This is a genomic window from Ruegeria sp. BJ3 (assembly GCF_056535665.1).
Window position 1 is genome coordinate 1080349 of sequence record NZ_JBQFIT010000001.1, and the last position, 55141, is coordinate 1135489.

The window sequence follows — 55141 nt, forward strand, 5'->3', positions numbered from 1 at the left end:
GCGGGGGCCGGGTCTGCGGACATCAAGCAACTTTGTTGCTGTTGGCAGCACGGCGGCGCGGTTTGCGGCTGTTTTCGTTCATGAAGTCTATGACCAGCGGGCGGATATTGTCCCGCCAACTGCGTCCGGCGAAGATACCGTAGTGGCCCGCGCCGGGTTCGACATGGCTGGCCTTTTTGCTGTCGGGCAGGCCGGTGCACAAGTCCAGCGCCGCGATACACTGACCAGGGGCCGAGATGTCGTCATTGGCGCCTTCGACCGTCTTGACCGCCACATCGGTGATTTTGCCGATGTCGACTTTGTGGCCAGCCACGATGAACTCATTCCGGGCGATCTCACGGTTCTTGAACACCCGCTCGACCGTCGAGAGGTAGAACTCTGCCGTCATGTCCATCACGGCCAGATATTCATCGTAGAAACGGTTGTGGGCGTCATGATCCGACGCCTCACCCCGCATGACGCGCTGGATCTGGTCGGAGAACGCCTTGCCGTGGCGCTCGGCATTCATCGACATGAAGGATGCCAATTGAAGAAGCCCGGGATAAACCATGCGTCCCACGCCCTTGTACTTGAAGCCCACCCGCTGGATCATCGTTTCCTCAAGCTGGCCCATGGTCACTCGGCGGCCGAAATCGGTGACTTCGGTCGGGGTTGCATCAGGGTCAACCGGGCCACCGATCAGCGTCAGCGTGCTGGGCTGCGCCTTGGGGTCGGTTTCGGCAAGGTACGCCGTCGCCGCGAGGGTCAGTGGCGCGGGCTGGCAGACAGCGACGACATGCGTGTCCGGCCCCAGCTCCTTCATGAAATCGACAAGGTACAGGGTGTAGTCCTCGACATCGAACTTGCCTTCGGACACGGGGATGTCGCGCGCGTTATGCCAATCGGTCACGTAGACTTCGCAATTGACCAGCAGGCTCTTCACGGTCGAGCGCAGCAGGGTGGCGTAGTGTCCGGACATCGGCGCAACCAACAGCACCTTGCGCGGTTGCTCTTTGCGGCCATTCACGCGAAAGTGGACCAGATCGCCAAACGGGCGTTCAAGCACGGAGGTGACATCCACCAGATGATCTTTGCCGTCTTCGCAGGTAAACGTTCGGATACCCCAATCGGGTTTCACGACCATGCGTTGAAACGTGCGTTCGGTTACTTCGCCCCACGCGGCCATCCAGTTGAATGCCGGGTTGGGGATCATGGAAAACTGGGGGTAGGACGCCATCGCGCTTGCGGTTGCACCAAGCCATTGGTTGGTGTTGCGCATGGTTTCCATCAGGTCGTAGGTCATCATGTAACGCACGGGAATGGCCTCCTAAATGTCAGCCTGAGAGTTCGGACCATTCGTCGCTTTGCCCCCCGGTGCCCACGACGATATTCTGCACAGCAGCGAGGTTAGGGGGGATTTGTTAAAATGACAACAAGTGAAGGCCACATGCCCGACTTAAGCGACGAACACGTTGAACGCCTTAAGGAAAATATGCTGAAAGTCGAAGATCTGTCCAAGCGGCTGATCGAGGTGATGGCGTCGAAAAAAGCTCATACTCCCGCGCTGGACGGCCCGAATCAGGAACTTTTTGCAAGAGCAGCAACAGCTTATTGGGCCGAGGCCCTGCAGAATCCGGCCAAGTTGTTGGAACAGCAGCTGGAATACTGGGGCAAGTCCGTCCTGAATTTTGCTGCGGCGCAGCAGGCCCTGCTGGCCGGCGAAGGCGAAGCGGACGAGGCTCCGAGCAAGGATAAACGCTTCTCGAACCCGCTTTGGGATACGAACCCATATTTCCGTCTCGTCCGCCAGCAATACTTGACCAATGCCGAAGCCATCGCGAACGCGGTGGAGTCGGTCGAGGACTTGGACGCCAAGGACAAGCGGCGGCTGAAATACTTCTCGCAGCAGATTGTCGACATGATGTCGCCAACGAATTTCCTGCCGACCAACCCCGACGCTCTGCAGAAGGCGATCGAAACCGATGGCCAGTCGCTGATCCAAGGGCTGGAGAATCTTGTTGCCGATCTCGAAGCGAATGATGGCGAGTTGATCGTCAAGCTGGCGGATGAAAACGCGTTCAAGGTGGGCGGCAACCTGGCCACAACGCCCGGCGAAGTCGTCTATCGAAATCGAATGATGGAACTGATCCAGTACAGTCCTGCGACCGAGACGGTGTATGAAACCCCCGTCGTTCTGTTCCCGCCTTGGATCAACAAGTTCTACATTCTGGATCTGAAGGCACAGAACAGTCTGATCAAGTGGATCACCGATCAGGGCTATACCTTGTTCGTCGTCAGCTGGGTCAATCCGGATGACAGCTATGCCGAAACGGGAATGGAAGACTACGTTCAGGACGGATTCCTGGCGGCGGTCGAAGAGGCCAAGAAGATCTGCAAGGTCAAACAGGTCAATACGGTCGGGTATTGTATTGCCGGCACGACCTTGAGCCTCACTCTGTCTCTTTTGAAACAGCGCGGTGACAAGTCAATCAAATCCGCCACGTTCTTCACGGCGCTGACCGATTTTTCGGATCAGGGCGAGTTTACCCCGTTCCTGCAGAATGATTTCATCGACGGGATCGAGAAAGAGGTGAACAAGGAAGGTGTGCTGCGGTCATGGATCATGGCGCGCACGATGTCGTTCCTTCGGTCTCGCGACCTGGTTTATGGACCGGCGATCCGCAGCTATATGCTGGGCGAGACGCCACCCGCCTTTGACCTGTTGTACTGGAACGGGGACGGCGCGAACCTGCCCGCGAAAATGGCTGTGCAGTATCTACGTGGCTTGTGTCAGCGCAACGAGTTCGCTTCGGACGGGTTCGAATTGATGGGCCACAAGCTGCATGTCCGCGACGTGGATGTGCCGTTGATGTCGATCACTTGCGAGACGGACCATATCGCCGCTTGGAAAGACTGCTATCGCGGCGTGCAGAAAATGGGATCACGCAGCAAAACCTTCATCGTTTCGGAATCGGGGCATATTGCAGGCATCGTCAATCCGCCCAGCAAAAAGAAATACGGTCACTATACCAACACCGATCTCAAGGCGGATGCCGACACCTGGATGAAAGAGGCAAGCTTCCACGAAGGCTCCTGGTGGCCCCGCTGGGAAGCCTGGTTGAAAAAGCGGTCTGGCAAGCAGGTTCCGGCACGCGAACCCGGTGATTCGAGCCACCCACCGTTGGCTCCGGCGCCAGGAACCTATGTAGTCGCCAAACCAAAGTCTTGATTTCACATTGAAACTAAAAAATTCTGCGCCGCAGCAACAAAAATCTTGAAATGCTGCGCCGCAGCAATCATATTGTCCTCAAGCTGATGAAACCCGGGGTGGGCCCGGACCGGCTGAAAGGATTAGGACAATGGCAAAGACCCAAGACTTCACCGCGACCCTGAAAGAAATGATGGGTGCGTTTCCGGTGGACACCACCGCAATGGAAAACGCGTTCAAATCGACCGCGACCCTGAACGAGAAACTGTCCGGCGTTGCGCTGGAAGCCGCCGAGAAGTCGGCCGAGATCTCGAGCAAGTGGACCAAGGACACCCTGGCCAAGCTGGCCGAGATGTCGAAAGCAAAGGCCGAGCCGGCCGACTATGCGAAGGCGATGACCGATTTCGCAAGCGCTTCGGCTGAAGTTGCTGCCGAAAACATGGCTGCTTTCGCTGAAATCGCCAAGAAAGTTCAGTCGGAAACCGTCGAACTGCTGATGGCTGCTGGCAAAGAAGCTGCGGAAGAAACCACCGCGGCCGTCAAGAAAGCCACCAACGAAGTAACCGCTGCTGCCAAGAAAGCAACGGCTGCCAAGTAAGCAAGATCCGCGAAACGCACCCATCCCTCCCAAATTGGTGCAATCGCTAAGGGCAGGTCCATTGGCCTGCCCTTTCTTTTTGTTCTGCAGTCGCATAACCTCTGCTGCAACGCATCATCCTTGGGGAGGGTAAACGGTGTCGGACAAAGATAAACCTCTGCTGATCAAGCGGTATGCAAGCCGTCGGCTGTATAACACCGAGACCAGCGACTACGTCACGCTCGAGGACATCGCTGGGTTCATCCGCGACGGGCGCGAGGTTCAGATTATCGACCTGAAAACCGGAGACGACCTGACACGACAGTATCTGCTTCAAATCATTGCCGAACATGAAAGCCGGGGTGAAAACGTTCTGCCTGTGAACGTGCTGAATGACCTTGTGCGCAGCTACATGGTGCCGGGCGGAGGCATGATGCCGCAATTCCTGCAATCCAGCTTTGAGATGCTGCGCGAAAGCCAGGCCAAGATGATGGAAAACATGAGTGCGATGAACCCCATGAGCAGCATGCCCGGGTTCGAAGCAATGCAGGCGCAGCAGCAGGCGTTCCTGAAGGCCATGACAGGCGGGCTGTCGGGCAATTGGTCCGGGCCGGACAAGGACGAAGAAGGCAAGTCCGAGTCCAAAGAAGACCTGGACGACATCAAGAAACAACTGGCCGAGTTGCAGCAGAAGCTTTCCAAGCTCAGTTGATACCAGATAGGCCCGGACAATCCGGGCCTTTTCTTTCTGGCGTTGGGGTCAGGTGCCGAAGGCCACTTCGGGCGCGGTAACCTCGCCGACCGAGGCCAGGATGATGTCAGCGATTACATCCAGTTCCGCGCGGGTCAGGCGCACCGGCAGGCGCACGTCACAGGCCGACATCAGCATTGCGCGCGTTCGAGGCAGCTCGACCTGCTCTGGCAGAAACTGCCAGTTCCAGAAGGCGCGGGCGTTGTCCTCGCTCAGACCAAAGACCTGCACCTTGACGCCACGGCCCTCGGAGGCGGCGGCAAATGCCTTGATCTGGTCTTTGTTTAGATCGACCAGGTTGAACTGGATCGAATCCGGCGCACGTCGTTCCGGTGTCAGCGGGTCGGGTACGTGGATGTGCGGTGAGCTGTTCAGGCGCTGCGCGACATAATCGTGGTTGGCCAGCCCGTCCCGCACCCGCCGCGCCAGTTCGGGCAGTTGGGGGCGGATCACCGCAGCGCTGAGGTTGCTCATACGCAGATTGTAAAGCGGCAGCTTGTTCTGCCATCGCGTAAAAGCTTGCTCCAGATCAGGTGTATTCTGGCCGTGCGGGCCTTTGTGTTTCTTCCAGTTGTGCTCGTAGGCGCCGGACATGATCACGGCGCGGGCGACCAGGTCGGGGTCGTCGGTGACAAGGATGCCTCCTTCGCCCGCGTTGATCATCTTGTAGGACTGGAACGAGAAACAGCCCAGCTTGCCGATGGTGCCGATATTGCGGCCATGCCATGTGGTGCCCAGCGAATGGGCCGCGTCCTCGATCACCGGGATGTCGCGCGCGTCGCACAGCGCCATGATCGCGTCCATGTCCGAGGTATGGCCGCGCATGTGGCTGATGATCACCGCCTGAACCCCATTGAGCTTGGCCGCGAAATCGTCGATGTCGATGCGGTAATTGCCGCCCACCTCGCACAGGACCGGAACGCAGTCTGCATGCACCACCGACGAGGGCACTGCCGCAAAGGTAAAGCCCGGGATCAGCACCCGCGCGTCCCGCGGTAGCCCCAGCGCCTTCAGCGACAGGAACAACGCCGCCGAACAGGACGACACCGCCAGCGCGTATTTGCTGCCCAGCAACTCGGCGAACTCTGCCTCAAGCAAAGCAACCGGCGCGTCCTGCGGCGCGGTATAGCGGAACAGGTCCCCGGATTGCATCAGGGACTCGATCGCGTCTTTGGCAGCGGCAGGGATGGGTTCGGCGTCATGGACGTTGGGTGGCAGCGTCATATTTGATAATCCCAAATTCTATGTTTGGAAAAGATAAAATGAAAAGCTGAGCAAACCAAGTCTTCATTCGCCTGTTGGGCGAAATTTCACCGAACCGTCACAAGTTGCGGGTCAAAGGCCCAGCCGATCACGCAGGGCATACCAAGTCATCGCCAGCACCAGCAGAGGGCTGCGGAGGGCCGAGCCTCCGGGAAAAGGCAGAGCGGGCACGCGGGCCATCGTGTCGAACCCTTCGGCCTGACCCTGGATGGCCAGCGCCATCAACTGACCGGCATGGGTTGCAGTGCCGACCCCATGACCGGAATAGCCCGAGGCCGACAGGATGTTTGGCGCCAGACGCGTCAGGTAGGGCATCCGCCGCATGGTGATAGCCAGCGTGCCGCCCCACGCATAGTCGATCCGAACGTCGCGCAGATGTGGAAAGATCTCGGTCATCGGTTTGCGAACCTTGGCGGCGATTTCGGATGGAAAGCGATAGCCATAGCTCTCGCCACCGCCGAACAACAGCCGCCCATCGGCGCTAAGCCGGAAATAGTTCACCACGAATTTCGTGTCGGCAACCGCCACGTCCTGCGTCAGAACCTTTGTAGCCTCGGCGCCCAGCGGCTCGGTCGCGGCGATGAAATTGTTGATCGGCATGACCCGCGCCGCGACCTTGCGGTTCAATTTGCCCAGATAGCCATTGCAAGCCAGAACCAGATGGTCGGCCGTGACCGAACCCTGTTCGGTGCGAACGGTGACGCGCGGGCCTTCCTCGATGCCCAGAACCTCGGTGTTTTCGTGCAGCGTCAGGCCGGCGGCCAAGGCGGCCTCGGCCAGACCCAGCGCATAGTTCAACGGGTGCAGATGGGCCGCGCCCATGTCCAGATATCCGCCTGCATAGGCCGGCGAGGGGCAAAGCACGCGCCCGGCTTCGGCATCCAGCAGCTCGAGTTGGTCATAGCCGTAGGCGGTTTTCAGGTGCTTGGCGTGGGCGTGCAATTCGCCCCGTTCGCTGTCGCTGAAGCCCAGTGTGGCGATGCCCGGTTTCAAGTCGCAATCGATGCCCTGGCGTTCGATCAGGGATTTGGTCAGCGTCTTTGCGTCTTCGGCCAGATCCCACAGCTTGGCCGCGTCGTCGCGTCCGACCAGCTTTTCCAGGTCTTCCTGATCCATGCGCTGGGCGCTGCCCAATTGGCCACCATTGCGCCCCGAGGCGCCGAAACCCACGCGATGCGCTTCAAGCAGGACCACCCTGAACCCGGCCTCGGCCAGGTGCAGCGCGGTCGAAAGACCCGTATACCCTCCACCCACGACACAAACGTCGGCAGTGACATCGCCGCGCAGCGGCTCGGTCGGGGTTCGCGGGTGCGCGGTGGCGGCATACCAGCTGGGCGGGTAGGTGCCGCGTTTGTCATTGCTGTACAGCAGGTTCATGGCGCACATGGCTCAGACGTTCAGCAGCAGGTGTTCACGCTCCCACGGCGAAATCACCTGCAGGAACTCCTCGTACTCGGCGCGTTTTACGATGCTGTAGACCCGTGCGAACTCGGGGCCCAGAACCTGATGCAAGGCTTCGGCCTCGTCGAACAGATCCAGCGCGTTGCCCATGACCTGCGGGATGTCGCCGTCACCTTCGTAAGCGTCGCCATAGAACTGACGGCGCGGGCGGTCCTGATTGACCAGACCAAGATAGCCACAGGCCAGCGACACGGCGATGCCCAGATAGGGGTTGCAATCCATCCCGGCGATGCGGTTTTCCACCCGGCGGCTGTCGGGACCCGACAGCGGCACACGTATCCCCGTGGTGCGATTGTCGCGCGCCCATTCCAGGTTGATCGGGGCGGCATGGTCCTTGACGTAGCGCCGGTACGAGTTGACGTAGGGCGCCATCACCGCCAGCCCGGCGGGCAGGTGCAGCTGCAGACCGGCGATGAAGTTGTAGAACGCGTCCGTCTCGCCGCCCTGAGGCCCCGAGAACAGGTTCTTGCCCGTCTCCATGTCGATGATCGAGTGATGGATGTGCATGGCCGATCCCGGCTCATCCTCGATCGGTTTGGCCATGAAGGTGGCAAAGCAGTTGTGACGCAACGCGGCCTCGCGGATCAGGCGTTTGAAATAAAACACCTCGTCGGCCAGCTTGACCGGATCGCCATGGCGCAGGTTGATCTCAAGCTGACCGGCGCCGCCCTCCTGGGTGATGCCGTCGATCTCGAACCCTTGTGCCTCGGCGAAATCATAGATGTCGTCGATCACAGGGCCGAATTCATCCACGGCGGTCATGGAATAGGCCTGCCGCGCGGCAGCCGGACGGCCCGAGCGGCCCATCATCGGCTCGATCCCCTTGGCCGGGTCCACGTTGCGGGCAACCAGAAAGAACTCCATCTCGGGCGCGACAACCGGTTTCCACCCTTTGTCCTTGTACAGCTGGACCACGCGTTTGAGCACGTTGCGCGGGCTGAACGGAATCGGATCGCCGTCCCTGTCGTAGGCGTCATGGATCACCTGAAGGGTCCAGTCACCGGTCCACGGTGCCGCCGAGGCCGTGCTGAAATCGGGCTTGAGGATCATGTCGCGTTCGATGAACCCATCCTCACCCGCGGCCTCGCCCCAGTCACCAGTGATGGTTTGGTAGAAAATGCTGTCGGGTAGATGGAAATAGGCCTGCTTGGCGAATTTCGATGCCGGAACCGCCTTGCCGCGGGCAATCCCCGGCAGGTCCGAGATGATGCACTCGACCTCGTCCAGCCGGTGCCCGTCGATGTATTCCCGTGCTGCTTGTGGAAGTTGGTCTGTCCAGTCGGCCATCAGGCCCTCTCTTTCTTCAGGAACTCTGCCATGAAACGCCCGATATTGGCGTTGTCATCCGGAGCGTTCCATCGGGTTTTTGCGTCGTCCATCAGGGCGTCGGGCACCGCGCCTTTACCGCGTGTCTCCATGAGGCCCTGAATGAAATCGTTGGAGTATTCGGGATGTGCCTGCACCGTCCAAATCGTGTCCCCGTAGGCAACCATCGCGTTCTTGCAGAACGCGTTGCTACCCAATAGCTGGGCGCCGTCGGGCAAGGCCGTCACCTGATCCTGGTGCCATGCGTTCAACGAAACCTTGCGCCCGTCATAGTCATACTCGGTGCGTCCGATCGCCCAACCCTTGTCGAACTTTTCAACCTTGCCGCCCAACGCCTGAGCGATGATCTGGTGGCCGAAACAGACCCCGATCAACGGTTTCCGTGCCGCTTGGATCTCGCGGATCAGTTGCTCGAGCTTGGGGATCCACGGATGATCTTCGTAGGCGCCATGCCGCGAGCCGGTAATCACCCATCCATCGCAGTCGCTTGCGCTGTCGGGGAACACATCATCCACCACCGCATAGGTCACGAACTCGAAATCGTTGCCGTCCAGAAGCTGTTGAAACATCAGGTCGTAGTCGCCGAACGATCGTTCCAGCGGTTCGGGCGCGTGGCCGGTCTGCAGTATGCCGATTTTCATGAGTCACCAAATTTGATCAAATTCAATCTACCCGAGTCTCGATCCACGGGCAAGAGGATCATACGGACTCCAGATAGCTCAACCAGTGACTGTCGGGGTCCATGTCGGCAAAGCGTGCGGATTCCTGCCTTTTGGTCATCACCATGTTTCGGATCAGATCCCCGGAGAAGATGCGCGCGATGATCGGGTCCGTCTCGAATGCCGAAATGGCCGAATCCCAGTCCCCTGCCAATTGCGGAAGCCCTTCGATCTCGTAGGCATTTCCCGTGATCGGGGGCGGGGGTTGAAGGCCGTCCTCGATGCCGATCAGAGCCGCGCCCAGAACCGCGGCCAGCATCAGATAGGGGTTGATGTCGCCGCCGGCCACGCGGTGCTCGATCCGGCGGGCGGCGGGCGCACCGCCCGGAATGCGGATCGCGGCGGTCCGGTTCTCATAGGCCCAAGCCGCGCCTGTGGGGGCATGGGCTCCGGGCACGAGCCGCGTGTACGAATTGCCATGCGGAGCAAAGATCAGCGTGCTGCCTGGCATGGCGGCCAGACAGCCGGCGACGGCAGAGCGCAGGATTTCGGTCCCTTCACGCCCGCCATTGTCAAAGACGTTGCGACCCTGGTCATCCAGCACCGAGAAGTGAACATGCATTCCGTTCCCCGCATCATCGGCATAGGGTTTGGCCATGAAGGTCGCGGTAAAGCCGTGCTTGCGGGCCAGCCCACGGGTCAATGCCTTGAAAAGCCACGTATCATCGGCGCAGCGCATGGCATCCTGATGGTTCAGGTTGATCTCGAACTGGCCGATGCCGCTTTCGGAAATTGCCGTCTGGGCGGGAATCCCCATTTCGGCGCACCCGTCATAAAGCTCGGTGAAGAAGGCGTCGAAGGCGTCCATTTCGGCCATCGACAGCACCGCCTCGCCGCGTAGCCGACGGCCGGTGACCGGATTGTGCGGGGGCTTTGGTTGCGCATCCGAGGAGTCAAGCAGCGTGAACTCCAACTCGGTCGCGGCAACAACTTTCCATCCGCGCTGGGCATAGCGCGACAGGACTGCGGCCAGCGCGTGGCGGGGGTCGCTGGCAAAGGGGGTGCCGTGATCGTCGTACAGGCACATCGGCACCAGCGCCGTGGGTGTGGTCAGCCAGGGCATCGGCACCGGGCCGCGCTCGGTCGGGCGCAGTACGCCATCGGCGTCGCCGGTTTCGAACACCAGCGGGCTGCCCTCGATATCGGCGCCCCACAGATCGACGTTCAGCGCGGAAAACGGCATGCGCACCGCGCCGCTGTCCAGCTTGTCGGCGTAAGATGGGGGCACGCGTTTGCCGCGCATCTGGCCGTTCAGGTCACAGGCGGCGACGCGAAAAGTGTGCAGGGCGGCAAGGTCCATCTGGGGCTCCGTCGGTATGTTGCGGCAAACCTAGTCGAGCTTTTGGATGTTGTCACGATATTTGATCAAATTATTCCGGTGGCGATCTCGTGCGCGGCAGAAAAACGAAACATCAGGACTTGTACACATTCCAGCACCTGCATTGCAGGGTTTGCACAACTTCGACTGGCCGGCTCGGATCAGTACTCGGATGCGTATTTGGGGGAATCGCGAGGGCTGGGTTACGCTGTGATCCGCAGTCAGGAATTTTTTCACAGGAAAGGAATATTCGGATGTCGGAAAGAGATGTTTACGTCGAGAAAGCCAAGGCCATGCTGGACCAGTGGAACGCCGAAATCGACAAGACCAAGGCCAAGATCGACGAGGCCGCGGCGGACAGTAAAATCCAGTACCAAAAGCAGTTGGAAGAAATGCGGGCGCAGCGGGACAAGGCCGAGGCCGAATTGAAGGAAATGCGCAAGGCCAGTGACGCGGCCTGGGCCGATATGAAAGCCGGGTTCGACAAGGCGTGGGACAACATGTCCGAGGCTTTTGACGCCGCGATGGCGCGCTTTAAGTGAAACGACAGTTAAAGGGCTTGGCGCCTCAGCGCGCCAGGTTCAGGCGGAACCGCATCTTGGCCTTGCGCGCCACCGGCAGGTGCCGGTTCAGCCGCTTGTTGATCAGGCCGAATACGCCCACGATCACCAGTGTCAGCAGGATGAAGTAGAACGCCAGGATCGGGTAGGGGACGAACGGGTTGAACGTCTTGTCGGCGAAATAGCTGGCATAGTACAGCGCGTCCCCGCGTTGTTGCCAGGCCGGGAAGGCCGAGAAGAAGACCAGCGTGGTGGCATGGAACAGGAAAATCGCCTCGTTCGTGTAGGCGGGCCAGGCCAACCGCAGCATGGTGGGCCACACGATCCGGCGGAAGCGGGACCAGCCGGACATGCCGTAGGCATCGGCGGCCTCGATATCTCCCTTGGGGATCGACCGCAGCGCGCCATAGAAGATCTCGCCCGAATAGGCGGCGGTGTTCAGGAACAGCACGATCAGCGCCCCCAGCCAAGCCGAGGTGAAGGCGTCGAACATCGGGTAGGTCTTCTTGAGCGACAGGAACAGGAAGTACGCAAAGAAGAACTGGATGAACAGTGGTGAGCCGCGGAAGATGAAGATGAACCATTCGGACGGTTTGCGCAGCCACTTGCGGCGGGACGCCTTGCCCAGGGCCACGGCCGTGGCCAGGAAGAACCCGGTGGCCAGCGCCATCACGCCGAAATAGATGTTCCAGATCATCCCTGAACCGATCAGGGTGAACTGTTCGCACAGGGTGAAATCGCTGCGCGGCAGCAGGCGCTCGCCAAACCCGATCGAACGCAGGCCGTAGTCCTGGATGGTCTGCAGGCAGCTCATGCGGTGGTCTCCTTGCGCAGCAGCTCTCCGCCCGATGTGGCCTGGCCATGCGACAGGCGGCGCATCAGCCGTTCGAGGCCGATCTCGGAAACGCGGGTCATGCCAAGGTAGAAAATCAGCAGGAACAGGAAGTACCACATGCGCCAGTCGCCATGCGGATAGGCGGTGAATTTCGAGGTCTTGGTGCCGCCCAGCTCGCGCGCCCAATAGACGATGTCTTCGACCCCCAGCAGGAACAGCAGCGGCGTGGCCTTGATCAGCACCATCCACAGGTTCGACAGGCCCGGCAGGGCATAGACCCACATCTGCGGCACGAGAATGCGCCAGAAGGTCTGGCGGCGGGTCATGCCATAGGCCTCGGCGGTTTCAAGTTGCGCCAGCGGAACGGCGCGCATGCCGCCGAACAGCACGTTGGCGGCGAAGGCACCAAACACGATCGAGAAGGTGATGACGGCCAGGAAAAAGCCGTAGGTTTCGTGCACCCATTCCGGTGCGGTGCCCAGCGGCAGCTTGGCCTGGGGGCAGACGAGGAAATCGTTGCCCTGGCGGATCGGATCGGTCCAGTCGGGACACAGCACCTGATGTCGCATCCACTCGAACCCCTGGTCCAGGGCGATCACGAAAAACAGGAAAAACGCAATGTCGGGCACACCGCGCACGATGGCGATATAGCCCTTGCCCAGCCAACCGAGTGGCGGGACATGCGACCGCGCCGCCATGGCCCCCGCAAAGCCGAAAGCCAACGCCACCGGGGCCGTCACCGCCAGCAAGGCCAGAACCTTGATGAACGACAGGTAGAACGACCAGTGCACGCCGTTGGTCAGATAGCATGAAAACCAGCGGAACGTGCCGAGCGTGTCGGGATCAGCGCAGTAGGAAAACATGGGGCGTCTTTCGAACGTCTGGCCCGGCGCGGGCCGGGGTGGGTTCGGCGCGCGTGGCGCCGAACCGCAGGACCGGATGCTTAGTTGGTGACGACCGAGCCGTCAGGTGCGTAGGTGGCGGTGTCTTCACCAAACCACTTTTTCAGCATCTCGTTCAGGGTGCCGTCCTCTTTCATCGAGGTGATGGCGGCATCGAACTTGCCGCGCAGTTCGGCATCGCTTTCGCGCAGGCCCATGCCGACGCCACCGCCCAGCGGGACCGGATCGCCGACAAAGACCAGTTCGCCATTCGACTCCTCGACCAGCGGCACCAGGTAGTCGCGGTCGGCCAGAACGGCATCAGCCTCACCGTTGCGCACGGCGGCGATGGTTTCCTCGGGCGTTGCGAATTCAACCAGAGTTGCGCCCGACTCGGCCACGTGGCCGGCTTGGATGGTGGCGGTCTGTGCGGCGACGACGCCGCCGGTAACGTCAGCATCAGCCGAGGTGGCCACATAGGCCGAAGCGGTCGGCGGGTAGTAGTCCTGAGTGAAGTCGATGACCTCATCACGCTCGGCCGTGATCGACATGCCCGCGATGATGGTGTCGTAGTTGCCCGAGACCAGGTTCGGAATGATCGAATCCCAGTCGTTCTTGACCCATTCGCATTCCAGCTGGGCGCGTTTGCACAGCTCGTCGCCGACCTCACGCTCGAAGCCGTCGATCTCGCCGGCGTCGTTGATGAAGTTGTACGGAGGATAGGCGCCCTCGGTGCCCATGCGGACCGTGTCGGCCATGGCCATACCAGCGCCAAGCGCCAGCGCTGCAGTGGTCAGAATCAGGTTTTTCATTGGTAACTCCCCTGTTTGGTTCTGTCCTGATTTTACGCCGCCTTTGTGGCGGAGAGAAAGCCCCGAAGCCTTTCGGATTCGGCAGCAGTGAAAATATCTTCGGGCGAGCCTTCTTCTTCAATCAGGCCCTGGTGCAGAAACACCACGTGGCTTGAGATGTCGGCCGCCATCTGCATGTCGTGCGTGACGATGATCATGGTGCGGCCTTCGGCGGCCAGATCCTTGATCACCTTGATCACTTCCTGTTCCAGCTCGGGATCGAGCGCCGAGGTCGGCTCGTCGAACAGCAGCGCCTCGGGCTCCATGCACAGGCCCCGCGCGATCGCGGCGCGCTGTTGCTGGCCGCCCGACAACTGTGCCGGATAGGCGTCGCATTTGTCGCCGATGCCAACCTTGTCCAGGTATTTGCGAGCGCTGTCCTCGACCTCGTGCCGGTCACGGCCCAGCACGGTAATCGGGGCCTCCATCACGTTCTGCAAGATGGTCATGTGGGCCCAAAGGTTAAACTGCTGGAACACCATCGACAGGTTGGTACGGATGCGCAGCACCTGCTTTGGATCGGCGGGGCGGCGGTGATCGCGAGTTCCGGTCCAGCGCACCGGCTCGCCCTTGAACAAGATTTCGCCCTCCTGGCTGTCTTCCAGCAGGTTGCAGCAGCGCAGCAGGGTGGATTTGCCCGACCCGGATGATCCGATCAGCGACACCACGTCGCCGCGATGGGCGGTGATGTCCACTCCTTTGAGGACTTCGAGATTGCCAAAGCTTTTGTGCAGGTTCTTGATCTCGATGACGGGAGTGCTGTCTGTCACGGGTCGTCCTGGAGTTGTTGAGTGCGTTGATGCGGTACTAGGGCCGAAAAACAAGAGCAATGCAATGCGCAAATGACAAGTTCAAGTCCTGAAACCTCCGATTCGGCCACGGTCAGTGGTCAAATTGGTCAGCTTTCGGGCAGCAACGCCGCAGGCGATGGCGGGTTGGGAACGGCTAGGTAGAGATCGGCGGCAATGTCGATCAACCCGCGGATGTGCAGCGCTGCGCGATCAGCCGGGGAAAGGTCTGAGATCGCGGCGCGAACCGCGGCGGCGACCGGGGACGGATCGCGCGCGATCGCAGTGATGTAGGGCAACGCCGGGGTGGGGCGCGTGCTTTCCACCGGGCGCAGGCGCTGGCCCAGATCGGTATGCTCTTGCAGCAGCACCCATGTAAGTGCGTCCAACGATGCGAAATCGGCGTGGCCGTCGGCCACCGCATGCGCCGACAGAGCGTGTCCGCCGGTTTCCAGCAGGCGTAACGGCGTAAGGCCCAGTTCGGACAGATGCGTGACCGGCGCGGCCCAGCCCGATTGGGACAACGCCTCGTTATAGGCAAAAATGCCCGCTGCCAGTTCAGGCAGATCGCGCGCGTCATCGGCGCGGGCCACGAAAACCGAGCAGTAGTGTCCCGGCGGACAGCCCGGCAGGTCATAATCTGGAGTGCCAACCAGGTGCACCTTGCCGTGCAGGCGCGTGCGATAAGGCATACCGCAGGTCTGGGCAAAGACCAGGCTCGGATCCTGCCAGATGTCCCAGAAATCACGATCGCGGGTCAAATGGTTCGGACCTTCGCCCAAATGTGCGCGAATCAAACTCCAAAAGCGATCGTTGGCAGGTTGCAAAGCGGGCAAGTCGTACATGCCCAGCATCGCCGTCACGATTTGGCGGCCTTCTGCCGGGCTAGGGCTGAATCCACGTCGCTGACGCCCAGAAGGCTGACGACCAGTCGCAGCAGCGAGTCCTCGTCCTGCGAGCGCTGACCGTCGGCCAGCGCCACTGACCACAGCGCCTGAACCACGCCAAGGCGATGGTCGTACGGCACCGCATCCTTGATAGCCCGGGTAAAGCGGACGGTATCAGGGGCCTCGGCCTCGAGGTCTTCGGCCTGGGCACGCAGCCCTGCGGCCTCGAACGGCGAAAGGCCATAGCGCTCGGCCAGAACCTTGTCGATGCGCGACATCTCGGTATCGGCATAGTCATCATCGGACCGGGCAAGGCGAACCAGCAGGGCGGCCAAGGCCAGCCGGGCGTCGTCATCGGTCAGTGGGTCGGGCTGCGGCTGGGTCAGCCGGGACAGAAAGGCGTTGAACATGGCCTAGATATAGCGGCCACTCAGTCCGCGTCCAAGCGGCTTTGCACCCGTTCGCGCGCGGCCTGGCTGTCATTGTAGCTGAGGCCCATGGCGATACGCGCTTCTTCGACAATCTTGATCTCGCCCTCGTCCGAATTCCCGTCGGCCAGCACAACCTCCCAAAGGGCCTCCATCGCGGCCAGACGTTCATGCAAATCCGTCGTTTCACGGATCAGTTTGCCGAACGTATCCGTGTCGGGGGCTGCAGCGTGCAACTTCTCGCAGGTGGCGCGGACCTTGGCGGCTTCGATCGCGTTGTGCTGATAGAGCCGTGCCAAGATGCGGTCGATCAGGCTGATTTCCTCGATCTTGTAGTCGCGGTCGGCCTGCGCGACACGCACCAGCAAGGCGCCAAGCGCCAGTTCCGCATCAGGGTCCGGCAGCGTGGTCTGCTGAGGAGGGCGCAAAGCCTGCAGGAAGTTCTTTAGCAGTGGCATTGGGGAATCCGTATTTCTGTCACCGTGTCCGTGCTAGGCGTCATACCCTTCGATGATCACCAGATCACCGGATGAAACAGGATCGCGCAAGGCTTTAGCCTTTTGATACAGATCGCTGTCATAGCAGGCCAGGGCGGCCTCGTAGCTGGGGAATTCGATAACGACGGTTCGCGCCCGCGCTGCGCCTTCCCGCACCTGCCGATCTCCACCGCGGACCAGAAAACGGGCACCGTATTCGGCAAAAGCCTCGCCATTGGCAGCGATGTAGGTCTTGTAGGTCTCCATGTCGTCTACATCGACATGGGCCACCCAGTATCCTTTGCTCACGCGGTCTGCTCCTTTTGTCCGTTCCGGCTCAAACTGAACCGGAACGCTTTGCAAAGCAAGACCAAGCGGTACAGTCCGCTTCAGACCAGACGCGACGTGTCCTTGGCCGCGCGAACGAAGTCGCGGAACAACGGGTGCGGATCGAAAGGTTTGGATTTCAGTTCCGGGTGGTACTGCACACCGATGAACCACGGGTGGTCTGACCATTCGACGATCTCGGGCAGGCGTCCATCGGGTGACATCCCCGAGAAGTTCAAACCGGCTTTCTCAAGTTGTTCGCGATACTTGGTGTCCACCTCATAGCGGTGGCGGTGCCGTTCTTCGATCTGGGTGCTGCCATAGACCTCGGCCACTTTCGAGCCTTCGGTCAGAACCGCGTTGTAGGCACCCAGACGCATGGTGCCGCCCTTGTCGTCACCAACCTTGCGTTCGATCTTGGCGTTGCCCTGAACCCACTCCTTGAGGTGATAGACCACCGGTTCAAAGCGTTTTTTGCCGGCCTCGTGGTCGAATTCCTCTGATCCCGCTCCGGAAATGCCGGCCACGTTGCGCGCGGCTTCGATCACTGCCATCTGCATGCCCAGACAGATGCCCAGATACGGCACCTTGTGTTCGCGGGCATATTGCGCAGCCTTGATCTTGCCTTCGGTGCCGCGCTCGCCAAAACCGCCGGGAACGAGGATGGCGTGGAACCCTTCCAGATGCGGGCCGGGGTCTTCGGTGTCGAAAATCTCGGCATCGACCCACTCAACTTTGACCCTGACGCGGTTGGCCATTCCACCATGGGTCAGCGCCTCGGCGATGGACTTATAGGCGTCTTCCAACTGGGTGTACTTTCCGACGATTGCGACCTTCACTTCGCCTTCGGCGTTGTGGATTCGGTCGCTGACGTCTTCCCACTTCGACAGGTCGGGCTTGGGCGCCGGGCTGATCTGGAATGCGTCGAGCACAGCCTGATCCAGACCTTCGCGGTGATAGGCCAGCGGCGCGTCGTAAATGGTCGACAGATCCTGCGCGGCGATTACCGCGTCGGGGCGCACGTTGCAGAACAGAGCCAGCTTTTCGCGCTCTTTCTGCGGGATCGGTCCTTCGGAACGGCAGACCAGGATGTCGGGTGCCAGGCCGATCGAGCGCAGTTCCTTGACCGAGTGCTGGGTGGGCTTGGTCTTCAGCTCGCCAGAGGCCTTGATGTAAGGCAACAGGGTCAGGTGCATGAAAATGCACTGTCCGCGCGGCTTGTCCTGGCTGAACTGGCGAATGGCTTCAAAGAAGGGCAGGCCTTCGATGTCGCCCACGGTGCCGCCGATCTCGCACAGCATGAAATCGACCTCATCCTCGCCGATGGCGATGAAGTCCTTGATCTCGTTGGTTACGTGCGGGATCACCTGAATGGTCTTGCCCAGATAGTCGCCGCGGCGTTCCTTTTCCAGAACGTTTGAATAGATCCGCCCCGAACTGACCGAGTCGGTCTTTCGTGCGGCAACACCCGTGAAGCGTTCGTAGTGACCCAGGTCCAGGTCGGTCTCGGCCCCGTCGTCGGTGACGAAAACTTCACCATGTTCGAACGGCGACATCGTGCCGGGATCGACATTCAGGTAGGGATCCAGCTTGCGCAGCCGAACCGAGTATCCCCGAGCCTGCAGAAGCGAACCCAGAGCAGCGGACGCCAGCCCTTTGCCCAAGGATGAAACAACACCACCAGTGATGAAAATAAATCGTGCCATGTTTCTTCGGCTGCCCCCGTGAGACGTCAACATCAACTGCCCGGCGGTTCGAAAAAACCGCAGCATCACGGGACTTCACGTATAAAGGATTCGCGCAAAAAGCGCAAGAGAACCGCAAGATGCTGTTGTGGTTCTCTTTCAGATTTCTAGGTTTTGTGGATCAGTCGGCCTGTGGGATCAGCGGCGCGTTGTCGCCCTGCGCCGGCGGCAGCAGGTCCTCGGCCGAGGGAACAGCAGGTGTGCTCTCTTCGGTCGCGTCCTGAGCCGGAACGCCAAGTCGGTCGATGACCGAGCTTCCAGCCGATTTTTCCGCGGCAAGAATCGTCAGGGTGATCGAGGTGACGATGAAGCAGGCTGCAAGGATCCAGGTCACCTTTGCCAGTGCCGTCGTTGCCGAACGTCCTGCAATGGCGCCACCACCGCCGCCACCCATGCCCAGGCCACCGCCTTCGGACCGCTGCAGCAGAACAACGGCGATCAGGCCCAAAGCCAAAAGAAGGTGGATGATTAGAACGACGTTTTCCATGGTGTTCCTGTGCGGCGTGGCGTGTATCGCCGGGTACTTAAGCAAGTTTGAGGCCGGGGGCAAGCCACGAGTTGCCATCACCGCAGGGGATTGTGCCGAACAGGCCAAATGGGGCTGGACACCCGGCGGTGCCTGGCTCAGGCTGCGGCCATGCCACATGACGACCACGACCACCCGCACGCGTTGCTGCCCCCGGACCCCGCTTTGCGCGTCAAAGCGCTTGAGACGATCCTGACCCGCAAGGGTTTGATCGATCCGGCCGCTCTGGACGAGATCATCGACACCTATCAGAACCGGATCGGTCCGCAGAACGGTGCGAAGGTTGTCGCCAAAGCTTGGTCTGACCCGGACTTCAAACGCGCCCTGCTGGACGACGCTACGCCTGTGCTCTCTGAGATGGGGTTTTATGGCCGGCAGGGCGAGCATATGGTCGTGGTCGAGAATACTCCCCGGACGCACAATATGGTCGTCTGCACCTTGTGCAGCTGTTACCCATGGCCGCTGTTGGGTATCCCCCCGGGCTGGTACAAATCTGACGCATACCGCGCTCGAGCCGTGCGCGAGCCGCGCCGCGTCCTGGCTGAGTTCGGAGTTGAACTACCCAAGGGTACTGCAGTTCGTGTCTGGGATTCGACCGCCGAAATACGGTATCTGGTCTTGCCCATGCGCCCAGAAGGCACTGATGGTCTGAGCGAAGCAGACCTGGCCGCGCTGGTCACGCGCGACAGCATGATCGGCACGGGTTTGCCGAAGGTGCCGGCATGACCCGTGCCCACGACATGGGCGGGCGGTTCGGCGACCGGCCGGTACGCCCCGAGCCTGAAGACGTGCCGGTGTTTGCCGAAGACTGGCACGCGCGGGCCCTTGCCGTGACACTGGCTGCGGGCGCGTTGGGCCAATGGAACATCGACACGTCGCGCCATGCGCGGGAAAGGCTGTCCCCTAAGGACTATGCCCGGTACAGCTATTACGAGAAATGGATTTCGGCCCTGGCCGACCTGTTGGTCGAGACCGGAGTTCTGCGGATCGAGGACCTGCGCGGGCAGGGCATTGACGAGCCACATCCGCTTGCTCCGCGAAAACTGCCGGCAGATGCGGTGGCCAGAGTTCTGGCCACAGGTGGACCGGCCGATCGCCCGTCGAACATCCCTGCCGCTTTTGAGGTCGGCCAGACCGTTCGCACTCTGCGCCCTTCTGCCAATCGTCTTGTTGAAGGGGGGCACACGCGGCTGCCCGCATACGGAGCGGGCGCGACCGGACGCATTTTGCGGTTTCACGGCACACATGTCTTGCCGGACTCCAGCGCGCATGGTCTGGGTGAAGCGCCCGAGCCGCTTTATGCCGTTGCTTTTCCCGCGTCGGAACTGTGGGCCAATCCCGAACACCCGGACGACGAGGTGATTCTGGATCTCTGGCAAAGCTATCTGGAACCCGCATGAGCATCTGTCCCGATCACAACGCCCCAAGACCGGTTTTTGAGAACCCCTGGCACGCTCAGGTGTTTGCGGTGACGGTGGCGTTGAACGAGGCCGGCCGGATTTCCTGGACCGATTGGGCCGCCCGGTTCTCCGAGACTTTGCGGCGCCACGGGCTGAACCGCGAGCTGGACGGGGGCGACGACTATTTCATGGCCTGGCTCGAAACGCTCGAGTCGGTTTTGGCCGAGCAGGAAACGGCATTGCCCGAAGAAGTCCACGAAATGCGCGCAGCTTGGGAGGAGGCGTATCTAAAGACGCCTCACGGAATGCCGGTACGCCTTTAACCCCGGGTGACTTTGCAGTTGCTGCCCGTTCCGGGGGGTTATCCCGGTATCTTCTGGGGCAGATGAACAACGGCGCGGACTCCATCCGGTGGCCATGATCCCCGACAACAGCATTGCGCGTCGGCGCGATTGGTGGCTGCGGCGAATTACCGGTTTCCCTGTTGCCTGCGCCCCGCTATATGAGCCGGGTTTGGTAATTCAGCGCAAAAAGGACCGGATATGGCCAATGTGGTTGTTGTCGGCGCCCAATGGGGTGACGAAGGAAAAGGCAAGATCGTCGACTGGCTCAGCGAGCGGGCAGACGTGATCGCGCGTTTTCAGGGCGGGCACAACGCCGGGCATACGCTGGTCATCGATGGTGAGGTCTACAAGCTGCATGCACTGCCGTCTGGTGTGGTGCGTGGTGGCAAGCTGAGCGTCATCGGCAACGGGGTTGTACTGGATCCCTGGCATCTGCTGAAAGAGATCGAAACGATCCGTGCGCAAGGCGTCGAGATCACACCTGAAACGCTGATGATTGCCGAAAACACACCCTTGATCCTGCCGATCCACGGCGAGCTGGACCGCGCGCGCGAGGAAGCAGCGAGCAAGGGAACCAAGATTGGCACGACCGGGCGCGGGATCGGCCCGGCCTATGAAGACAAGGTTGGTCGCCGCTCGGTGCGTGTGGCCGATCTTGCGGATGAGGCGACTCTCGAGGCTCGGGTCGATAGGGCGTTGCAACACCACGACCCGCTGCGCAAGGGTTTGGGTATCGACGCCGTGGATCGTGACGCACTGATCGCCCAATTGAAGGAAATCGCGCCGCAGATCCTGCCTTTTGCGGCTCCCGTCTGGAAGGTGCTGAACGAAAAGCGCAAAGCGGGCAAGCGCATCCTGTTCGAAGGCGCTCAGGGTGCATTGCTGGATATCGATTTTGGCACGTATCCGTTTGTGACCTCGTCAAATGTGATTGCAGGGCAGGCGGCGACGGGCGTGGGGATCGGTCCGGGGTCGATCGACTTCGTTCTGGGTATCGTGAAGGCCTACACTACCCGTGTTGGCGAAGGCCCGTTCCCGACCGAACTGCACGACGCCGACGGGCAGCGACTGGGAGAGCGCGGACATGAATTCGGCACCACGACAGGCCGCAAGCGGCGCTGCGGCTGGTTTGACGCCTGCCTCGTGCGGCAAACCTGCGCCACAAGCGGCGTCAACGGAATTTCCCTGACCAAGCTCGATGTTCTGGACGGGTTCGAGACGCTGAAAATCTGTGTCGCTTACGAACTGGACGGCAAGCGTTTGGACTATTTGCCCACGGCTGCAGATCAGCAGGCGCGGTGCACACCGATCTATGAAGAAATGCCGGGCTGGAGCGAGTCCACCGAAGGCGCGCGCAGCTGGGCAGACTTGCCGGCAAACGCCATCAAATATGTCCGCCGGGTGGAAGAACTGATCGAATGCCCGGTGGCGCTGCTGTCTACCAGCCCGGAGCGGGACGACACCATCCTGGTGACCGACCCGTTTGCCGACTGATGGCGGGCGCGGACAAACCCGGCCTCAGCTACAAGGCCCGCAGACGGTGGTCGCTGGTTCTATTGCTGGTGGGGCTGCCGCTGTACATTGTGGCAGTGGTCACCATCGTGAACTGGCTGGACCGACCATCGATCCTGGTCGAACTGCTGGTCTATGTGGTTTTGGGTGTTCTGTGGGCGCTGCCATTCAAATTTGTGTTTCGTGGCGTTGGCAAGGAAGACCCGGATCAGGATCAGCAGTAGGCCAGACCGTTGTAAGAAACCTGCCGACGTGACAGGCTTGTCCGAAAAACAGTTTTGGTAAGCACAAGTCGGCAGGTGGATCCTTGATGAAAAATGCTGTTTTGGTCACATTGACCAGTCTCTCAACCCTGAGTTCGGGTGCTGTCTGGGCTGATGATTGGGAGTTCGTCATTGCCCCTTATCTCTGGGGACCGGATTTCAGAACCTCGCTGGATATTGGGCCGAACCCTCCGGTTGATGGCAGCAAATCCATCTTCGACATTCTAAACAGTGCTTTCCTGATCGCGGGCGAGGCCCGGAAAGGGCGTTGGACGATCGGAGGCGAGTTCAACTATCTGAATCTGGGCGACACCGTTTCAATCGGACCATTCAGCAACGCCGCGAGCTGGGAGCTGGACGGGATCATGACCTCGCTCGCGGGCAGCTACGCTGTGGCAGAGGACAGCCAGTCCCGGATCGAGGTGCTGGGCGGGCTGCGCCATTGGGATCTTGATCTGTCGACAACTGTGGCCGGTTTCACGGCAAGCACTGACCAAAGCTGGACAGATCCAATCATTGGGGCACGATACTCTCGTGCGCTGAATGAGCGGTGGAAACTTGCGGCCATGGGCAACATCGGTGGCTTTGGCTATGGGTCGAAATTCCAGTGGGAAGCCCTCGTTCAAGCCAATTGGAGCTGGACCGAAACCGTCGATGTTGCAGCCGGCTACCGTCATCTGAGCGTTGATTTTGAGGACGGCCGCAACGTTGTCGATCTTATTCTGACTGGCCCGTACGTGGCGTTGGCGTTCAAGTTCTGAGCTTTCACGCAAAATGCAAAAAAGGCCGGAGAGGATCTCCGGCCTGTCTTGGGCAGTTGGGGGGTCTTGTCAGCCCGCGGCGCGCTTGTCGTCGGGGCGGAAGCCGATCTGGTTCGAAGCGGCAAAGCGCCCTCCGCCGGCTTTTTCGATCTTTCCATCGCGCAGAAGCTGGCCGAACGAGCGCAAGCTTTCTTCTCGGTTGAACTCATCCTGCTTGAGTGAACGCACCTTGTTCATCAGCTGCGGACGCGAGAACTGCTCCTGACCTTCGATGAAAGACAGGTAGGCCGCGGCCGCCTCCAGCAGGTCGGGCAGGGATTGTGCGCCCTGCTCCTGAGCGAAATGGGCAAAGCCGCCTTCTTCGGATGCGTCGTCGTCTTGTGCTGCGGTCACGCGGCGCGGGGTGACCGGACCGGCGTCCGCGTCCTGCGTATCGATGCGCTGCTCGGCCACCAGCTTGAGCGGCGCGGCCGTATCCGACTCGGGGCGCATGCTGGTGACATGGATTTCCGGACGACGGGGGCTGACGACCGAGGCCAGGTCTCCACGATATTTCTGGTTTTCGTCCTCATCCGCATCGCGGGCCTTGCCGCCTTCAGCTTCGGTCGCTGCCACAGCTGTGCGCAGGTGGGAATAAGTCTCCCGCTTGTCCGAAGTGGCCGGGTCGTCCATCTGGGCGTCGGCCTTCTCCATCAGGCGCAACACGTCCGAGTCCACGTCCTGAGGCTTGTTTGCGTCGCGTTTCGAGCGCGCATCCATCTCCGCCTCGATTTCCGAGATCTCACCCAGGATGCTCTCTTCGTCTTCGGCAGTCAGGACGCCGTCTTCCGCGAGTTCAGAGGCTTCCTCATCCGCATCTTCGGGCTGGTCACCCAGAATGTTGAGGATGTCGTCAGCCTCGGGTTCCGAGTCGGTGTCCTCTTCAAGATCCGCGAAGAGAATGTCGGACGAGGCTTTTTCATCACTGGCGGCCTGGTCGTCTTCGAACGTTTCTTCCGCCGCGGCTTCCTCAGCCACTTCCAGATCAGCTTCAACTTCCTGAGCATTTTCGGCGGCTTCATCAGCCTCCGCTTCGACTTCAGCCTCCGCTTCGACTTCCGGTGCTGCCGGGAATTCTTCTTCCGCTTCGAATTCGACTGCGGCCTGAGTTTCTTCCTCCGCAAGGTCGGCAAACGGGTCCGTGGGCTGTTGTGTGGCCTCTACCGAAGCATCTTCCTGCGTCACCTCTTCGGTTGCATCCAGATCGTCGGGGCTGAGCGCTCCGGCTTCGAATGCGGCCGAGATGGCGTCGATCTGGGGCTCGGGCGAGGCCAGAAAACCGCTGTCTTCGTCCTCGCTGTAGGCGGGGGGCGTCTGGTCACTATGCGAGACGACCGCGCGGATGCGCTGCAGCTTGGCGGCGATGCTGTCGGCGCCCTGGGGGGCTGCAGATTCGACCGGCTCGGCATCGGCAAAGAATGCGGCAGCACCAGCCGCCGGTGCCGTGTCGACCACGCTCAGGTCAGGGCTGGCGGGCGCCGGAGTGCTGGCCACGGGTGCGGGTTGTTGCGGGGCCTCGTCATGAGCTTCGTCCGTTGCGCGCAGCAACAGTCCGGTGTCGTTCTGCTTGGCTTCCACCCGGCGCGAAGCGTCACGCTGAGCGATACGGGTCAACATTTCTGCGTCTGGTTGCGGAGGCTCGGACCCGAAATACCTGTCATCCGCGGCAAGATCGCGGAAGTATTCGGCAATCGCTTTCATCGTCTCGAAGGAATCGTCAAAGCCTTCCAAAGTGCATGAGAAGGTTCCGTAGGAAACGGTCAATACCTTGTTGTTCTGTACCATCAGACGCACGTCCTCTACAAACTACACAGAGCCAACCCGCGCGACGCTGGGCGCGTTCGTCAGCTCGAACCTGTTCTAAAGAACCTATCATTTTGTGGTCTCAATGTGTCCAAAAGCGGGAAAAATGGTCAATCTTGGAAAAAACGGCGAAATTGTTCATTCCAAAAGACCAATTGCCCTGTTCGGAGGAGGGGAAATCGGCCCCCATGACCTGAATCTGGCGCTGAATCGCGTCAACGGCGCTGTTGCTGCGGACGGTGGAGCCGCCACATTGATCGATTCGGGGCGCGTTCCGGATGCGGTGATCGGCGACTTCGATTCGTTGGCGCACGCTTATCTTGCACGGATACCAGAGGACCGTTTGTTTCCGATCCGGGAACAGGACAGCACCGATTTCGACAAGGCCCTGCGCAATATCCGCGCGCCGCTGGTCTTGGGTGTCGGGTTCCTCGGAGGTCGGCTGGACCACCAGTTGGCGGTACTGAATACCCTTGTTTGCCACCAAGACAGGCCTTGCGTCCTGCTGGGCGCACGCGAAGTGGTCTTTCACGCCCCGCCCAGGATATCACTGTCGCTCACGCCAGGCGACACAGTGTCATTGTTTCCATATCAGCGGGTAACCGGGCGCAGTTCGGGGTTGGAATGGCCGATCGACGGTCTGGTACTTGAGCCGGACGGACGGGTCGGAACATCGAACCGTGCGCTGGCTCAGGTTACCCTCGAGGTCCACGGACCCGGGTTGCTGGTCATGGTGCCGCGCGATGCTCTTGATGCTGTCATGCGGGCGTTTGCGTCGGAGCAGACCGGGCGCTGGCCCGCTCGCGCAGGATGACATAAAGCCCGGCCGCGATCGTGATGGCGATCCCCAAGGCCGCCGGGCCGTTTGGCAGGTCGTGAAAGATGAGCCAGCCGATCAACGTCGCCACCGGAATCTCCAGATATTGCATCGGCGCCAGCGTTGCCGAAGGCGCGAACCGCAGCGCCCATGTCATCAGCAGATGCGCCACGGTGCCCAGAACACCGATCGCCAACAGCAACCAATGGGCGTCGTCTTGCGGCAGGGTCAGTGCCAGATCCGGAAGACCTGTCAGAGCCCCGATCGCAAGCACTGGAGCCAGGACCGCGGTGGCCAGCAGCCCGGACACGGCCTGCAGGGCAATTGGATCGGTTTCTTTGGCAATCTGCCGGGTCACCAGCATGAACAGGGCAAAGACGACAGCCACGATAAGCGGCAAAAGGGCCGGAGCACCAACCTCGGCAAAGCTGGGCTGGATGACCAGCAACGTGCCTGCAAAGCCGACAATGCAGGCGATCAGACGACGATGCCCGACTTCTTCACCCAGCACATACTTGCCCAGCAGCAGCATGATGAATGGCATGACAAAGGCGATGGCGACGGCATCGGCCAGCGGCAGATACTGCAGCGCACTGAACATCGCGGCGATTCCGACAATGTGCAGCAGAGTGCGCAGCACGGTCAGCCGCAGGACGCGCCCGCGCATTCGCCAGGTCCGACCCGTCAGCGCCACCAGCGGGATCAGGATGGCCGCCTGCACCGCAAAACGCACCAGCACCAGAACGCCAAGCGGAGTGGTTTCTCCCAACAGCTTGGCCAAGGCATCGCCCAGCGGTGCAAGCACGCAGAAACCAAGCATCAAAACGATGCCGAAGACGGGACGATCCTGTGTCATGGGCGCGACGCTAGACGTTTCCCGAAGAATGGGAAAGGCCCGTCGTCAGCCCTCGGGCAAAGGCTGAACCTTTGTGTAGTCCGGACCGAAGCAAGTGGGCAGCCCGTCGCCCAGTTCGAGCCACGTCAGTTTCTCTTCATAGGCGACATGCAGCGTTGGCCGCAGGGCTTCGGGGTTCTCCAGTGTCGCTACATAAAGGTGCAAAACGTCGGACATCGTAGTGGATCGGAACGAGATCGGCGTTCCGCAATGCGGGCAAAAGCTGCGCTCGACACCGGGGGACGAGTTGAACCGCTTCGGTTCCTCTCCGGTCCAACGCCACTGACCGTCGCGCACCCCAAAATATGTGGTCATCGGCGCGGCACACTGGCGGCGGCAGCTGTCACAATGGCAGGAAACACACGACAGGACCGGAGGGTCGACCTCGAACCCGATTCTGCCGCACAGGCAATGTCCGCGCATTGAGCTGCCCTCCCGGTTTGATCCCTCAGCAGTTTGGCACGTTGACGGCCAGACCGCCCAGCGAGGTTTCCTTATACTTCTCGTGCATGTCATGACCGGTCTGGCGCATGGTCTCGATCACCGCGTCCAGTGGCACGAAATGCTGCCCGTCCCCGCGCAGGGCCAGCGACGCCGCCGAAACCGCCTTGATCGCGCCCAGCCCGTTGCGCTCGATGCAAGGAACCTGCACCAGCCCGGCGACCGGGTCGCAGGTCATGCCCAAATGATGTTCCAGCGCGATCTCGGCGGCGTTTTCCACTTGTTCCGGTGTGCCGCCCATCACTGCGCAAAGACCCGCCGCGGCCATTGCGGCGGCGCTGCCGACCTCGGCCTGACAGCCGGCTTCGGCGCCTGAGATCGAGGCGTTGTACTTCACCAACCCACCAATCGCGGCGGCGGTCAGCAGGAAATCCTCGATATGGCTTTCCGATGCGCCGGGAACGTGGTCGAGGTAATAGCGCAGCACCGCCGGCAGTACGCCCGCAGCGCCGTTGGTGGGGGCGGTGACGACCTGACCGCCGGCGGCGTTTTCCTCGTTCACCGCCATCGCATAGACGCTCATCCAGTCGTTGATCGTGTGCGGCGCGTTCAGGTTCATGCCGCGCTCGGCCATCAGTGCATCGTGGATCGCCTTGGCCCGGCGCCGCACCTTGAGGCCGCCGGGCAGGATGCCTTCGGTGGTCAGCCCGCGCTCGATACAGGCGTTCATCACCTCCCACAGGCGGGCGGTGCCTTTTGCGAAACTGTCCGCGCAGCCCCGCGCGATCTCGTTGGCGCGTTTCATCTCGGCGATGGTCTTGCCGCTGCTGCGCGCCATTTCCAGCATTTCGGCGGCGGTCTTGAACGGGAAGGGCACGGGCGGGCCGTCATTGGTGTCCTTGCCTTCGGCCAGCTCCTCTTCGGTCAGGACAAAGCCGCCGCCGACCGAGTAATAGACCTGCCGCAAGATCACGTCGCCCTGTGCGTCGGTGGCCATCAGGATCATGCCGTTGGCATGGCCGGGCAGGGTGTTGTCGTAGTCGAAGACCAGATCGGCCTTTGGGTCGAACCGCAGGGTCGGCAAACCCTCGGGTGTGACAGTGCCGGTTTCGGCAATTGCAGCCAGTGCCGCTTCGGCACGGTCGTGGTCATAGCTGTCGGGGACAAACCCAGCCAGCCCAAGGATCGTGGCGCGGTCCGTGGCGTGGCCGACGCCGGTGAAGGCCAAAGATCCATGCAGCGAAGCGCGCAAGCCGGCAAATTCGAACGGCGAAGCGCGCATCAGATCGAGGAACCGCGCGGCCGCCACCATCGGCCCCATCGTGTGGGACGAGGATGGGCCAACGCCCACTTTGAACATATCGAAGACGGATAGAAACATGTCTGGTCGCAGAGCCTTGTGGCGAGTTGGCGGCCGGGCCGATTTGAACCGCCCGAACCGCTGGGAATCTGTATGCGCTTTATTTACACAACCGAGCCGAGCACTGAAGATTTGATTGCGACGTTTCCGATGGGAAACGCGTATTCATGTATCGATTATTGCGCCTGTCCCGCGGATTTTGGGCCTCGCAGTCGGGCAGGGCTTTCCGTATAAGTTCCCCAAAGAACTGAGGGGAAGCCGCAATGACAGCAGAGTTGTCACCCATCGACCGGGCCAAGAGTGTCGCCGCCTATCGCGCGGCCGAGATGGTCGAAGACGGGATGCGCGTGGGTCTGGGTACCGGATCGACCGCGGCATGGTTGGTGCGTCGTCTAGGAGAGCGGGTGCGGGACGAAGGTCTGCGGATCAAAGGCGTCCCGACGTCGACGGCTACGGCACAGTTGGCGCGCGAGGTCGGGATCGAGGTTGTTTCGCTGGATCAGGCGGGTTGGCTGGACGTGACGATCGATGGCGCCGACGAGTTCGACGGTGAATTGAACCTGATCAAGGGCGGCGGCGCGGCGTTGCTGCAGGAAAAGATCGTGGCCACGGCCAGCGACCAGATGATCGTGATCGCCGATGCGGGCAAAGAGGTCGAGGCGCTGGGCGCGTTCCCGCTGCCGGTAGAGGTCATTCCCTTTGGCTGGCAGACCACGCGCACGCTGATCGAGGAGTTGCTGGACACGATGGACGTGCTGGGCACTTCGGCGACCTTGAGGATGAACAACGAGGCGCCGACCGTGACGGATGAGGGCAATCACATACTCGACCTGCACCTGCAACGCATCGGCAACCCGAGGCAACTGGCTCTGGTGCTGAACCAGATACCGGGTGTGGTCGAAAATGGGCTGTTCATCGACATCTGCGACAAGGTCGTGATCGGCCACGGCGACGGCCGGGTCGAGCTGCGCGATTTCAACAGCGGTACGATCGAGCTGGATCGGTTGGGCGACGAGCACGATAACCTCTTTTCGGACCTGGCCGACTGAGCCGACCGCGCACCCTGCTTCACAGCGGTGTGCGATTTCCGGGCCAAGGGGTTGGCACGATCATTCACGCCCCCAAATACTCAGGGCAATTTCAGGCAGGCTGACAAAAGGAACGCGGCATGAGCTTTGACTATGATCTTTTCGTCATTGGAGGCGGTTCAGGCGGTGTCCGCGCGGCGCGCGTGGCGGCGGGCGAAACCGGGGCCAAGGTCGCGCTGGCCGAAGAGGACCGCTATGGCGGAACCTGCGTGATCCGTGGCTGCGTTCCCAAAAAGCTGATGGTGTTTGCCAGCGAATACGCGGGAATGGTCGAGGACGCTCGTGCCTATGGTTGGGACATTCAGCCGGGCGCTTTCGACTGGCCGCAGTTCCGCGGCAAACTGCATGCCGAGCTGGACCGGCTGGAAGGGATCTATCGCAACATCCTCAAGAACAACGGCGTCGAAACCTTTGACCAGCGCGCGAAACTGGTCGACCCGCATACGGTTGAACTGGCCGACGGCACCCGCAAGACGGCCAAGCACATCCTGATCGCCACCGGCGGGCGCCCTGTGGTGCCGGAATTCCCCGGTTCAGATCTGGCGATCACCTCGAATGAGGTTTTCCACCTTGAGAAGCTGCCCGAGACCATGCTGATCGTCGGCGGCGGCTATATCGCCTGCGAATTCGCCGGAATCATGAACGGCATGGGCGTCAAGACCACGCAGTTTTATCGCGGCGCGCAAATCCTGCGGGGTTTCGACGACGAGGCGCGCGGGCTGATCTGTGAAGAGATGTGCCAAAACGGGGTCGACGTGCATCTGGGCACCAATGTGCTCGAGATGAAAAAGCAGGGCGACAAGATCTGGGTCAAGGCGACCAACGGGTCTGAACAGTTGTTCGACGTGGTGATGTATGCCACGGGCCGGGCGCCAAACGCCGATGATCTGGGCCTTGAGGCGCTGGGCGTCGAACGTGGCCGCAAGGGGCAGATTGTGGTGGACGAATACAGCCAGACGGCTGTGCCCTCGATCTATGCCATCGGGGACGTGACCGACCGGGTGAACCTGACGCCGGTCGCCATCCGCGAGGGGATGGCCTTTGTCGAGACCGTGTTCAAGGGCAACCCCACCCCGGTGGATCATGAACTGATCCCGACCGCGATCTTCACCCAGCCCGAGATGGGCACCGTGGGCCTGAGCGAGGAGGCCGCTGCCGAGCAGGAGCCGATCGAGGTCTACGCGACTTCGTTCAAGCCGATGCAGAAGGCATTTGCAGGGGGCACCCAGCGGGTTTTGATGAAACTGATCGTCAGCCAGGCCACCCGCAAGGTGCTGGGTTGTCACATTGTCGCCCCCGGCGCGGGCGAGATGATCCAGTTGGCGGGCATCGCCGTGAAAATGGGCGCCACCAAAGAAGATTTCGATCGTACGGTTGCAGTTCATCCGGTGATGGCCGAAGAACTGGTAACCATGCGGCAACCCGTGCGTACCGCTTGATTTGCAAGCGCGCGCACACAGGTTACAAGGGATCCCGTAAGCACACGGGCCAAAACAAGGGAAATGAAACACATGGCGGGCAACAGCGGAGGCCCCTGGGGGGGCGGAGGCTCATCCGGTGGCGGAGGAAACCGGGGAAACAATGGGGACGGGCGACGCCCGCCCGAAGGCGACGGGCCGCAGATCCCCGAGATCGACGAGTTGATGAAAAAAGGCCAGGAGCAGCTGCGCGTGCTGATGGGCGGGCGCGGCGGCGGGGGCCGAGGCGGCAACGGATCCGGCCAGGGCGGCGGTGGCGGCCCGGCAATTACCAAGGGCACCATCCTGCTGGGCGGGGTTGCCGCTCTGGTTCTGTGGGGCTTTGCCAGCGCCTATACGGTCAAACCCGAAGAGCAGTCGGTTGAACTGCTTTTCGGTCGCTTTACCGGAATCGGCACCGAAGGTCTGAACTTTGCCCCGTGGCCTGTTGTCACGGCCGAAGTCATCCCGGTGAAGGTCGAACAGACCGAAACCATCGGATCGGGCGGTCGCGGTTCGGACGCCGGGCTGATGCTGACGGGCGACGAAAATATCGTCGATATCGATTTCCAGGTGGTCTGGAATATCTCGAATCCTGCGGACTACCTGTTCAACCTGCGCGACCCGAAACAAACTATCCAGGCCGTGTCTGAGTCGGCCATGCGCGAGATCATCGCGCAGTCGGACCTCGCGCCGATCCTGAACCGCGACCGTGCTATCATCGCCGAACGGCTTGAGGAACTGATCCAGTCGACTCTGGACAGCTACAACTCGGGTATCAACATCGTCCGTGTGAACTTTGACGGCGCCGACCCACCGGAACCGGTCAAAGATGCCTTCCGCGAGGTTCAGTCGGCTGGACAGGAACGCGACCGGCTGGAGAAGCAGGCCGATGCCTATGCGAACCGGGTTTTGGCCGGAGCGCGTGGTGAAGCCGCGCAGGTGCTGGAAGAGGCCGAAGGCTATCGGGCACAGGTCGTGAACGAAGCCGAGGGCGAGGCCAGCCGCTTCAGCGCGGTTCTGGAAGAGTATTCCAAGGCGCCTGACGTGACCCGCAAGCGCCTGTACCTTGAACGGATGGAGCAGATTTTGCGCGACGTGGATAAGATCATTCTGGACGAAGGCACCGGCGGATCGGGTGACGGGCAGGGCGTTGTGCCCTATCTGCCGCTGAACGAACTGCGCCGCAATTCGGCAGGGGAGAACTGATCTATGCGCAAGACAACATTTATCCTGCCAGCCGTTTTCGTGGCGATCGTGATTGCCCTGTCGGCGGTCTTTATTGTGGACGAGCGTGAAAAGGCGCTGGTTCTGCAATTCGGCCGCGTGATCGACGTCAAGGAGGAGCCGGGCCTGGCTTTCAAGATTCCGATCATCCAGGAAGTGGTGCGATATGACGACCGTATCCTCAGCCGCGAGGTCGGGCCGCTGGAAGTAACGCCACTGGATGACCGTCGTTTGGTGGTCGATGCCTTTGCCCGCTATCGCATCACCGACGTGCGCCAATTCCGCGAGGCCGTGGGCGCAGGCGGTATTCAGACCGCCGAGGCTCGCCTGGATTCGATCCTGCGCGCCAAGACCCGCGAAGTGCTGGGTTCGGTCAGCTCGAATGACATCCTCAGCTCGGACCGGGCGGCGCTGATGCTTCGCATCCGAAACGGCGCCATTACCGAGGCGCGGGATCTAGGCCTTGAGGTGATCGACGTTCGCCTGAAGCGCACTGACCTGCCGCAGGCCAACCTCGAAGCGACCTTTGCCCGGATGCGCGCCGAGCGCGAACGCGAGGCCGCCGACGAGGTCGCGCGTGGTGAGGAAGCCGCGCAGCGTATCCGCGCCCAAGCCGACCGCACCGTGGTCGAGCTGGTGTCGGAAGCCCGTCGCGAAGCCGAGATCGTCCGCGGTGAAGCCGACGCGCAGCGCAATGCGATTTTTGCCGAAGCCTACGGCAAGGACCCGGATTTCTTTGAATTCTACCGGTCCTTGACCGCCTACGAGAATGCCCTGCAGGGCAACAACAGCTCGTTGGTGCTGCGGCCAGATTCCGAGTTCTTCCACTATCTCCGGTCGTCCGAAGGGCGGTTGGGTGCCGCGCCGGTGGCCGAGTAATGGGCATGATCCTGCTGGCCTTCGGGCTGGTGTTGATTGTCGAGGGGCTGGCTTATGCGCTGGCCCCTTCGCTTGTCGAGCGGATGCTTGAGGCGTTGCGCAGCATCCCCGAGCCGGCCCGCAGACTGGTCGGACTTCTGTGTGTGGTCAGTGGCTTCGTCCTGTTGTGGACGGCCAATCGGCTGGGGTTTTGATCGGTCGAAGTAAACTGGCAGTGAATTCCTCAACTTCCCGAGTTGCGGGCGGTCACAAACTGACTACATTGTTTCCCAGCAAGCTGCTCAGGCAGCCACCAACAGAACAATGTCGACAAGGAGAGACCAAGTGCAGGCAGTAGCACGCAGTGTATCCGTCCGCCGGGACGATGTGGTGACGATGGCGCGGCTTTTATGGCTGGCCTTTGCCGCGGTTTCCCTTTTGTTGTTCCAGACGATGGCTGCACAGGCCCGTCAGGAAAGCCTGGCGCCGCTGGTCAACCGGATCAGCCCGGCCGTGGTCAACATCACCACGACGACCCTGATCGAGGGGCAGTCGGGCGCGCAGGGGATCGTTCCCGAAGGGTCCCCCTTCGAGGACTTTTTCCGCGAGTTCCAGGACCGCAATGGCGACCAGGACAATCGCCCGCGCCGCAGCAATGCGTTGGGATCGGGCTTCGTGATTTCCGAGGATGGCTACATCGTCACGAACAATCACGTCATCGCAGAGGCGGATGAAATTCTGATCGAGTTCTTTCCCGGCGATGGTCAGCCTGTGAAAGAGCTGCCGGCCAAGGTCATTGGAACGGATGAGAAAACGGACATCGCGTTGCTCAAGGTCGAGGTGTCGGGTCCACTGAAATACGTGACTTTCGGCGACAGCGACACAGCGCTTGTAGGGGACTGGGTGGTTGCCATGGGCAACCCGCTGGGCCAAGGGTTCTCGGTATCTGCCGGGATCGTGTCGGCGCGCAATCGCGAGCTCAGCGGTTCCTATGACGACTATATCCAGACGGACGCGGCCATCAACCGGGGCAACTCGGGCGGTCCTCTGTTCAACATGGACGGTCAGGTCATCGGTGTGAACACCGCGATCTTGTCGCCGAATGGCGGGTCGATCGGTATCGGGTTCTCGATGGCGTCGAACGTGGTGTCCAAGGTTGTCGATCAGTTGCGGGAATTCGGCGAAACCCGTCGCGGCTGGCTGGGTGTCCGCATTCAGGACGTGACCGAGGATATGGCCGAGGCGATGGGCCTCGACAAGCCGGGCGGTGCTCTGATCAGCGATGTGCCGGACGGCCCTGCCAAAGAGGCGGGTCTGCTCGCAGGGGATGTGATTCTCAGCTTTGATGGTGTTGAGGTGAAGGACACGCGCGGATTGGTGCGACAGGTCGGTGAGACGCCGGTCGGCAAGTCCGTGCGCGTGGTCGTTCAGCGGGACGGCAGCACTCAGACCGTGCTTGTCACTCTGGGGCGTCGCGAGGATGCCGAGCGTGCGGAAACCGGCGATGATGATGGTGCGGAAGAGGCGCCGCTGGACGAGAATGCAGACATCCTTGGCCTGACGATTTCGCCGCTGACCGACACATTGCGCGAGGATCTGGGTCTGGACGCGGACGCGGATGGTCTGGTTGTGACGGATGTGGATGAGGCCTCCGAAGCCTACGCCAAGGGCCTGCGGGCAGGCGACCTGATCACCGAGGCTGGTCAGCAGAAAGTGTCGTCGATCTCCGATCTCGAGGATCGTATGGACGAGGCGCGGGAGGCGGGGCGCAAGTCGCTGCTGCTGCTGGTGCGTCGTGGTGGCGATCCGCGCTTCGTCGCGCTGAGCCTCGAAGAGTAGGACAGCCAGTTTGGTCAACATGATCGGCCGGGGCAGATGCTCCGGCCGGTTTTCGTTCTGGCTGCAGAAATCAAAAGAGCCACACGCCGGGGAGGCGCGTGGCTCTGGTGCAGGGAGATGCCAGTGGACAGATATCGGGGATGATACTCTGGCACCCTACGGTAACAATTCATTACCTAATGGAAGCGAATCCCGTTGTATGTGAAGCGGATCACATCCGGGCCATTTTCCGGGCAGCAGGTCAGATCAGATCGGATTCGGCGAGTTGGCGCAGGGCGTCAAAGTCGTGGATCTGCAGCCCACCGCGCGAAGCCTCGACCACGTTCGAGCGTTTCCACGTCGAGATCGTCTTGGATACCGCCTCGCGCGTCGCGCCGACGAATTCCGCAAGTTCACTCTGCGACAGGGCGATGCGTTCGGACGGCGCGTCCTGCTGGTTGGCCAGAAGCAGAAGCTTTCGCGCAAGTCGCACAGGCATCGGCAGGAATACCTGCTCGTTCAACTGCGCCCCCATCCAGCGCATGCGCAGTCCGGCCAGCCGGATCATGTCCTCGGCCAGTTCGGGGTGCTTGCGGATTTGTTCCATCAGATCCTTGCGGCGCACGCGCAGTACACGCGACGGCTCGGCTGCGGTGATGGTGGCGGTGCGCGGGCCGCTGTCGAAGAGGGCGATTTCGCCGAACACTTCGCCCGGGCGCATCAGGCTGAGCGCCAACTTGCGCCCGCTCATGGCCAGGAAGGACACCTCCAAAGCGCCTTCCAGCAAAGCGTAGAGGGCGTCCCCCTCGTCGCCTTGTTCGAACAAGACCTCGCCGCGGTCCAGCGAGACAGAAGTGGCTAGCGCAGAGAGCATATCACGAAGCCGGTCTGAAGCTTCGGACAGGAACCCGCTGTTCGGAAAGGCGGTCATGGAAGACACGGTTCTCCGGATGAGTGGTGTGGGTGGTTTCCCAGCTTTCCACAGCTTTGGAGCTAAGCCAAGGATTTTATCCGGTTTTCCGAAGGTTTCCCCCAGGTTCGCCGGCCCGTGTCAGGGACGCGTTACTGCTTGTCCGGATCGTCCATATAGCTTTGCAGGATGCTGAATTGCAGCATCAGGAACCCCATCAAAGCGATCGGAAAGCCAAAGGTTTCGATCTTGACCCAAAGATCGGTGGACAGAGTCCGCCAGACCAGTTCGTTGGCCACCGCCAGCACGGCGAAACAGGCGCACAGGCGGCGGGTCAGGATCATCCAGCCCTCGTGGCGCATGGGCAGCATCTCGTCCAGCACATAGGCGAGGTATGACTTGCCCTGGAGCAGACCGATGCCCAGCATCATCGAGAAGAACCCGTAGACCAGCGTGGTTTTCATCTTGAAGAACCGCTCGTCGTTGAACCAGGCGGTCAGGCCACCGAAGAAGATGACCATGATGGCGGTGAAGATCTGCATCCGGCTGAGCTTGCCGGTCAGATACCACAGGATGCCCATCGCCCCCAGCATCAGCGGAACGAAGATGATGGTGGCCACGATGAAGCCGGAATATTCGGTGCCGCCGATCAGAAAGCTGTCGTCGCGCAGGCGCAGGTAGATGAAGAAGAAGGCCAGCGGTGGTCCCAGTTCCAGCACCTGTTTCAGAAACGGATTGATCTCTTTCTTGTCTGCCATGCCTGTCGTCCTGCTGTTCACCCGCCCATTTCAACTATTACCGCGCCCAATGCAATCAATGCCATCAGGATTATGCGCCGAGGCCCCACGGTCTCTTCCAGGGCCAGCCAGCCGATCAGCGCGGCAAAGACGGTAGAGGTTTCGCGCAGCACCGCGGCTTCGCCGACCTTGTCCAACCGGGTGGCCAGCATGATCGCTCCGAAAGACATGGGGGCGATCAGCCCGCCTGCAAGCCCCCGCAGCATCAACGGCCCGATTGCCGGGCGGTGAACCATCGCCCGCCAACGCAGGAAGGCGTAGATCGGCATGGTCGCCCCGTCGATCATGAAGAACCAGGCCAGAAAGGTGAACGGATCGGCCGTAGCGCGGATGCCGTAGGCGTCATATGTGGTGTAGAGCGCCACGAAGAGGCCGGTTGCAACCGCAAGGGCCAATGCGATGCCCAGAGTTTCGCGGTTGGTTTCCAGGAAGCGGAAATTGTAGGCGGCCAACCCGAAGATGCCCGTCAGCAGCACGGCGACGCCCAGCCATTGGGTCGGTGAGAAGGTTTCATTGAACAGAAGATAGGCGCCGATGACGGTGAACAACGGGCCGGTGCCACGCACCACCGGGTAGACCACGGTGTAAGACCCTTTGGTATAGGCCATCGCCTGCAGCGTTTTGTAGGCGACATGGATCAGCCAGACCACGGCGAATATCGGCCACATGAAGGGTTCGGGCCAGGGCACGACGAAGAACGCAAAGGGCGCGGCCATCAGGCAGTAGCAGGCGTCGATCGCCCCGCGCGACAGCCACGGGTCGTGCCGCCCCTTCTGCAGCGCACCGAACACCGCGTGCAAGAAGGCCGCCATCAGGGCGAGGCCAAGGGCCAGCCTGTGTCCGGCCTCGGTGCCTTCGAGGGAGATCAGCCAGTCGCTCACGCTGCGGGTCTTTCGCTGGTGGAGAGGCTGGGGGTTTTCCACCCCCAGACCCCCGAGGATATTTGGGGCCAGATGAAGGTCAGTTGCTGTCGAGGCCGGTCAGGGCGGCGGCGAATTCCTCGGGGTCGAAGGGGGCCAGATCGTCGATCTGTTCGCCGACGCCGATGGCGTGGATCGGCAGGCCGAACTTGTCGGCCAGCGCCACAAGCACGCCGCCCTTGGCCGTGCCGTCGAGCTTGGTCATCACCAGGCCCGAGACATCGGCCAGCTTGCGGAAGGTTTCCACCTGGCTGAGCGCGTTCTGGCCGGTGGTGGCGTCGAGCACCAGCAGGGTGTTGTGCGGGGCGGTTTCGTCGATCTTGCGGATGACGCGGACGATCTTGGCCAGTTCCTCCATCAGATCGGCGCGGTTCTGCAGGCGGCCGGCGGTGTCCATCATCAGCAGGTCGGCGCCTTCAGCTTGCGCCTTGGTCAGGGCGTCGAAAGCCAGCGAGGCGGGGTCGGAGCCTTCGGGCGCGGTCAGGACTGGAACTCCGGCGCGGTCGCCCCAGACCTGCAGCTGTTCCACGGCGGCTGCGCGGAAGGTGTCGCCCGCTGCGATGACCACCTTTTTGCCTGCTGCCTTGAACTGGCTGGCAAGCTTGCCGATGGTCGTCGTCTTGCCAGAGCCGTTGACGCCCACCACCAGCACCACTTGCGGGCGCTTGGGGTAGAGGGGCATCGGTTTGGCGACCGGCTCCATTACGCGGGCGATTTCCTGCGCCAGCAGTTGCTTGATTTCCTGGGTCGAGAGTTTGCGGCCATAGCGCCCCTCGGCCATGTTGGCGGTGACGCGCAGGGCGGTGTCGACACCCATGTCAGAGGCGATCAGCAGTTCCTCGAGCTGTTCGAGCATGTCGTCGTCGAGCGTGCGGCGCACCACCGGCCCGGCATCGCCGCGACCGAAGAGACGCCCGATCAGGCCCTTGGACTGCGCCTGTTCCGGCAGTTCCGGCGGAGGCGGTGCGGGGGGTGGGTCCACCGGCTCGGGCGACGGTGTCTCGACCGGTTGCGGTGTGGGTGCGGGTTCGGGGATTTCCGGGACGGGTTGCGGCTCGGGCTCGGGCTGGGGGATCACCGGGTCGGGGGCGGCGGTTTCTTCGCCGCCGTCCTCGACGATTGCCTCAAGCCCCTGTTCGAGGCGGGACGAGGATTTGAACAGCCGGTCCTTGAGCTTGGTAAAAAACGCCATCTTGGTCTCCGCAGGTGTTCCCTTCACCTAATGCGGAATGGCGGCAGTTGCAAAGGGTCAGGTGAAGGCCAGGAAAAAGCCGAACTGGGCGCCCCAGTAGAGCGGCCAGACCAGATAGGGGGTCAGCCGCAGGGCCGGGTGGCCGGACGGCAGCAGGAACCTTTCGGTTGCCAGGATCAGGTCCGAGGCGATGAAGGCCATCGCGGCCGGCAGCGCCCATCGCAGCGCTCCGGCCTCGGGCAGGGCCAGAACGGTGATGCCCATGCCCAGAATGATCGGGATATAGGCCAGGACCGGTCCGCGCAGATCACCGGCCCGCTGGGCCAGCAGCGTGGCCATCACGATGCCCAGAATGACCAGCGTCCAGGCGTATCCGGGTTTGTCCAGGATCAGGTCGGTGTCGCTTGACGGATGGGTCAGGAACAGGGCGATGTATACCAGATGCCCGGCGGCGAATGCCCCGATGCCGGCCATGAAGGTGCCGTCGGTCTCACGCGACAGAAGGGCGTCGCCCAAGGCGCAGAGAGACAGCGCCAGGATCAGAAGCAGAGGGCCGGACTGCACCGCGGCCTCGACCGCCAACAGGGCGACGCTTGCGGTTTTCAGCGCCGTGCGTAGCAGGCTGGCCGGACGGGCCGTCAGGGCCAGGTAGGCCAGGGCACCGGCCAGCGCTGCGAGTACGAGTATCGTCATGTCCTGCCTTCCGATGGCACCGATGCAATGCAGTGTCGCCGCGAACTGAGTTTACGCTCAACCCATAACGTTGGGGCAGGGCGTTCCAAGATTGGCGCGCGGCCGTGGCATCTGCCAGAATGAAACGATGTGGATACGTTCGTTGATTCTCGGATCTTTGCTGGCCCAGCCGGTCATCGCGCAGTCTCTGTCAGGGGCGGAATTCGATGCCTACACGCGCGGTAAAACCCTGTTCTACGACTTTGGTGGAACGACTTATGGCGTCGAACGGTATTTGCCCAACCGGCGCGTGGTCTGGTCGTTTCTGGATGGCGACTGCAAGGAGGGCATCTGGTACGAACAGAACGGCCAGATTTGCTTTGTTTACGAAGACCGCACCGACCCGCAATGCTGGGTCTTTACCCGCTCGTCCCAGGGGTTAATCGCGCAGTTCGAGGGCAACCCCGAAGCCACCGAACTGTACGAAGCAACCGACGTCGACGAAGATATGATCTGTTACGGACCCGAGGTCGGCGTCTGAACGTGGGTCTTCGTCAGAACAACGATCCTTGATCCGGGGCCGGTGGCTTGGACGGTTTGTTGGCGGTCGGGGTTGTCCCGGACAGCGGTTCGGTCTTCAATTCTCCATCGGCAAACTCGATGGTCAGTGCAGCGTGCTTGCTGGCTTGCGCCTTTGTGGTGACCACGCCGCTTTCGGAATGCACCACGGCGTAGCCGCGTTGAAGCGTGGCTTTGTAGCTGAGCGTCTCGCGCAACCGGTCAGTCGCATCTAGTTGCTGGCGGAGCCGGTCCACCCGCAGAGTCTGCGCGGCCGTCATGCGCTGGGCCAGTTGGTTGACTCGGTCGCGCTGCTGCTGGATGTCGCGTTGGATCGGGCGGATCGACAGGCGCGAGGACAGGTTGCGCAGCGTGTCGCGCCGCGCGGCCACGAGGTTGCGCAACGTTGACGGGCGCAGGTGCCCGGACAGTTCCACCACCTGCAGGCGGCGGTTCTGCACACCGCGTTGCAACGCTGGGGCTAGACGATCGGCAATCAGGTCCAGTCGCTGGCGCGGACCATCCAGTAGGGTCTCGGGGCGCGGCAGGGCGCGCGACAGATCGCGCAGGCGTTGGGCGCGGCGCTGTACGGCGTCGGTGGCTGCGCGGGACAGACGCGCGCCCTGTTCGCCGGTCCAGGCCAGCAGTTCCATCCGCACGGGAACCGCCAGTTCGGCGGCGGCGGTGGGGGTGGGCGCACGGCGGTCCGAGACATAGTCGATCAATGTGGTGTCGGTTTCGTGCCCCACGGCCGAGATCAACGGAATCTCGGACTCGGCGGTGGCGCGGGCGACGATTTCCTCGTTGAAACCCCACAGATCCTCGATCGAGCCGCCACCGCGGGCGACGATGATCAGATCGGGGCGGGGCAGCGCGCCGCCGGGTGTCAGGCGGTTGAAGCCCTGAATGGCGTTGGCGACCTCGGACGCGCAATTGGCGCCCTGCACGGCCACGGGCCAGATCAGCACCTTGCGCGGGAAACGGTCGCGCAGGCGGTGCAGGATGTCGCGGATCACCGCGCCCGAAGGCGAGGTGACGACGCCGATGATCTGCGGCAGGAAGGGCAGGGGCTTCTTGCGCTCGGGCGCGAAGAGCCCTTCGGATTCGAGCTGTTTCTTGCGTTTTTCCAGCAGCGCCATCAGCGCGCCTTGCCCGGCTACGGCCACCTCGTCGACGTTCAGGTTGTATTTCGACTGCGCGCCAAAAGCTGTGAGGCGGCCCGTGACGACGACTTCGAGCCCCTCTTCCGGCACCACCGACAGGCCCGCGATCTGGCCCTTCCAGGTGGTGCAGGCCAGTACGTTCCGGTCGTCCTTGATGTCATAGTACAAATGCCCCGAGCGCGCCTTGAACACACGCCCGACCTCGCCCCGTACGCGGATTCGGCCAAATGTGCCTTCCAGCGTGCGTTTCACCTCGCCCGAGATCTCGGACACGGTGTATTCGGGGGTATTCTGGCCGGGAATCGGATCGTCAAGCAGGTCGGACATTTCAGCGCCTTGTTTCGATTGCCCGCGCAGCTTAGAACGCCGCGCAGGCAAGGCCAAGCAGATCGGAGACTTTCATGAACATCCTCATTCTCGGCAGCGGCGGGCGCGAACATAGCCTGGCCTGGGCGGTGATGCAGAACCCCAAATGCGACCGCCTGATCGTGGCGCCGGGCAATGCCGGGATCGCGCAGATCGCCGATTGCGCGGCGCTGGATATAGAGAATGGCGGCGCGGTGGTCAGTTTCGCCGAGGAAAACGCGATTGATTTCGTGATCGTCGGCCCCGAGGCGCCCTTGGCCGCTGGGGTGGCCGACCGGCTGCGCGAGGCGGGCATCCTGGTGTTTGGCCCTTCGGCCGAGGCGGCGCGGCTGGAGGCCTCAAAAAGTTTCACCAAGGAAATCTGCGATGCGGCCGGTGCGCCCACCGCTGCCTACGCCCGGTTCACCGAGGCCGAGCCGGCCAAGGCCTATATCCGCCAGCAGGGTGCGCCGATCGTGGTCAAGGCCGACGGTCTGGCCGCGGGCAAGGGCGTGATCGTGGCGATGGACGAGGCGACCGCGCTGGAGGCCGTGGACGACATGTTCGGCGGCGCCTTCGGCGGGGCCGGGGCCGAGGTGGTGATCGAGGAGTTCATGGACGGCGAAGAAGCCTCGCTATTCGTGCTGTGTGACGGCGAGAACATCCTGTCGGTCGGCACCGCGCAGGACCACAAGCGTGTGGGCGAGGGCGATACCGGCCTGAACACCGGCGGCATGGGGGCCTATTCTCCGGCACCGGTTCTGAGCCCCGAGGTCGAAGAACGTGCGATGGAACAGATCGTGCGCCCGACGATGGCCGAGATGGCCCGGCGCGGCACGCCGTTTCAGGGGGTGCTGTATGCCGGGCTGATGATCAAGGACGGGCAGCCGAGGCTGGTGGAATACAACGTGCGCTTTGGCGACCCGGAATGCCAGGTACTGATGATGCGTCTGGGGGCGCAGGCGCTGGACTTGATGCACGCGGCGGCCGAGGGACGGCTGGGCGAGGTGCGGGTCAACTGGGCCGACGATCACGCCTTGACCGTGGTGATGGCCGCGCAGGGCTACCCTGGGGCATATGAAAAAGGCAGCGTGATCAACGGGCTGGATGACTTGCCCGAGGACAGTAGCCATATGGTTTTTCACGCAGGCACCAAAGCGCAGGACGGGCAGGTCATGGCCTCAGGGGGCCGGGTTCTGAACGTGACGGCGCGCGGAGCAACACTGCAAGAGGCGCGTGACAACGCTTATGCGATGGTCGAGGCCATCGATTGGCCGGGCGGCTTCTATCGTCGCGATATCGGGTGGCGGGCGCTTTGACGGTTTGAGGGTCCGCAGGTAAGAGGGGCCTCGGCCGACGGCCTCACCTCGGGATTTCTTGACCAGATGAATCCCCGGATCAGCAGTTCAGCGCGCTCACAAGGGCTTGTCGGTTTTTCAACGGGCCAATATCCTGGGTTTTCCAGCCGCCATCGTAGCGGACAGCAATGATCCGGCGCCAATCGCTGCTGGCGACGATCAACTCAGGCTGGCCGTTGCAGGTACGAAGGCCGCCTGAAATGAAATCCTCTCCGATCCGGTGATTAGTCAGGCCGGGGAGCGCGGCGATTTCCGTCAGTCGGCCGTCTGAGAAGCGCCAGATGCGCAGGGTCTTGGCCAGGTGGGGGCGGTCGACATAGGCAATTTCGATATTTCCGTCGCCATCCAGGTCTGCTGCTCCGACAGGGGCCAGCCAGCGGAAACGGGTGCCGATATGCGGTGTCGCCGCCATGCGGCCCTGCGGGCCGTAGATGGCAAGCCGAGCGCCCTGTCGTGCGTCACTCTCCACCGCGATGACTTCTGGAAGCCCGTCGCCCGTGACGTCGATTACGCGGGGCGCGAGGTCTTCGAAGACCAGATGATCGGGCAGCGTAAAGCTGCGGTGTTTGCCATCTGAAAACGTGAGTTCAATCGAACCCCATTCGATCTGGTCACCCAGAACGCCGTGGGGATAGCGGGTGGTCGGATCCGTGTAGCGGGCGGTCGTTATGGTTTCGGCAGCCAAGGCAGGACCCGCCAGCCACAGGCATGCAGCCATAAGCGCGCCGCGCACGCGGCATGGCCAAAAGCGCACCGCCGGACGCGGCGCTTTGAAGCCGCAGCGCATGCCGCCGGACGAGCGGGGCATGCGCCGTCGCATCAGATCTGCTTTTCCGGCATCTGGACGACCAGCCCGTCCAGTTCGTCCGTCACCTTGATCTGGCAGGTCAGGCGCGAACGGGCCGGGTCGGGCTCGTAGGCGAAGTCCAGCATGTCTTCTTCCATGTCGTCCTTGGCAGGCAGTTTCTCGACCCAATCGGGATGGATGTAGACGTGACAGGTCGAGCAGGCGCAGGCGCCGCCGCAATCGGCCTCAATGCCGGGAATGTTGTTGTCACGGGCGCCTTCCATGACGGTCAGGCCGTTGGCGACCTCGACTGTGTGTTCGATGCCGCCATGCTCGACATAGGTGATCTTTGCCATTGCTCGCGTCTTCCTTCTGCGGTGTTCAGGTTCCTCATTAGTCAAGGGATTTAGGTCTTTCCAGTGCCATTTGCGACCAATCTGGGCGTGATCGGGCAAACGGTCCGTCATTGTCGCCCAAATTCCACGCGTTCGCGCCGCAACCCAATGGTTTGGCCGGCTTGTTCCATCAAAGGTTGAGGCGCGGATAGCGGTTTCGATTGTTGCGTGCACGGATTTGTGTTCAGGTCGTGTGACCGTGATTTGATAAGGGAGTGAGCAGATGCCGTTGACGGTTCAGGACGCAAAGATTGTGGTTGGGATGAACGAGCGGGGCGATGCCGAGCATGACATTGCCGCGTGGTTTGGCGAAAGCCAGGCGAAAATCGTGGAGGTGATCGACGGGATCAGCCATGGTGCATTGGCAGCAGCGAATGACGATGAGCTTCATCCGGTCGGAGCACCGGGCCCCAAGGCTCTGCGGTTGCGCAGTGACGTTTTGCGGGCGCTGGATGCGTTGGACGGGGATGACCTGGCCAAGGCCAAGGCGGTTCTGCGGGAAGGTTTGGCCACGTTCAACGCGCATGACGCCAAGTGACATTGGTCTGCGCTGCGGCCGCGCGTAGCGCATGACCTTTCTGGCTGTGGTTTCGGTCCCCTGCATCTGGACATTCAAGGTATTTGTTCTATTTTTGTTCTCATGCGTATCGCATCGACACCACAGCCCAGTTCGGGCCGCCCATGGCCCAGACCACCGGCCTGCCTTCCAGCCGACCGACTGGACGACCCGCCCGAGGGTGCGCGGGTTGCTGTGGCGGGATTGGTGATCCTGCGGCAGCGACCTGGTACGGCCAAAGGGGTGATCTTCATCACGCTCGAAGACGAGACCGGCATCGTGAACGTGATTGTCTGGCGCAAGATCTATGAGCGGTTCCGCCGGGCGGTGATCTCGGGGCGGTTGCTGCGGGTGACCGGGCGGATGCAGCGGGCCCATGCGGTGACCCATGTGATCGCGGAAGAGATCGAGGACATCTCGGGCATGCTGGACCTGCTGGTGCGGGGTGACGGGGCGGATGCCTGTCGGCCTCAGCCGACTGCAGAGCACAATGAGTTCGCCAAAACGCGCAATTTCGGCTAGTCTTTTGCATCATGCGGTTGCCGGGGGGGAGCGCAGATGTCGACGAATTCGGCTGGTTTCGTAGGCAATATTCCAAGTCATTACGACGCGGGGTTGGGTCCGAATATCTTCACTGACTACGCGGACAGACTTGCCGCCCGTTGCGCCGAAGAGCCGGTGGCCAAGGCCATCGAACTGGCTGCGGGCACGGGGATCCTGAGCCGCAAGCTGTGCGATGTGCTGCCGAGTGAGACCCAAGTTTTGATCTCGGACCTGAACGCGCCCATGCTGGAGGTTGCAAAGGCCAAGTTCACGGCGGCGGATAGCGTCGAGTTCGCGGTCGTCAACGCGATGGATCTGCCGTTCGAAGACGGCGCGTTCGACATGATTACCTGCCAGTTCGGGGTCATGTTCTTTCCCGACAAACCCGCTTCGTTCCATGAGGCGGCGCGGGTGCTCAGACCGGGTGGGCGCTATGTTTTCAACGTGTGGAGCTCGATGTCCGAGAATCCGTTCTCGCAGGTCGCGCACGATGTGGGCGCATATTTCTTTCCGCAGGATCCGCCGGGATTCTACAAGGTACCGTTTCACTATGGTGACCCCGAGGCTGTCCGGGCCGATCTGAGGGCCGCAGGCTGGACGGATATCCAACACGAAACGATCCGGCTGACGAAGACCATCGTCAACCCGGAAGCCTTTGCCCACGCTCTGGTTTTTGGCAACCCGTTGGTTGATGAAATACGAGAGCGCGGCGGCGTGGATCCCACGGACGTGGCGGCGCGGATGTTCTCTGAATTGAAGCGCGCCTTTGCTCCGCAGGGCATGACGATGCCACTGTCAGCGACCACGTTCGTCTGCCGAAAGACCTGACGCTATGTCGCGCACACTCCGACCCGGGTCAGAAAATACCCGATGACGATCAGGCCAGCAGCGCTTGACCGTTCTTGAGGTGACGCGAAATCAGACCGCGCTGCTTGTGACCCTTTGGGATCAGGGCGGCTGGCCGCGGTTCAAAGCCGGGGTCCTCAAGCTCGGGGAACAGGGCCAATATCTCGGCGCGAGCCGCCTCGGGGATGGATTTCAGCGCTTCGGGACCGGCGAACAGGCTTTCGCTTGGGGTGTCGTTGGTAAAGACGACCTGATGCGTGTCGAAAAGAAGGTGGAAATAGCAAACGGTTTCCTTGTCACAGACCCGGTCAATACCGTCCAGCGGCAGCAGCGACTTGGCCGAAACCAGCACCTCGTTGGTGTTGAACATGCGTTGCGCGATCTTTGACCGCACCAGAATGCGGTGCTGGGGTGAAACGGTCAGGTCCTGTGTTGGCAGCCCTGCGCCGAGCGCGCCGGCGGCGATCCGGATCGGAACCAGTTTCGGATTGGCGGAGAGGTCGACGCTGTCCAGTTCACGGCGCCCGATCCAGCGGATCGGCTGATAGCTGCCAGCGTAGGTCAAAACCAGATCTCCGACCGACAAGTTTTCGATCCTTGTTGTCCCGTCCTTGGTGGTGATCAATGTGCCGGCGGTAAAGCATGGGACATTCGAAATCGGCGATGCCTGACCATCACTGCTGCCGGCAACCTCATAGGTCGTACCGGGAGTCGGCAGGACGGGACCGCTGATGCCGACATTTACACCGTCGATGCGAATGACCCAGAACGTGTCGCCGGAGGTTGTCGTAAAACCGAATTCGAGCTCGACCTGATCGCCGGGCTGAAAGGTCTTTCCGTTGATCGTCACCGCCTGGCTCAAAACCTGGTCGTTGTTGGCCGTACTGGGCGATGAGCCGTCCCCGGGCGTGTCTATGTAACCGTCCGAAAACAGCTGGCTGGCCGTGCCGTCGTCATCCTTGACGTTGATCACGGTCAGTGCGGCACCAGCATTCAAGGAAAAGGTCGTTCCGACGGGATAGCCGACAGTGTTGTTCGTCGATGCGCCTCTCCATTGGTCGAACCCATAGATCGGCACCGTGAAATTAAATGTCGCCAAACCTTAACTCCTTGTTACCGCTTGTAGTTACAGAACGGCCAACGCGCAATTCAACTCTCGTCAGGGCTTTGATGCACAAAGAGGTGCGATACGCTCCGAGTTGCCTGAGATTTCAGCATTTGGTGAACGCTACCGTTTGAACAGAACGTTCTGCGCGTCTTTGCTGCGATGATCTCCGCGCAGCTCGGCATGCAGGGCACGTCCCGCCTGAACTCCGGGGCGGGCTCCCACGGTTTCCAGCCACCGGGCAAAGTGGGGTTTGTCCTCCAGCGTCTGCTGCTGACCCTCCCACAGGCTGGCCCAGCCCCAAATCGACATATCGGCGATCGAAAAAAAGTCGCCGGCAACATATTCGTTGTCGGCAAGGCGCCGGTCCAGAACGCCGTACAGGCGCGCAACCTCGGTGCGGTAGCGGTCCTTGGCATAGGGCAGGTCCTGCGGCGGGTCCAACTGGGGGGCATATTTCAGAAAGTGGTGTGCCTGACCGGCCATCGGTCCGACGCCACCCATCTGCCACATCAGCCATTCCTCGACCGCGATCCGGTCACGCTCGGTCGATCCGTAGAACCGGCCGGTCTTGCGGGCCAGATACATCAGGATCGCGCCGCTTTCGAAAACCGAGATCGGTGTGCCATCCGGGCCGTCTGGGTCGACGATCGCCGGCATCCGGTTGTTGGGCGAAATTTCCAGAAACTCGGGCGCGAACTGATCACCTTTGCCGATGTTTATGAGGTGTGTCTGGTAGGGCAGCCCCATCTCCTCAAGGGCAATGGATACTTTCCAGCCATTTGGCGTGGGCCAGAAATACAGGTCGATCGGGTGTGTCATGGGGCCTCCGTTTTGCGAGACGATCATGAGCCATTCGCCGCAAAGGGCAAGTGCGCGGTGGATGTCGCGGCTTGACGCCCGCGCGCCCGAGGCGTATGCGCAATCCAGAAACCACGTGGCGATTTGTTACCGGATTGCGGGCCACGCTAAACAACACCGCTAAAAGGTCAGGATGAAAGACCCCTTTCGCTTGACCGCGTCTGGGGTTTTTTTGATTTGCCCTCGGGTTTCGGGGCCGAAAGGTAAAGACATGAGCGAAAGCTGGAACAAACGCACCCAAGCCGTCCACGGCGGTATCCGTCGCAGCCAGTACAACGAAGTCAGCGAAGCGATTTTCCTGACGCAGGGGTTCGTCTACGACTCCGCCGAGCAGGCCGAAGCTCGGTTCATCGAGACTGGCCCGGACGAGTTCATCTATGCCCGTTATGGCAACCCGACGGTTGCGATGTTCGAGCAGCGCATCGCTGCGCTTGAGGGGGCCGAAGATGGTTTTGCGACGGCGTCCGGTATGGCGGCCGTGAACGGGGCGCTGACCTCGATGCTGAAGGCGGGCGATCACGTGGTTTCAGCCAAGGCCCTGTTTGGGTCCTGCCTGTACATTCTGGAGAATATTCTGACCCGCTATGGTGTCGAGGTGACCTTCGTCGACGGCACCGACCTGGACCAATGGAAGGCCGCGATCCGGCCCGACACCAAGGCCGTGTTCTTCGAATCCATGTCGAACCCCACGCTCGAAGTCATCGACATTCGCGCGGTGGCAGAACTGGCCCATGCGGTGGGGGCCACCGTGATCGTCGACAACGTGTTCTCGACCCCGGTGTTCTCGCAGGCGATCGCGCAGGGCGCGGATGTGGTGGTTTACTCGGCCACCAAGCATATCGACGGGCAGGGCCGCGCGCTGGGCGGCGTGATTCTTGGAACCAAGGAATTCATCCGCGGCACGGTAGAGCCTTACCTGAAACACACCGGCGGCGCGCTCAGCCCGTTCAACGCCTGGATCATGCTCAAGGGGCTGGAAACGTTGGCGCTGCGGGTCAATGCCCAGGCCGAGACGGCGCAGAAGCTCGCCGAGGCGCTGGAGGGGCACCCGGCGCTGGAGCGGATCATGTATCCGGGCCTGAAATCTCATGCCCAGAACGCTCTGGTGCAGAGCCAGCTGGGGGGCAAGGGCGGTACGGTCTTGTCGCTGGCCATCAAGGGGGGCAAGGACGCGGCCTTCCGGTTCTTGAACGCGCTGACGATCCCGGTGATCTCGAACAATCTGGGCGATGCCAAGTCCATCGCAACCCATCCCGCAACGACCACGCACCAGCGGTTGAGCGATGCGCAGAAAGACGAATTGGGCATCACGCCCGGTTTGATCCGCTTTTCTGTCGGGCTCGAAGATGCTGACGATCTGCTGGAGGATATTCGGCAGGCATTGTCGGCTGCTGCGGTGTGACGGCGCACACGCGCCATTGAACACATCGGCAACCGCGCAATGTCGTCCGGATAAAAGGGCGCAATCCGTTCGGAAATGGCGGTTTTGCGATGGTTTTTTCGATCCGGGCTGCTATCTCACCCGTATTGGGTTACACTGTGGTTTCCGCCGCAGTCAGAGATGGCCTGACGACACACCGAGGATACGCAGCCAATGAACATTCATTCGCGCGACATTGACGAAAAACCTGATCGGGACGAGGCCGCTGAGGCTCTCAAGGTCTTGCGGAAATGGGCAAAGGGCGCCAGCGTGGCCGAGATCAGCCAGCTTGATCCGGCGGTTGCGCGCTTGGTGCCAGGGTTGATGCCGGACAACTACCCTGCGATGTCACGTGAATACCCCGAAGACTTCAAAGTTGACGAAGCCTACAAATCTGCGTTGCCCGATCTCCAGAACGGCCCGTCCAGCCTGATCCGCGGTGCGAAACAGCAGATCCAGCATGTGGGCATCTCGAATTTCCGCCTGCCGATCCGGTTTCACAGCAAGAACGGTCCGGACCTGACGCTGGAAACCTCGGTTACGGGCACCGTCAGCCTCGAAGCCGAGAAAAAGGGCATCAACATGTCCCGGATCATGCGGTCCTTCTACAAGCATGCCGAGCGTACGTTCAGTTTCGAGGTGATGGAATCCGCCCTAAGCGATTATCTGACCGACCTCGACAGTTTCGATGCAAGGCTTCAGATGCGCTTCTCCTATCCCGATCGGGTCAAAAGCCTGCGTTCGGGTCTTGAGGGATATCAGTATTACGACATCGCGCTTGAACTGGTCGAACAGGGCGGCGTGCGTCAGAAGATCATGCATCTCGACTATGTCTATTCTTCGACCTGCCCATGCTCGCTGGAACTCAGCGAACACGCCCGGTCGGTGCGCGGACAGCTTGCGACGCCGCATTCGCAGCGTTCCGTGGCGCGCATTTCGGTCGTGGTCGATTGTGACGCCGATTGCCTGTGGTTCGAGGATCTGATCGCCCTGTGCCGCCGTGCCGTCCCCACCGAAACCCAGGTGATGGTCAAGCGCGAAGACGAACAGGCCTTTGCTGAGCTGAACGCCGCCAACCCCATCTTTGTCGAAGACGCCGCGCGTCTGTTCTGTGCCGAGCTGCTGGCCGATCATCACGTGGGTGACTTCCGCGTCATCGCCAGCCATCAGGAAAGTCTGCACAGCCACGATGCGGTGTCGATTCTGACCGAGGGGCCGACATTTGCGTCCACCAGTCTGGACCCGCGCCTGTTCACGACGCTGTTCCACGTCGGCTGACCCAAAAAACGCCGCGAAAACCGGCGTATATTGGGCGGTAGGCGCCTTTTTGCCGCAATGCAGCGGAAAATGCTGCATGCGCGCGATTATTTGCATACATTGAAGATGAATGCAGCTGTGGCGCGCCATGTCAGATGTGGCGCACCACCCCGAAAGGAAGCCGGGACGTGTTACGCCTTGGACTGCAATACACCTTCGTCCGTCCGCGCGATCGGAACGGCAAGGGCTTTTCTACCTCGGAAATCGGGCTGCTTCATTGCTACAGGAGAGACTTGGAATGAATCCCATTGCCCAACAGCTTGAGCTGCAGGCCGCCGCCGTGCGTCTGGCCGGCTATGCCGTGACCAGCCAGATGAAAATGATGCAGGCATTTGCTCAAACCGTGTTCCCGATCCCGGTTGCGTCGGTCACCGAACCAACGAAGCCGGCCGTGAAGTCGGCCAAGAAACCGGTGGCGCGAACCACGGCCAAACCCGCCGCGAAGAAGGCGAAACCTGTTGTCCGGGCCAAGGCCAAGACGGTCGCAAAGCCGGCTCCGAAGCCGAAGGCACCCGCAAAAGCCGCACCGAAACCGGACGCGAAGGCCACAGCCAAGCCCAAAACGCCGCCTGCAACGGCTCAAAAACCGTCGCAGCCCGTCGCAACGGCCACCCCTGCACAGCGCGTCACTCCGGTCGCATCGGAGAAACCCGCAACGGCCGTGACGCCCAAGGCCAAGCCCAGCGTGGCAAAACCTGCGGCTTCAACCGAAGAAGCCAAGGCCAAAAAGCCCGTAGCGGCTGCAACAACCAAACCCGCCGAGGCACCGAAACCGGCAACGCGCCGCACGCGTGCGCCGTCCAAGCCACCGGCCATGCCGCCCGTGGCTGAAAAAATGGACGACTGATCACAGATCATCTGCTTGACACTTTCGGGCCAGCGCGCCAACGCTGCCCGTCATGATGGATCTTCGCCCGGTCGGATATGTGATTGGCTTGCTGGTCGCCATACTTGGGGCGACCATGCTGTTGCCGATGCTTGCGGACATCATCGAGGGGCGGGGCGAGTGGAACGTTTTCTTTGAAAGCGGTGTCATCACGATCCTGACCGGCGTGGTTCTGGCCATGAGCTGCTCGAACGGTGTGGGCGAGGGGCTGACCATCCGTCAGACCTTTTTGCTGACCACTGGCGTCTGGGTCGCGCTGCCGCTTTTCGGGGCAATCCCCTTCGTGTTCGGTGAGACCGAACTGCGATTTGTCGATGCCTATTTCGAAGCCATGTCCGGGCTGACCACCACCGGTTCGACCGTTATTTCCGGGTTGGATGATCTGCCGCGTGGCCTGCTTTTGTGGCGCGGTTTGCTGCAATGGCTGGGCGGGATCGGCATCATCGTCGTGGCCATGGTCTTCCTGCCCGAACTCAAGGTCGGCGGTATGCAGATCTTCCGCTCGGAAGGGTTTGAAACCATGGGGAAAATCCTTCCGCGCGCGCAAGAGATCGCGGGCCAGATTTCGCTGATCTATGTTTTCCTGACCGTAGCTTGCGCCTTGGTGTATGCCGGTTTGGGCATGAACTTTTTCGACGCGGTCGTTCATGCGTTCACAACCGTGTCCACTGGCGGGTTCTCGAACTATGATGCTTCGTTCGGAACGTTTTCGGGGCCCGCGGAATACGCCGCGTCCGTATTCATGATCCTGGCTGCTCTGCCGTTCGTGCGCTATGTGCAGTTCGTCAACGGCCGGACAGGCTCGATCCTGGAAGACAGCCAGATCAGGGCCTTTCTGGCCACGATTGCCGTTCTGGTGGTGATCATGGCGGTCTTTCTGACATCGGTCTTTCCGCATCACTGGGAACAGGCGGTGCGCGAGTCGCTGTTCAACATCACCTCGATCATTTCCGGCACCGGCTATGCCAGTGTCGATTACATGACCTGGGGCAGTTTTCCGATCATGATGTTCTTCATGATCGGCCTGATCGGTGGTTGCGCCGGTTCGACGGCCTGCTCCATCAAGATCTTCCGGTATCAGTTGCTGATTGCTTCCATCAAGGCTCAGATCAGCCGGATTCGGTCTCCGCACGGAGTGTTCGTGCCCAAATATGATGGCCGCGCCATCAGCCGCGATGTCCTGACATCGGTCATGAGCTTTTTCATGTTCTTCGCGCTGTCGCTGGGGGCGTTGTCCTGGGCGCTGGCGCTGACTGGTCTGGATTTCATCACGGCAGTATCCGGTGCAGCGACGGCGCTTGCCAATGTTGGCCCCGGCTTGGGTGACCAGATCGGCCCCGCAGGGAATTTCGCCGGGCTGAACGACACGGCCAAGTGGTTGCTGACCTTCGGAATGCTGACCGGCCGGCTGGAGCTGATGGCCGTGTATGTCCTGTTCACCATTCGGTTCTGGAGAGGCTGATGAAAAGACCATTGGGCGCCCAAATCTCGCACATGCTCAAGGATCGGGGGGTCGAAGTCATTTTCGGCATTCCCGGTGTGCACAATCAGGAAATGTACCGTGGAATCGAAGAAGCGGGCATTACTCATGTGCTGGCGCGGCATGAGCAAGGCGCGGGCTTCATGGCTGACGGTTATGCAAGGGCGACGGGCAAGCCCGGCGTCGCCTACGTGATCACCGGTCCTGGCCTGTGCAACGTCATGACGCCGATGGGGCAGAGCTATACCGACTCGGTTCCGATGCTGGTTCTGTCGTCCTGTCTGGGCGAAACTCAGGCGCAGCGTGGCCAGTTGCACCAGATGAAAGATCAGCGCGCGGCCGCTGAATGCGTGACCGACTGGTCCTGTCAGGCAAACGACGCGCAATCAGCCTATGGCCTGATCGAACGCGCTTTTGAGGAGTTCGCGTTGAAACGCCCGCGCCCCAAGCATATCCAGGTCCCGATTGCGCAGTTGGTGGCCGAGGCCGACCCCGCTCCTTTTCCAAACCAGGACGCGGTGCGGGTCAAGGCTCTGGCGCCGGACATCTCGCCGGTTCTGTCGCTGCTGAACATCGCACGGCGGCCGCTGTTCATACTGGGTGGTGGGTCGAGGTCGAACCTGTGGCGCCAGATTCTGTCTCAGCTCGGTGCGGCCTGTTTCACCACTTATGCAGGGCGTGGGTTGGTCGGCACCGGCTATACCCTGGATTTCGGCGCGACCTTGCCGCGACCCGGCAGTGCCGAGGTGATTGGGTCGGCCGATCTGGTCATCGCGGTCGGTGCCGAATTGGGTGAGGTCGACCTTTGGCGCGATCAGTTGGGCCACAACGCGACCTTGGTGCGGGTTGACCTCGACCCCGAGGTGCTGGCCGACCGGCACCGGGCGGCGGTCAAGCTGCAGGCCGACGGCGAAAGTTTTGCCCATTCACTGTGGTCCGCGACCCAAGACTGCAAACCGGCCACCGGCTGGTCGCCGGAAGAGGTGGCCGAAGCCCGAGCGCGCTGGCGCGCCGAGGTCGACGCGGAAAGACCGGGTATCGTGCCGGTTGCCGACGCCTTGCGTGCAGCGATGCCCGCCGACACCATGATCTATTCCGACATGACCCAGTTCGCCTATGTCGCGAAAGAAGTCTGGGACATGGCGCGCCCATACCACTGGCACCACCCGACCGGGTTCGGCACTCTGGGCTATGCACTGCCGGCCGGGATCGGCGGCGCGGTTGCGCGGCGCGGAAAGCCAACTGCCGTGATCGCGGGTGACTACGGGTTCCACTATACGATGCAGGAACTGGGTGCGGCGGTCGAGCTGGGGTTGTCGCTGCCCATCATCCTTTGGGACAACGGCAAGCTGAAAGAGATCGAGGACAGCATGGTCGGCAGCCAGATTGCTCCGAACGCGGTTGTCGCGCGCAACCCTGATTTCTGCAAGCTGGCCGAGGCTTTCGGTGCGCGGTCGGCCGGTCCGAACTCGCTACCTGAAATGCAGGCTGCCGTTCGCGCGGCCTTTGACGCGCCCGTGCCGACCCTTGTGCACGTCACGCCCGATATCTTGAAGGGCTAAAAAAGGCGCCGCAATGTCCTGCGGCGCCCTCAAATTCTATTCGTGACTTTCGGTCAACCCCAGCAATTCACCAGCACGGTCATGCCAGTCGCGCGGCGGTTCAACTCGTCAGGCGAAACTTGCCCGGTCTCCTGCGCGGTCTGAGCCGTTGCCCCGGCCTTTGACAGGATCTCGTGAAGGCGATCGGCCGCGGCAGCCAGGCTGACATCGCGGGGCAGGGTTCGCCCCTCGGTCCGCGCAGGCAGCAGCATTCCGACCACGTTGCCGTGATCATCGAATACTGGGCCGCCGGCGTCTCCGGGTTGTGCGGTCAGGCTCAGGCGGGTCACACCGGCCTCTCCGTTCAGCCCGCGGATATCGGCGATCTTGCCGTAGGTCAGGGTCGGAGCCCCCAAAGCGCCCCCATATGAGTATCCCGCGACGGCCACTTCAGATTGCAGGCGAGGCTGGGCTTCGTTCAAGGCCGCAACGGCCATCGG

59 protein-coding genes and 1 riboswitch (2 of these 60 running past the window's edge) are annotated in these 55141 nt (G+C 61.5%); of the genes, 27 read left to right on the forward strand and 32 right to left on the reverse strand.

From position 1 onward, the window contains the following. Together ACR3EL_RS05415 and phaZ are read right to left on the reverse strand one after the other, a co-directional pair. Positions 1-23 carry the beginning of a DUF6151 family protein gene (locus ACR3EL_RS05415; protein ID WP_170337824.1) on the reverse strand. The gene continues 562 nt to the left of window position 1, outside the view, so the window shows 23 of its 585 coding nt (coding positions 1-23); its start codon is at positions 21-23; the stop codon falls past the left edge of the window. Then, entirely contained in the window at positions 23-1294 is a 1272-nt protein-coding gene (gene phaZ, locus ACR3EL_RS05420; protein ID WP_170337826.1) for a polyhydroxyalkanoate depolymerase, read from the reverse strand. The genes ACR3EL_RS05415 and phaZ overlap by 1 nt, the downstream gene beginning before the upstream one ends. A gap of 111 nt (positions 1295-1405) precedes the next feature. Here phaZ and ACR3EL_RS05425 point away from each other — a divergent pair, with 111 nt between their 5' ends. The 3 genes from ACR3EL_RS05425 (at position 1406) to phaR (ending at position 4476) form a co-directional block, all read left to right on the forward strand. After that, the gene (locus ACR3EL_RS05425; protein WP_170337827.1) at positions 1406-3208 is read left to right on the forward strand and encodes a PHA/PHB synthase family protein; all 1803 of its coding nucleotides are present in this window, start codon (positions 1406-1408) and stop codon (positions 3206-3208) included. Between the two features lie 130 nt (positions 3209-3338). Next, on the forward strand, positions 3339-3785 hold the full coding sequence (locus ACR3EL_RS05430) for a phasin family protein (protein WP_005982142.1): 447 nt from the start codon (positions 3339-3341) through the stop codon (positions 3783-3785). Between the two features lie 136 nt (positions 3786-3921). Further along, positions 3922-4476, forward strand: coding sequence for a polyhydroxyalkanoate synthesis repressor PhaR (phaR, locus tag ACR3EL_RS05435; protein WP_170337829.1), 555 nt, complete (start codon positions 3922-3924; stop codon positions 4474-4476). Between the two features lie 48 nt (positions 4477-4524). Here the strand turns inward: phaR and ACR3EL_RS05440 are convergent, their stop codons facing one another. The 5 genes from ACR3EL_RS05440 to ACR3EL_RS05460 form a co-directional block, all read right to left on the reverse strand. Next, the gene (locus ACR3EL_RS05440) at positions 4525-5739 is read right to left on the reverse strand and encodes a DegT/DnrJ/EryC1/StrS family aminotransferase (RefSeq protein WP_170337831.1); all 1215 of its coding nucleotides are present in this window, start codon (positions 5737-5739) and stop codon (positions 4525-4527) included. Positions 5740-5850: 111 nt separating this feature from the next. After that, a complete protein-coding gene (locus tag ACR3EL_RS05445; protein WP_170337832.1) occupies positions 5851-7155 on the reverse strand; it encodes an NAD(P)/FAD-dependent oxidoreductase in 1305 nt (434 codons plus the stop codon). Positions 7156-7167: 12 nt separating this feature from the next. Then, positions 7168-8526: a glutamine synthetase family protein gene (locus ACR3EL_RS05450; protein ID WP_170337834.1), complete on the reverse strand. Its 1359-nt coding sequence runs from the start codon at positions 8524-8526 to the stop codon at positions 7168-7170. Beyond that, positions 8526-9206 carry a type 1 glutamine amidotransferase gene (locus tag ACR3EL_RS05455; protein ID WP_480720744.1) on the reverse strand — a complete coding sequence of 227 codons (681 nt, stop codon included), beginning with the start codon at positions 9204-9206 and terminating at the stop codon, positions 8526-8528. Before ACR3EL_RS05455 ends, ACR3EL_RS05450 begins: the two co-directional genes overlap by 1 nt. Positions 9207-9264: 58 nt before the next feature. Next, complete coding sequence (locus ACR3EL_RS05460; RefSeq protein ID WP_480720746.1) at positions 9265-10584, reverse strand: glutamine synthetase family protein; 1320 nt, start codon at positions 10582-10584, stop codon at positions 9265-9267. 272 nt (positions 10585-10856) lie between these two features. On the opposite strand from ACR3EL_RS05460, the gene ACR3EL_RS05465 reads away from it, so the two are divergent. Beyond that, a complete protein-coding gene (locus ACR3EL_RS05465) occupies positions 10857-11144 on the forward strand; it encodes a sll1863 family stress response protein (protein ID WP_170337839.1) in 288 nt (95 codons plus the stop codon). A 25-nt stretch (positions 11145-11169) separates the two neighbouring features. On the opposite strand, the gene ACR3EL_RS05470 is transcribed toward ACR3EL_RS05465, so the two are convergent. From ACR3EL_RS05470 to secG, 10 genes are all read right to left on the reverse strand, one after another. Beyond that, on the reverse strand, positions 11170-11976 hold the full coding sequence (locus ACR3EL_RS05470) for an ABC transporter permease (RefSeq protein WP_170337841.1): 807 nt from the start codon (positions 11974-11976) through the stop codon (positions 11170-11172). Next, positions 11973-12860 carry an ABC transporter permease gene (locus tag ACR3EL_RS05475; RefSeq protein WP_170337842.1) on the reverse strand — a complete coding sequence of 296 codons (888 nt, stop codon included), beginning with the start codon at positions 12858-12860 and terminating at the stop codon, positions 11973-11975. Before ACR3EL_RS05475 ends, ACR3EL_RS05470 begins: the two co-directional genes overlap by 4 nt. An 80-nt stretch (positions 12861-12940) precedes the next feature. Then, positions 12941-13690, reverse strand: a complete 750-nt coding sequence (locus ACR3EL_RS05480; RefSeq protein ID WP_093962541.1) for a transporter substrate-binding domain-containing protein — start codon at positions 13688-13690, stop codon at positions 12941-12943. Positions 13691-13722: 32 nt separating this feature from the next. Further along, positions 13723-14499, reverse strand: a complete 777-nt coding sequence (locus tag ACR3EL_RS05485; protein WP_093962540.1) for an ABC transporter ATP-binding protein — start codon at positions 14497-14499, stop codon at positions 13723-13725. Between the two features lie 128 nt (positions 14500-14627). Then, positions 14628-15371, reverse strand: coding sequence for a phosphate/phosphite/phosphonate ABC transporter substrate-binding protein (locus ACR3EL_RS05490; protein WP_170339408.1), 744 nt, complete (start codon positions 15369-15371; stop codon positions 14628-14630). A gap of 5 nt (positions 15372-15376) precedes the next feature. Further along, a complete protein-coding gene (locus ACR3EL_RS05495) occupies positions 15377-15814 on the reverse strand; it encodes a tellurite resistance TerB family protein (RefSeq protein WP_093962539.1) in 438 nt (145 codons plus the stop codon). A 20-nt stretch (positions 15815-15834) separates the two neighbouring features. Next, a complete protein-coding gene (locus ACR3EL_RS05500; RefSeq protein ID WP_093963012.1) occupies positions 15835-16284 on the reverse strand; it encodes a tellurite resistance TerB family protein in 450 nt (149 codons plus the stop codon). A gap of 39 nt (positions 16285-16323) precedes the next feature. Continuing rightward, the gene (locus ACR3EL_RS05505) at positions 16324-16617 is read right to left on the reverse strand and encodes a DUF1330 domain-containing protein (RefSeq protein ID WP_170337844.1); all 294 of its coding nucleotides are present in this window, start codon (positions 16615-16617) and stop codon (positions 16324-16326) included. Positions 16618-16697: 80 nt separating this feature from the next. Beyond that, entirely contained in the window at positions 16698-18341 is a 1644-nt protein-coding gene (locus ACR3EL_RS05510; protein ID WP_093963011.1) for a CTP synthase, read from the reverse strand. 160 nt (positions 18342-18501) lie between these two features. Beyond that, on the reverse strand, positions 18502-18867 hold the full coding sequence (gene secG / locus ACR3EL_RS05515; RefSeq protein WP_093962537.1) for a preprotein translocase subunit SecG: 366 nt from the start codon (positions 18865-18867) through the stop codon (positions 18502-18504). A 150-nt stretch (positions 18868-19017) separates the two neighbouring features. Here secG and nthA point away from each other — a divergent pair, with 150 nt between their 5' ends. The 6 genes from nthA (at position 19018) to ACR3EL_RS05545 (ending at position 23186) form a co-directional block, all read left to right on the forward strand. Further along, positions 19018-19632 carry a nitrile hydratase subunit alpha gene (gene nthA, locus ACR3EL_RS05520; protein WP_170337846.1) on the forward strand — a complete coding sequence of 205 codons (615 nt, stop codon included), beginning with the start codon at positions 19018-19020 and terminating at the stop codon, positions 19630-19632. Continuing rightward, on the forward strand, positions 19629-20306 hold the full coding sequence (gene nthB, locus ACR3EL_RS05525; RefSeq protein ID WP_170337848.1) for a nitrile hydratase subunit beta: 678 nt from the start codon (positions 19629-19631) through the stop codon (positions 20304-20306). Before nthA ends, nthB begins: the two co-directional genes overlap by 4 nt. Further along, the gene (locus ACR3EL_RS05530) at positions 20303-20629 is read left to right on the forward strand and encodes a nitrile hydratase accessory protein (protein WP_170337850.1); all 327 of its coding nucleotides are present in this window, start codon (positions 20303-20305) and stop codon (positions 20627-20629) included. The genes nthB and ACR3EL_RS05530 overlap by 4 nt, the downstream gene beginning before the upstream one ends. A gap of 219 nt (positions 20630-20848) precedes the next feature. Then, positions 20849-22144, forward strand: coding sequence for an adenylosuccinate synthase (locus ACR3EL_RS05535; RefSeq protein ID WP_170337852.1), 1296 nt, complete (start codon positions 20849-20851; stop codon positions 22142-22144). After that, complete coding sequence (locus ACR3EL_RS05540) at positions 22144-22386, forward strand: DUF2842 domain-containing protein (RefSeq protein WP_093962533.1); 243 nt, start codon at positions 22144-22146, stop codon at positions 22384-22386. The genes ACR3EL_RS05535 and ACR3EL_RS05540 overlap by 1 nt, the downstream gene beginning before the upstream one ends. Positions 22387-22472: 86 nt before the next feature. After that, positions 22473-23186, forward strand: a complete 714-nt coding sequence (locus ACR3EL_RS05545; RefSeq protein ID WP_170337854.1) for a porin family protein — start codon at positions 22473-22475, stop codon at positions 23184-23186. A 69-nt stretch (positions 23187-23255) separates the two neighbouring features. Here the strand turns inward: ACR3EL_RS05545 and ACR3EL_RS05550 are convergent, their stop codons facing one another. Beyond that, positions 23256-25010 (reverse strand): hypothetical protein, encoded by a 1755-nt coding sequence (locus ACR3EL_RS05550; RefSeq protein ID WP_480720754.1) that lies wholly within the window; start codon positions 25008-25010, stop codon positions 23256-23258. 124 nt (positions 25011-25134) lie between these two features. On the opposite strand from ACR3EL_RS05550, the gene ACR3EL_RS05555 reads away from it, so the two are divergent. Next, the gene (locus ACR3EL_RS05555; RefSeq protein ID WP_170337857.1) at positions 25135-25842 is read left to right on the forward strand and encodes a thiamine diphosphokinase; all 708 of its coding nucleotides are present in this window, start codon (positions 25135-25137) and stop codon (positions 25840-25842) included. On the opposite strand, the gene ACR3EL_RS05560 is transcribed toward ACR3EL_RS05555, so the two are convergent. The 3 genes from ACR3EL_RS05560 to ACR3EL_RS05570 are packed head-to-tail and all read right to left on the reverse strand — an operon-like array spanning position 25787 to position 28562. After that, positions 25787-26701, reverse strand: coding sequence for a DMT family transporter (locus ACR3EL_RS05560; protein ID WP_170337859.1), 915 nt, complete (start codon positions 26699-26701; stop codon positions 25787-25789). The two genes, ACR3EL_RS05555 and ACR3EL_RS05560, sit on opposite strands and share 56 nt — an antisense overlap. 45 nt (positions 26702-26746) lie before the next feature. Further along, positions 26747-27256, reverse strand: a complete 510-nt coding sequence (locus tag ACR3EL_RS05565) for a GFA family protein (RefSeq protein ID WP_367646634.1) — start codon at positions 27254-27256, stop codon at positions 26747-26749. Beyond that, positions 27189-28562 (reverse strand): L-serine ammonia-lyase, encoded by a 1374-nt coding sequence (locus ACR3EL_RS05570; RefSeq protein ID WP_170337863.1) that lies wholly within the window; start codon positions 28560-28562, stop codon positions 27189-27191. Before ACR3EL_RS05570 ends, ACR3EL_RS05565 begins: the two co-directional genes overlap by 68 nt. Positions 28563-28804: 242 nt before the next feature. Here ACR3EL_RS05570 and rpiA point away from each other — a divergent pair, with 242 nt between their 5' ends. The 6 genes from rpiA to ACR3EL_RS05600 all read left to right on the forward strand — a co-directional run bounded on the left by rpiA (position 28805) and on the right by ACR3EL_RS05600 (position 35010). Then, complete coding sequence (gene rpiA / locus ACR3EL_RS05575; RefSeq protein WP_170337865.1) at positions 28805-29590, forward strand: ribose-5-phosphate isomerase RpiA; 786 nt, start codon at positions 28805-28807, stop codon at positions 29588-29590. 119 nt (positions 29591-29709) lie between these two features. Beyond that, entirely contained in the window at positions 29710-31068 is a 1359-nt protein-coding gene (gene gor, locus ACR3EL_RS05580) for a glutathione-disulfide reductase (RefSeq protein ID WP_170368714.1), read from the forward strand. A gap of 72 nt (positions 31069-31140) precedes the next feature. Beyond that, the gene (gene hflK / locus ACR3EL_RS05585; RefSeq protein WP_093962524.1) at positions 31141-32295 is read left to right on the forward strand and encodes an FtsH protease activity modulator HflK; all 1155 of its coding nucleotides are present in this window, start codon (positions 31141-31143) and stop codon (positions 32293-32295) included. A gap of 3 nt (positions 32296-32298) precedes the next feature. After that, positions 32299-33192, forward strand: coding sequence for a protease modulator HflC (gene hflC / locus ACR3EL_RS05590; RefSeq protein ID WP_170337868.1), 894 nt, complete (start codon positions 32299-32301; stop codon positions 33190-33192). Further along, positions 33192-33386 (forward strand): DUF2065 domain-containing protein, encoded by a 195-nt coding sequence (locus ACR3EL_RS05595; protein ID WP_093962522.1) that lies wholly within the window; start codon positions 33192-33194, stop codon positions 33384-33386. The genes hflC and ACR3EL_RS05595 overlap by 1 nt, the downstream gene beginning before the upstream one ends. A gap of 130 nt (positions 33387-33516) precedes the next feature. After that, positions 33517-35010 (forward strand): Do family serine endopeptidase, encoded by a 1494-nt coding sequence (locus ACR3EL_RS05600; protein WP_437342511.1) that lies wholly within the window; start codon positions 33517-33519, stop codon positions 35008-35010. Positions 35011-35251: 241 nt separating this feature from the next. On the opposite strand, the gene ACR3EL_RS05605 is transcribed toward ACR3EL_RS05600, so the two are convergent. The 5 genes from ACR3EL_RS05605 to ACR3EL_RS05625 all read right to left on the reverse strand — a co-directional run bounded on the left by ACR3EL_RS05605 (position 35252) and on the right by ACR3EL_RS05625 (position 39501). After that, a complete protein-coding gene (locus tag ACR3EL_RS05605; RefSeq protein ID WP_170337872.1) occupies positions 35252-35920 on the reverse strand; it encodes a Crp/Fnr family transcriptional regulator in 669 nt (222 codons plus the stop codon). Between the two features lie 131 nt (positions 35921-36051). Continuing rightward, positions 36052-36657: an inner membrane-spanning protein YciB gene (locus ACR3EL_RS05610; protein WP_170337874.1), complete on the reverse strand. Its 606-nt coding sequence runs from the start codon at positions 36655-36657 to the stop codon at positions 36052-36054. Positions 36658-36674: 17 nt separating this feature from the next. Next, positions 36675-37577: an EamA family transporter gene (locus tag ACR3EL_RS05615; protein ID WP_170337876.1), complete on the reverse strand. Its 903-nt coding sequence runs from the start codon at positions 37575-37577 to the stop codon at positions 36675-36677. A 79-nt stretch (positions 37578-37656) separates the two neighbouring features. Next, on the reverse strand, positions 37657-38808 hold the full coding sequence (gene ftsY, locus ACR3EL_RS05620) for a signal recognition particle-docking protein FtsY (protein WP_170337878.1): 1152 nt from the start codon (positions 38806-38808) through the stop codon (positions 37657-37659). 57 nt (positions 38809-38865) lie between these two features. Further along, on the reverse strand, positions 38866-39501 hold the full coding sequence (locus ACR3EL_RS05625) for a lysoplasmalogenase (protein ID WP_170337880.1): 636 nt from the start codon (positions 39499-39501) through the stop codon (positions 38866-38868). A gap of 127 nt (positions 39502-39628) precedes the next feature. Here ACR3EL_RS05625 and ACR3EL_RS05630 point away from each other — a divergent pair, with 127 nt between their 5' ends. Continuing rightward, entirely contained in the window at positions 39629-40021 is a 393-nt protein-coding gene (locus ACR3EL_RS05630) for a hypothetical protein (RefSeq protein ID WP_480720761.1), read from the forward strand. A 13-nt stretch (positions 40022-40034) separates the two neighbouring features. Here ACR3EL_RS05630 and xseA read toward each other — a convergent pair whose 3' ends face one another. After that, positions 40035-41528: an exodeoxyribonuclease VII large subunit gene (gene xseA, locus ACR3EL_RS05635; RefSeq protein ID WP_170337884.1), complete on the reverse strand. Its 1494-nt coding sequence runs from the start codon at positions 41526-41528 to the stop codon at positions 40035-40037. Between the two features lie 74 nt (positions 41529-41602). Between xseA and purD the strand changes: the two genes are divergently transcribed. Beyond that, positions 41603-42865, forward strand: coding sequence for a phosphoribosylamine--glycine ligase (gene purD / locus ACR3EL_RS05640; protein WP_170337886.1), 1263 nt, complete (start codon positions 41603-41605; stop codon positions 42863-42865). A 79-nt stretch (positions 42866-42944) separates the two neighbouring features. On the opposite strand, the gene ACR3EL_RS05645 is transcribed toward purD, so the two are convergent. Together ACR3EL_RS05645 and ACR3EL_RS05650 are read right to left on the reverse strand one after the other, a co-directional pair. Beyond that, a complete protein-coding gene (locus ACR3EL_RS05645; protein WP_437342515.1) occupies positions 42945-43691 on the reverse strand; it encodes an FG-GAP repeat domain-containing protein in 747 nt (248 codons plus the stop codon). Between the two features lie 32 nt (positions 43692-43723). Next, positions 43724-44047 (reverse strand): 2Fe-2S iron-sulfur cluster-binding protein, encoded by a 324-nt coding sequence (locus tag ACR3EL_RS05650; RefSeq protein ID WP_170337888.1) that lies wholly within the window; start codon positions 44045-44047, stop codon positions 43724-43726. Between the two features lie 262 nt (positions 44048-44309). On the opposite strand from ACR3EL_RS05650, the gene ACR3EL_RS05655 reads away from it, so the two are divergent. The 3 genes from ACR3EL_RS05655 (at position 44310) to ACR3EL_RS05665 (ending at position 46013) form a co-directional block, all read left to right on the forward strand. After that, positions 44310-44624, forward strand: coding sequence for a hypothetical protein (locus ACR3EL_RS05655; protein ID WP_093962513.1), 315 nt, complete (start codon positions 44310-44312; stop codon positions 44622-44624). 102 nt (positions 44625-44726) lie between these two features. Beyond that, positions 44727-45164 (forward strand): OB-fold nucleic acid binding domain-containing protein, encoded by a 438-nt coding sequence (locus tag ACR3EL_RS05660; protein ID WP_093962512.1) that lies wholly within the window; start codon positions 44727-44729, stop codon positions 45162-45164. A gap of 36 nt (positions 45165-45200) precedes the next feature. Beyond that, a complete protein-coding gene (locus tag ACR3EL_RS05665) occupies positions 45201-46013 on the forward strand; it encodes a class I SAM-dependent methyltransferase (protein WP_170337889.1) in 813 nt (270 codons plus the stop codon). Positions 46014-46062: 49 nt separating this feature from the next. Here ACR3EL_RS05665 and ACR3EL_RS05670 read toward each other — a convergent pair whose 3' ends face one another. Both ACR3EL_RS05670 and ACR3EL_RS05675 read right to left on the reverse strand, forming a co-directional pair. Then, positions 46063-47130 carry a Hint domain-containing protein gene (locus ACR3EL_RS05670; RefSeq protein ID WP_480720766.1) on the reverse strand — a complete coding sequence of 356 codons (1068 nt, stop codon included), beginning with the start codon at positions 47128-47130 and terminating at the stop codon, positions 46063-46065. 129 nt (positions 47131-47259) lie between these two features. Then, entirely contained in the window at positions 47260-47958 is a 699-nt protein-coding gene (locus tag ACR3EL_RS05675) for a glutathione S-transferase N-terminal domain-containing protein (RefSeq protein WP_170337891.1), read from the reverse strand. 105 nt (positions 47959-48063) lie between these two features. After that, positions 48064-48141: riboswitch (SAM riboswitch) on the forward strand. Between the two features lie 67 nt (positions 48142-48208). Between ACR3EL_RS05675 and metZ the strand changes: the two genes are divergently transcribed. The 5 genes from metZ (at position 48209) to ACR3EL_RS05700 (ending at position 54662) form a co-directional block, all read left to right on the forward strand. Next, entirely contained in the window at positions 48209-49399 is a 1191-nt protein-coding gene (gene metZ, locus ACR3EL_RS05680) for an O-succinylhomoserine sulfhydrylase (RefSeq protein ID WP_093962511.1), read from the forward strand. A 192-nt stretch (positions 49400-49591) separates the two neighbouring features. Then, positions 49592-50695, forward strand: a complete 1104-nt coding sequence (gene folE2 / locus ACR3EL_RS05685) for a GTP cyclohydrolase FolE2 (RefSeq protein ID WP_093962510.1) — start codon at positions 49592-49594, stop codon at positions 50693-50695. 277 nt (positions 50696-50972) lie between these two features. Beyond that, positions 50973-51581 (forward strand): hypothetical protein, encoded by a 609-nt coding sequence (locus ACR3EL_RS05690; protein ID WP_170337895.1) that lies wholly within the window; start codon positions 50973-50975, stop codon positions 51579-51581. 52 nt (positions 51582-51633) lie between these two features. Continuing rightward, on the forward strand, positions 51634-53082 hold the full coding sequence (locus ACR3EL_RS05695) for a TrkH family potassium uptake protein (RefSeq protein ID WP_093962508.1): 1449 nt from the start codon (positions 51634-51636) through the stop codon (positions 53080-53082). Continuing rightward, on the forward strand, positions 53082-54662 hold the full coding sequence (locus tag ACR3EL_RS05700) for a thiamine pyrophosphate-binding protein (protein WP_480720769.1): 1581 nt from the start codon (positions 53082-53084) through the stop codon (positions 54660-54662). The genes ACR3EL_RS05695 and ACR3EL_RS05700 overlap by 1 nt, the downstream gene beginning before the upstream one ends. 53 nt (positions 54663-54715) lie before the next feature. Here the strand turns inward: ACR3EL_RS05700 and ACR3EL_RS05705 are convergent, their stop codons facing one another. Next, positions 54716-55141 carry the final stretch of a serine protease gene (locus tag ACR3EL_RS05705; protein WP_170337899.1) on the reverse strand. The gene runs 1320 nt beyond the window's last position, so the window shows 426 of its 1746 coding nt (coding positions 1321-1746); the start codon falls outside the window, past its right edge; the stop codon is at positions 54716-54718.

Bases quoted from the DNA above. Each gene is read 5' to 3' on its own strand.
- ACR3EL_RS05425 (WP_170337827.1), top strand. From the start codon at position 1,406: ATGACAACAAGTGAAGGCCACATGCCCGACTTAAGCGACGAACACGTT.
- ACR3EL_RS05430 (WP_005982142.1), top strand. From the start codon at position 3,339: ATGGCAAAGACCCAAGACTTCACCGCGACCCTGAAAGAAATGATGGGT.
- ACR3EL_RS05440 (WP_170337831.1), bottom strand. From the start codon at position 5,739: ATGACGCTGCCACCCAACGTCCATGACGCCGAACCCATCCCTGCCGCT.
- ACR3EL_RS05445 (WP_170337832.1), bottom strand. From the start codon at position 7,155: ATGAACCTGCTGTACAGCAATGACAAACGCGGCACCTACCCGCCCAGC.
- ACR3EL_RS05450 (WP_170337834.1), bottom strand. From the start codon at position 8,526: ATGGCCGACTGGACAGACCAACTTCCACAAGCAGCACGGGAATACATC.
- ACR3EL_RS05455 (WP_480720744.1), bottom strand. From the start codon at position 9,206: ATGAAAATCGGCATACTGCAGACCGGCCACGCGCCCGAACCGCTGGAA.
- ACR3EL_RS05460 (WP_480720746.1), bottom strand. From the start codon at position 10,584: ATGGACCTTGCCGCCCTGCACACTTTTCGCGTCGCCGCCTGTGACCTG.
- ACR3EL_RS05465 (WP_170337839.1), top strand. From the start codon at position 10,857: ATGTCGGAAAGAGATGTTTACGTCGAGAAAGCCAAGGCCATGCTGGAC.
- ACR3EL_RS05470 (WP_170337841.1), bottom strand. From the start codon at position 11,976: ATGAGCTGCCTGCAGACCATCCAGGACTACGGCCTGCGTTCGATCGGG.
- ACR3EL_RS05475 (WP_170337842.1), bottom strand. From the start codon at position 12,860: ATGTTTTCCTACTGCGCTGATCCCGACACGCTCGGCACGTTCCGCTGG.
- ACR3EL_RS05480 (WP_093962541.1), bottom strand. From the start codon at position 13,690: ATGAAAAACCTGATTCTGACCACTGCAGCGCTGGCGCTTGGCGCTGGT.
- ACR3EL_RS05490 (WP_170339408.1), bottom strand. From the start codon at position 15,371: ATGCTGGGCATGTACGACTTGCCCGCTTTGCAACCTGCCAACGATCGC.
- ACR3EL_RS05495 (WP_093962539.1), bottom strand. From the start codon at position 15,814: ATGTTCAACGCCTTTCTGTCCCGGCTGACCCAGCCGCAGCCCGACCCA.
- ACR3EL_RS05510 (WP_093963011.1), bottom strand. From the start codon at position 18,341: ATGGCACGATTTATTTTCATCACTGGTGGTGTTGTTTCATCCTTGGGC.
- secG (WP_093962537.1), bottom strand. From the start codon at position 18,867: ATGGAAAACGTCGTTCTAATCATCCACCTTCTTTTGGCTTTGGGCCTG.
- nthA (WP_170337846.1), top strand. From the start codon at position 19,018: ATGCCACATGACGACCACGACCACCCGCACGCGTTGCTGCCCCCGGAC.
- nthB (WP_170337848.1), top strand. From the start codon at position 19,629: ATGACCCGTGCCCACGACATGGGCGGGCGGTTCGGCGACCGGCCGGTA.
- ACR3EL_RS05530 (WP_170337850.1), top strand. From the start codon at position 20,303: ATGAGCATCTGTCCCGATCACAACGCCCCAAGACCGGTTTTTGAGAAC.
- ACR3EL_RS05535 (WP_170337852.1), top strand. From the start codon at position 20,849: ATGGCCAATGTGGTTGTTGTCGGCGCCCAATGGGGTGACGAAGGAAAA.
- ACR3EL_RS05540 (WP_093962533.1), top strand. From the start codon at position 22,144: ATGGCGGGCGCGGACAAACCCGGCCTCAGCTACAAGGCCCGCAGACGG.
- ACR3EL_RS05545 (WP_170337854.1), top strand. From the start codon at position 22,473: ATGAAAAATGCTGTTTTGGTCACATTGACCAGTCTCTCAACCCTGAGT.
- ACR3EL_RS05550 (WP_480720754.1), bottom strand. From the start codon at position 25,010: ATGGTACAGAACAACAAGGTATTGACCGTTTCCTACGGAACCTTCTCA.
- ACR3EL_RS05555 (WP_170337857.1), top strand. From the start codon at position 25,135: ATGGTCAATCTTGGAAAAAACGGCGAAATTGTTCATTCCAAAAGACCA.
- ACR3EL_RS05560 (WP_170337859.1), bottom strand. From the start codon at position 26,701: ATGACACAGGATCGTCCCGTCTTCGGCATCGTTTTGATGCTTGGTTTC.
- ACR3EL_RS05565 (WP_367646634.1), bottom strand. From the start codon at position 27,256: ATGACATGCACGAGAAGTATAAGGAAACCTCGCTGGGCGGTCTGGCCG.
- ACR3EL_RS05570 (WP_170337863.1), bottom strand. From the start codon at position 28,562: ATGTTTCTATCCGTCTTCGATATGTTCAAAGTGGGCGTTGGCCCATCC.
- rpiA (WP_170337865.1), top strand. From the start codon at position 28,805: ATGACAGCAGAGTTGTCACCCATCGACCGGGCCAAGAGTGTCGCCGCC.
- gor (WP_170368714.1), top strand. From the start codon at position 29,710: ATGAGCTTTGACTATGATCTTTTCGTCATTGGAGGCGGTTCAGGCGGT.
- hflK (WP_093962524.1), top strand. From the start codon at position 31,141: ATGGCGGGCAACAGCGGAGGCCCCTGGGGGGGCGGAGGCTCATCCGGT.
- hflC (WP_170337868.1), top strand. From the start codon at position 32,299: ATGCGCAAGACAACATTTATCCTGCCAGCCGTTTTCGTGGCGATCGTG.
- ACR3EL_RS05595 (WP_093962522.1), top strand. From the start codon at position 33,192: ATGGGCATGATCCTGCTGGCCTTCGGGCTGGTGTTGATTGTCGAGGGG.
- ACR3EL_RS05605 (WP_170337872.1), bottom strand. From the start codon at position 35,920: ATGACCGCCTTTCCGAACAGCGGGTTCCTGTCCGAAGCTTCAGACCGG.
- ACR3EL_RS05610 (WP_170337874.1), bottom strand. From the start codon at position 36,657: ATGGCAGACAAGAAAGAGATCAATCCGTTTCTGAAACAGGTGCTGGAA.
- ftsY (WP_170337878.1), bottom strand. From the start codon at position 38,808: ATGGCGTTTTTTACCAAGCTCAAGGACCGGCTGTTCAAATCCTCGTCC.
- ACR3EL_RS05625 (WP_170337880.1), bottom strand. From the start codon at position 39,501: ATGACGATACTCGTACTCGCAGCGCTGGCCGGTGCCCTGGCCTACCTG.
- ACR3EL_RS05630 (WP_480720761.1), top strand. From the start codon at position 39,629: ATGTGGATACGTTCGTTGATTCTCGGATCTTTGCTGGCCCAGCCGGTC.
- xseA (WP_170337884.1), bottom strand. From the start codon at position 41,528: ATGTCCGACCTGCTTGACGATCCGATTCCCGGCCAGAATACCCCCGAA.
- purD (WP_170337886.1), top strand. From the start codon at position 41,603: ATGAACATCCTCATTCTCGGCAGCGGCGGGCGCGAACATAGCCTGGCC.
- ACR3EL_RS05645 (WP_437342515.1), bottom strand. From the start codon at position 43,691: ATGCGCTGCGGCTTCAAAGCGCCGCGTCCGGCGGTGCGCTTTTGGCCA.
- ACR3EL_RS05650 (WP_170337888.1), bottom strand. From the start codon at position 44,047: ATGGCAAAGATCACCTATGTCGAGCATGGCGGCATCGAACACACAGTC.
- ACR3EL_RS05655 (WP_093962513.1), top strand. From the start codon at position 44,310: ATGCCGTTGACGGTTCAGGACGCAAAGATTGTGGTTGGGATGAACGAG.
- ACR3EL_RS05660 (WP_093962512.1), top strand. From the start codon at position 44,727: ATGCGTATCGCATCGACACCACAGCCCAGTTCGGGCCGCCCATGGCCC.
- ACR3EL_RS05665 (WP_170337889.1), top strand. From the start codon at position 45,201: ATGTCGACGAATTCGGCTGGTTTCGTAGGCAATATTCCAAGTCATTAC.
- ACR3EL_RS05675 (WP_170337891.1), bottom strand. From the start codon at position 47,958: ATGACACACCCGATCGACCTGTATTTCTGGCCCACGCCAAATGGCTGG.
- metZ (WP_093962511.1), top strand. From the start codon at position 48,209: ATGAGCGAAAGCTGGAACAAACGCACCCAAGCCGTCCACGGCGGTATC.
- folE2 (WP_093962510.1), top strand. From the start codon at position 49,592: ATGAACATTCATTCGCGCGACATTGACGAAAAACCTGATCGGGACGAG.
- ACR3EL_RS05690 (WP_170337895.1), top strand. From the start codon at position 50,973: ATGAATCCCATTGCCCAACAGCTTGAGCTGCAGGCCGCCGCCGTGCGT.
- ACR3EL_RS05695 (WP_093962508.1), top strand. From the start codon at position 51,634: ATGATGGATCTTCGCCCGGTCGGATATGTGATTGGCTTGCTGGTCGCC.
- ACR3EL_RS05700 (WP_480720769.1), top strand. From the start codon at position 53,082: ATGAAAAGACCATTGGGCGCCCAAATCTCGCACATGCTCAAGGATCGG.